Source organism: Rhodopseudomonas pseudopalustris (assembly GCF_900110435.1).
GTDB lineage: Bacteria > Pseudomonadota > Alphaproteobacteria > Rhizobiales > Xanthobacteraceae > Rhodopseudomonas > Rhodopseudomonas pseudopalustris.
Genome location: NZ_FODT01000001.1, coordinates 282,212 through 336,563 on the forward strand (window position 1 = coordinate 282,212; position 54,352 = coordinate 336,563).

Below are 54,352 nucleotides of genomic sequence, written 5' to 3' on the forward strand. Positions count from 1 at the left end.
TGGGCGCTGGCGGAAACGCTCACCTTCATCGGCAAGCCGCTCGATATCCAGGTCACCGCCGCCGAGAACGGTCTCGATGTCGACGTCCGCGGCTCCGGCCCGCTGCCGTCGAAAATGATCACGGCGCTGTCCAGAATCGCCGAGCAACACAACCTCGCGCGGCTGACGCGGCACGGCGAGCTGGTGCTGATGCGGACGCCGCCGACGGTGATGATCGGCCAGGCGCGGGTGACGCTGCCGCCGGGCGCGTTCCTGCAGGCGACCGCGCTCGGCGAACAGACGCTGGCGGAGCTGGCGCTGGCGCAGATCCAGCGCGCCAAGCTGATCGCCGATCTGTTCTGCGGCGTCGGTCCGTTCGCGCTGCGGCTCGCCGCGAAGGCGCGGGTGTTCGCCTGTGACAGCGACGCGCCCGCGGTGAACGCGCTGCAGAAGGCCGCGCAGGCGTCGTCGGGACTGAAGCCGATCAAGGCCGAGCCGCGCGATCTGTTCCGCCGGCCGTTGGCGCCGCCGGAGTTGCTCGACTTCGACGTCGTGCTGTTCGATCCGCCGCGGCAGGGCGCGCAGGCGCAGGCCGCGCAACTCGCCGCCAGCCGCGTGCCGCTGATCATCGCGGTGTCGTGCAACGCGCAGACCTTCGCCCGCGACGCGCGGCTCCTGATCGACGGCGGCTATCGGCTGGAGAAGGTGACGCCGGTCGATCAGTTCCGGCACACGCCGCATGTGGAATTGGTCGGGGTGTTGCGGAAGTAGTCGGCTCCAGACGACCTGCCCCCGTCATTCCGGGGCGCGAGCGGAGCTCGCGAACCCGGAATCTCGATGTGCCCTGAACCTCGGGATTCCGGGTTCACGCGCTGCGCGCGTGCCCCGGAATGACGTAGTTGAGTGTCGAGTCGAGAACGCGACTACCCGATCGCGATGCCGCCGCCGATGGTGCGGTTGAGCACTTGGGTGGTGCGTTCGATCCGCTCGGCGGCGGAGTTCAGCGCGGCGGCGACGGCGCGGTTGGTCGTCACCGTGCGGTCGATCGACTGGCTGCGATCGTCGCGCAGCGTGTCGACTTCCTGCTGAAGCGCCGCGAGGCGGCTGTGGGCGTCGAGCAGTTCGTCGGCCATCATCAGCGCGGCCATCACCGTCAGCCGCGCGTCGCCGATCTCGCCGAAGCGGCCGCGCAGGCTCTGGATCCGGCTTTCGAGATTATCCGCAAGCCCAAGTAACTGCGGCTCCTGGCCCGGCTCGCAGGCCATCCGGTATTGCCGGCCGTTGATGGTGACGCTGACATGGTTGGCGGAGGCGGCCGCATCTTTCGGATTCATGACGGCTCCTCGTCGGCCTGCTCGGTCTCGAGCACGGCGCGGATGGTCCCGATCGCGGCGTCGAGCCGTTGCGCGATCTCGCGATTGGCGCGCTCGAGCTTGCGGGTGCGTACCAGCGAACCGTCGAGCTCGTCGGCGAGCCGCGAGCGATCGGCGCCGAGCGCCTGGATCCGCGAGGCCAGCTCGTCCTCGTCGCGATCGGCCTCGGCGCGGCGCTCCACCGCGCTCTCCAGCGCCTCGAGCGCAGCGGCCAGCCGACGCGTCGCCGCGACGATCTCGGTCGGAGCCTGATCGGCGCTGATGGAACCGGAGACGGGACGATCGGTCATGGTGTGTTGCGCGACCCTCGCAGCTTCAGGCGTCCAAATAAAACCTACGATCACACAAGCCTTTAGAGCACGAAATTTACGTGGCAAGGCAGCGAAGCGCAACGCTGCTGCTCAACTATGCACCGCAAAGCGCAGGGCTCGGGTTTACCGCAGGTCGGCTGCCTTGGACTCGCCTGATCAGGGTGCTATGCCACCGTAGCACCCCGGTTTTTGGCCTTCTCACGTGTCTGGCTGTGCCGGAGCGACAGCGCGTTCCGACCCCCGGAGCGCCGGCAAACACGATTTCAGGTGGTTACATCATGGCGAAGGTCGATCATTCCCGTATGGCGAACGCAATCCGGGCGCTGGCGATGGACGCGGTCGAGAAGGCCAAATCCGGCCACCCCGGCCTGCCGATGGGCGCCGCCGACGTCGCCACCGTACTGTTCACCGACTTCCTGAAATTTGATGCCGCCGATCCGCACTGGCCGGATCGCGACCGCTTCATCCTGTCCGCCGGCCACGGCTCGATGCTGCTCTACGCACTGCTGTACCTCACCGGCAATTCGGAGCTGACGCTCGACCAGATCAAGGCATTCCGCCAGCTCGACTCCCGGACGCCGGGACATCCGGAAAACTGCATTACCGATTCGGTCGAAACTACCACCGGCCCGCTCGGCCAGGGCGTCGCGTCGTCGGTGGGCACCGCGCTGGCGGAGCGGCTGCTGGCTGCGGAGTTCGGCGAGATCGTCGATCACTACACCTATGTGCTGTGCTCGGACGGCGATCTGATGGAAGGCGTCAGCCACGAAGCGCTGGCGCTGGCCGGCCATCTCAGGCTGTCGAAGCTGATCTTCCTCTACGACGACAACGGCATCTCGATCGACGGCCCGCTGACGCTGACCGACAATGTCGACCAGGTCGCGCGCTTTCAGGCGCATGGCTGGAATGCGATGCGGATCGACGGCCACGATCACACCGCGATCGCCGCAGCGATCAAGGCGGCGCAGGCGTCCGACCGGCCGACCATGATCGCCTGCAAGACCACGATCGGCTTCGGCGCCCCGACCCGGGCGGGCACCTCCAAGGCGCATGGCGAGCCGCTCGGCGCAGAAGAACTGGCCGGCGCCAAGAAGGCGCTGGGCTGGGATTACGGCCCGTTCGAAATCCCGGACGACGTGCTGTCGGCGTGGCGCGCGGTCGGCAGCAAGGGCGCCAAGGCCCATGCCGCGTGGCAGACGAAACTCGACGCGATGGACAAGGATCTCCGCGCGGAATTCCAGCGCCGGGTGATCGACCGCAAGCGCCCGGCCGCGCTCGACGGCGCGATCCGCAAACTCAAGGACAGGCTGGTCGACGAGCCGCAGACCATCGCCACCCGCAAGGCCAGCGAACTGGCGCTGGAGGCGATCGTCGAGGTGGTGCCGGAAATGCTGCTCGGCTCGGCCGATCTCACGCCCTCCAACAATACCCGCACCAAACACGCCAAGGACGTCACGCCAGAGGATTTCTCGGGCCGTTACATCCATTACGGCATCCGCGAAATGGGCATGGCGGCGGCGATGAACGGCATCGCAATGCATGGCGGCTTCGCGCCGGCCGGCGGCACCTTCCTGTGCTTCGCCGACTACGCCCGCCCCTCGATGCGGATCGCGGCGCTGTCACACGTGCCGGTGGTCTACATCATGACCCACGACTCGATCGGCCTCGGCGAAGACGGCCCGACCCATCAGCCGGTCGAGCACCTCGCCTCGTTGCGCGCGATGCCGAACATGCGGGTATTCCGCCCGGCCGATCCGGTCGAGACCGCGGAGTGCTGGCAGCTCGCGCTCGAGAACACCGGCGGCCCGACGGTGCTGGCGCTGTCGCGGCAGAATCTCACGCCGGTGCGTACCAGCAAGTCGGACGACAACCGCTGCGCCAAGGGCGGCTATGAGCTGATCGCCGCCAAGGGCAACGCCAGCGTGTCGATCTTCGCCACCGGCTCCGAGGTCGAGATCGCGGTCGCCGCGCACAAATTGCTGGCCGACAAGGGCATTGCGGTGCGCGTGGTGTCGGTGCCGTCGCTCGATCTGCTGCTGCAGCAGGACGACGCGACCCGAAAGGGGATCATCGGCGATGCGCCGGTCAAGGTCGCGGTCGAGGCCGCGGTGCGGTTCGGCTGGGACGCGGTGATCGGCCCGGACGGCGGCTTCATCGGGATGTCGGGCTTCGGCGCCAGCGCTCCGGCGAAAGACCTCTACAAGCATTTCGGCATCACCGCCGAAGCTGTCGCGGAGGCTGCGTCAAGCCGCCTCGGGGGCAAGTAAGGCTTTGATCTGAATCATGAACGAGCGGATTGCAACCGCTCGGTATTCAGGGCATGAAACCGCGCAAGTACGGGGTCGCCCCGTCGCAACAATTGAAAATCACTAGCAGCGAGGAGAAATTGGATGGCAGTTCGGGTCGCGATCAATGGGTTTGGCCGTATCGGCCGCAACGTGCTGCGGGCGATCTACGAGTCGGGCCGTAAGGACATCGAGGTCGTCGCCATCAACGATCTGGGCCCGGTCGAGACCAACGCCCATCTGCTGCGCTTCGATTCCGTGCACGGCCGCTTCCCGTTCGAGGTCAAGGTCGACGGCGATACCATCGACATCGGCCGCGGCAAGATCAAGGTCACGGCGATCAAGGACCCGTCCGCGCTGCCCTACGCCGACGTCGGCGTCGACATCGCGATGGAATGCACCGGCATCTTCACCGCGCGCGACAAGGCCGCGGCGCTGCTGACCGCCGGCGCCAAGCGCGTGCTGGTCTCGGCCCCCTCGGACGGCGCCGATGCGACCATCGTCTATGGCGTCAACCACGAGACCCTGACCAAGGATCAGCTGGTGGTGTCGAACGGCTCGTGCACCACGAACTGCCTGGCCCCGGTCGCCAAGGTGCTGAACGACACCGTCGGCATCGAGACCGGCTTCATGACCACGATCCACGCCTATACCGGCGACCAGCCGACGCTCGACACCATGCACAAGGATCTGTATCGCGGCCGCGCTGCTGCGATGTCGATGATCCCGACCTCGACCGGCGCCGCCAAGGCGATCGGGCTGGTGCTGCCCGAGCTGAAGGGCAAGCTCGACGGCGTCGCGATCCGCGTGCCGACCCCGAACGTCTCGGTGGTCGACCTCAAGATCATCGCCAAGAAGGCGACGACCAAGGAAGAGATCAACGACGCCATCAAGCGCGCCGCCGATCAGGAGCTGAAGGGCATCCTCGGCTACACCTTCGCGCCGAACGTCTCGATCGACTTCAACCACGACCCGCATTCGTCCACCTTCCACATGGACCAGACCAAGGTTCAGAACGGCACCTTGGTGCGGGTGATGTCGTGGTACGACAACGAGTGGGGCTTCTCGAACCGCATGGCGGACACCGCCGTGGCGATGAGCAAGCTGATCTGATCGGACACCCATGAAGCAATGGATCGGTCTTGCTGGTCTGTTCGTCCTGATTGGCGGTGTGGCGTGGGCTTATTTGCGCCACGGCACCCGCATCAAATCCGACGACAGCCGCAAGACCGAAGATTGGCCACGTATCACTCAAGGCGGCAGTAGTTAGCGATGACCAAATCATTCCGTACCCTCGACGACGTCGATGTCAAAGGCAAACGCGTGCTGCTGCGCGTCGATCTCAACGTGCCGATGGACGCCGGCAAGGTGACCGACGCCACGCGGCTCGAGCGCGTCGTGCCGACCATCACCGAGATCGCCGGCAAGGGCGGCAAAGTGATCCTGCTGGCGCATTTCGGCCGGCCGAAGGGCCGTGACGAGAAGAATTCGCTGAAGCCGGTCGCGGCCGCGCTCGCCGAGGTCATCAAGAAGCCGGTCGCTTTCGCCGAGGACTGCATCGGCGAGCCCGCCGCCAAGGCGATCGCCGCGATGCAGGACGGCGACGTGCTCTGCCTCGAGAACACCCGCTTCCACCCGGAAGAGGAAAAGAACGATCCGGCCTTCGTGGCCAAGCTCGCCGAGCTCGGCGACATCTGGGTCAACGACGCCTTCTCGGCCGCGCATCGCGCCCACGCCTCGACCGAAGGCCTCGGCCACAAGCTGCCGGCCTATGCGGGCCGCACCATGCAGGCCGAGATTGTCGCGCTGAACAAGGCGCTGGAAGCGCCCACCAGACCGGTGATCGCCATCGTCGGCGGCGCCAAGGTCTCGAGCAAGATCGACCTTCTGGAAAACCTCGTCACCAAGGTGCAGGCGCTGGTGATCGGCGGCGGCATGGCCAACACCTTCCTGCACGCCCAGGGCGTCAAGGTCGGCAAGTCGCTGTGCGAGAAGGATCTGGCGGAGACCGCGCTGCGGATCCTGAACAAGGCCGAGGCCGCCAATTGCGCCATCATCCTGCCGGTCGACGCGACGGTGGCCTATCATTTCGAGGCCAACGCGCCGTCCTTCGCCTATGGGCTCGACGCGATCCCGCCGGACGCCATGATCCTCGACGTCGGCCCGCGCTCGATCGAGCGTATCCACGCCGCGATCGACGACGCCGCGACGCTGGTCTGGAACGGCCCGGTCGGCGCCTTCGAGCTGACGCCGTTCGACAAGGGGACGGTTGAAGCCGCCAAACACGCGGCCCGCCGCACCAAGGCCGGCAGCCTGGTCTCGGTCGCCGGCGGCGGCGACACTGTCGCGGCGTTGAACCACGCCGGCGTGGCCGACGACTTCACCTACATCTCGACCGCCGGCGGCGCCTTCCTCGAATGGATGGAAGGCAAGCCGCTGCCGGGCGTCGAGGTGCTGCGGGTGAAGTGACCCTGAGCCGGTGCGCCAGCACCGGCTTGCGACCTTGTCCTCCCCGGGCTTATGTTGCGTTACATGTAACGCTCCGGAGGCCGCGATGGACAAGAAGGTCGACAAGCCCGCCGAGGGCAAGCGCCCCGCCGCTGCGAACGCGCCCGCCAAGCCACGCAGCGCGAGCGCCGAGCGGGTGCGTCGCCATCGCGAGAAGATGAAGGCGATGGGGCTGAAGCCGGTGACGATCTGGGTTCCCGAAAACTACAAGTCGCCCGAATGGAAGGCCGAGATGAGGCGGCAGTGCCAGCTGATCGCGAACGATCCTCATGAACAGCAGATTCTGGCGGAAATTGAAGACTGGTTCGATCCAGAAGGCTGGAAGTGACACGAGGCGACGTCGTTCTGGTCGCGATGCTAGGCGACGATGGCAAGCCCAGGCCTGCCGTCGTCGTCCAGCACGAGGATTTCGATCAGATCCCCTCGGTCGTGGTTCTCCCGCTGACCACGGAATTACGCGATATTGACGTTGTCCGCATCGCAGTCGAGCCGACTTCGGATAACGGCTTGCGGCACCTGTCTCAGATCATGGTGGACAAGATCACGGCTGTCGCGCCTCGCCGGATCGGTTCGCGGATCGGCCGCCTCTCCCCCGACGAAATGACCGCGGTCAATCGCGCCCTCGCCATTTTTCTGGGCATTGTCTAAGACCTATCCCGAAGTCTAAGACCTGCCGAACCCATAAAACCAACCAAGAAAACACCCCATGGAGAAGCCGATGAATCTCGCCGACCTCAACAAGATCGCCCGCGCCATGGTCGCACCCGGCAAGGGCATTCTCGCCGCCGACGAATCCTCGGGAACCATCAAGAAGCGCTTCGACGTGATCGGCGTCGAATCCACCGAGACCAGCCGGCGCGACTATCGCGAGATGATGTTCAGCTCCAAGCAGGCGATGAGCGAGTACATCTCCGGCGTGATCCTGTACGACGAGACGATCTGGCAGAACGCCGCCGACGGCACGCCGCTGGTCAGGCTGATCGAGCAGGCCGGCGGCATTCCCGGCATCAAGGTCGACGAAGGCACCCAGCAACTGCCGAATTGCCCCGGCGAACTGATCACGATCGGCCTCGACAAGCTGGCCGAGCGGCTGGCGAAGTATTACAAGCAGGGCGCCCGCTTCGCGAAATGGCGCGCGGTGATCGATATCGGCGCCGGAATCCCGAGCTACACCGCGGTCCGCACCAACGCCCACGCGCTGGCGCGCTATGCGGCGTTGTGCCAGCAGGCGCAGATCGTGCCGATCGTCGAGCCGGAAGTGCTGATGGACGGCGACCACGACATCGACCGCTGCACCGAGGTGACCGAATTCGTGCTCAAGGAAACCTTCCAGGAGCTGTATTACCAGAAGGTCGCGCTGGAAGGCATGATCCTGAAGCCGAACATGGCGGTCGCCGGCAAGAAGTCGGCCAACAAGGCCGGCGTGCAGGAAGTCGCGGAGAAGACCGTCAAGCTGCTGAAGGCCTGCGTGCCCTCGGCGGTGCCGGGCATCGCGTTCCTGTCGGGCGGCCAATCCGACGAGGAGGCCACCGCGCATCTCGACGCCATGAACAAGATCGGCGGCCTGCCCTGGGGCCTGACCTTCTCGTACGGCCGCGCTTTGCAGGCCGCGCCGCAGAAGGCGTGGTCCGGCAAGGCCGAGAACATCGCGGCCGGCCAGGCCGCCTTCACCCACCGGGCGCGGATGAACTCGCTCGCCAGCAAGGGCGAGTGGACGGCCGCGCTCGAAAGCAAGAAAGCCGCATATAAGCAATGGCCAAGCCTGCCCCGCCGCGCCCGGCGCCGCGTCTCTACCTCGCGACGCCGGCCGTGGACGATCCCTCCACGCTGCTCGCGGCGCTGCCGCAACTGCTCGCCGGCGCCGACGTGGCGGCGGTGCTGCTGCGGCTGGCGCCGTCCGATCCGCGGACCCTGATCACGCGGATCAAGGCGCTGACGGGCGTGGTGCAGGCGGCCGGAGCGGCGCTGCTGCTGGACGGCCACGCCGAGCTGGTGGCCCGCGGCGGGGCCGACGGCGCGCATCTCTCCGGGCTCGCGGCCCTGCAGGAATGGCTGCCGCAATTGCAGCCGGCGCGCATCGCCGGGGTCGGGATGCTGGAGACGCGGCACGATTCGATGATCGCCGGCGAAGCCGGCGCCGACTATGTGCTGTTCGGCGAACCGGCCGGGGACGGAACCCGGCCCTCGGCGGAGGCGATCGCCGATCGGCTGAACTGGTGGGCGGAGCTGTTCGAGCCGCCCTGCGTCGGCTATGCGACGTCGCGCGACGAGGTCGAAGAGTTTGCCGCTGCCGGCGCGGATTTCGTACTGGTCGGCGAACATATCTGGGCCGATGCGAGCGGCCCGGCGGCCGCGCTCGCGGAGGCCGAAGCAGCGTTGAAGCTGGGCTTTGCCGGCACAGCGTCGACGCCGGCGCGGGGATAGTCCATGAAGGCGCTGCGCCCGACCTCGATCCTAGCGGCGGCGCTGATGCTGCTCGCCACCAGCGCATCCGCGCAATTGTCTCTGACGCCGCCGCCGCCCAATCCTTTTCCGAAGCCGATCGAGCCGGAAAAGCCGAAGCCCAAACCGAAATCCGACCCGAAGCCGCCCGCGGCCGAGAAGGACAAGGCCAAAAAGCCTGCGGCCGACAAGGCCGGCGCGGCGAAGCCCGGCGGCGCGCCGACCGCGGAGGACGCCGCCAATCTCGACGATCCCAATGTCGACCTGGTGTATGGCGCGTATCAGCGCGGCTTCTACAAGACCGCGTTCGAGATCGCGATCAAGCGCGCGCAGGAGCAGAACGATCCCAAGGCGATGACCATGCTGGGCGAGCTCTACGCCAATGCGCTGGGGGTCAAGCGCGATTACAACAAGGCCGTGGAATGGTACAGGCGGGCGGCCGATCTCGGCGACCGCGAGGCGATGTTCTCGCTGGCGATGGCGCGAATGGCCGGGCGCGGCGGCGCCGCCAGCCGCGAGGAAGCCGCCAAATGGCTGGCGTCCTCGGCCAAGCTCGGCGAACCGAAGGCGGCGTATAATCTGGCGCTGCTGTATCTCGACGGCCAGACCTTCCCGCAGGATATCAAGCGCGCCGCAGAGTTGCTGCGGGTGGCGGCCGACGCCGGAAATTCCGAGGCGCAATATGCGCTGGCGACCTTTTACAAGGAGGGCACCGGCGTCGAGAAGAACCTCGACCAGGCGGTGCGGCTGCTGCAGTCGGCGGCGCTCGCCGGCAATGTCCCGGCCCAGGTCGAATACGCGATCGCGCTCTACAACGGCACCGGCACCGTGAAGAACGAGCCCGCCGCGGTGGCGATGCTGCGCAAGGCGGCGCGCGCCAACAACCCGATCGCGCAGAACCGGCTGGCGCATGTGCTGCTCAACGGCCAGGGCGCGCCGCGCGATCCGGTCGAGGCGATCAAATGGCACCTGGTCGCCAAGACCGCCGGCAAGGGCGATCTGACGCTCGACGAGGCGCAGGCGCAGCTCAGTGCCGAGGACCGCGCCAAGGCCCAGGACGCCGCGCGCAAATGGGTCGGCACCAAGTGATCCAGATCCGGACCGGCATCCGGCTGATCGAGGCTTGACGCCGCCCCCTGCGCAGGGCACCCCTTCGGCCGCTTTCGGTTCCGATGGCGTCAGAACCGAAGCGTCCGATTCTGGCTTCGACGCGTTGCCTTTACACGCAGCGCGACGCCTTCGCTCGAAAACGCTATAGAATCGCCCGGAACTTCCTCATTCAGACCTGCCGCAGGTCGCTTCGAGACCTCACACCATGCTCCATTCCGCCCTCATCAACGTCATGGTCAAGGCCGCGCGTCGCGCCGGCCGCAGCCTCAAGCGCGACTTCGGCGAAGTCGAAAACCTGCAGGTGTCGATGAAGGGCCCGGCGAATTTCGTCACGCTCGCCGACAAGCGCGCCGAGGAGATGCTGTACGAGGATCTCACCAAGGCGCGGCCGGGTTATGGCTTCCTGGGCGAAGAAGGCGGCATCCGCGAAGGCGCCGACAAGAGCCATACCTGGATCGTCGATCCGCTCGACGGCACCACCAACTTCCTGCACGGCATTCCGCATTTCGCGATCTCGATCGGCCTGCAGCGCGACGACACGCTGATCGCCGGCCTGATCTACAATCCGGCGACCGAGGACCTCTACATCGCCGAACGCGGCAAGGGCGCCTTCGTCAACGACAAGCGGCTGCGCGTCGCCGGCCGCAACCAGTTGCATGACTGCGTGATCGCCTGCGGCCTGCCGCATCTCGGCCGCGGCGATTTCGCGCTGAATCAGCGCGAGATGGCGGCGCTGCAGCCGAAGGTCGCGGGGCTGCGCCGGTTCGGCACCGCCTCGCTCGACCTCGCCGCGGTCGCCGGCGGCCGGTTCGACGGCTTCTGGGAGCGCAATCTGTCGCCCTGGGACGTCGCCGCGGGCATCGTCATGGTCCGCGAAGCCGGCGGCACTGTCGGCGACATCCACGGCGGCGACGTGCTGAAAACCGGCAACATCGTCTGCGGCAACGAAACCATCCACGCCGAGCTGGCGAAGATCCTGAAGCCGCTGGGCTGAACGACTGCACGCGTCAACTCCGCAGCGAGAGCCGACGCTGCGGCCGCGTCCGGGCTTGGCCTCGTTCCGAGCCCGTGACGCGGAACGCTGGATGCACCCCGCTATTCCGACGGCCGTGCCGCGCTGCAAAAATTCGCAGCTTTTGATTTGGATCAACGCACGAAATTGGCGGCGCTGGATTATTTCAACGTCAAGTCGTTCTGGCACTGATTGAATCAGGCTCGGAAATTCGGAACTTGATACGCGATACTCTTTTTTGTGCGAAGTCGAATTACTTTTCTCGAAATTGCTGATCTCGAAGCTTCTTTCGTTTTAGCTATCTACACCCCCTGATCCTGACTGCCGTGCACTGCTCGTTTCAGCGTGAGGCCTCATGGAGACCCATCAAGCGCACGCCATTCATCTGAAACTGCGCTGCCGTGGCCCCGACGGCCAAGATCTGATCGATTACTTGCGGGAAGCCGCCCCGTTCTATCAAGAACTGCCCGGCGTGACTATTCGGCTCCTGCGGAACGTCGAACGACCCGGCGAATTCGTCGAAATCGTCGAATATGCTACCCGTGAGGCATTCGATGCCGACCAGATACGGATCGCAGAAGATCAGCAAATGCTGAAGCTATTGGGCCGCTGGCGCGCGCTTCTGACCGAACCCCCGGTGGTCGAGCATTACGAGGATATCAGCACGTCGATCGGCTGAGACGGGGAGACTATCTGCGGAGCGATACCCGCCCGCGTTTTTGACCAGAGACGACCATTTCGGAAAACCGCGATCCATTTTCCGGATCGCTCCAGGGGAGCAATTCCGTCGACAAGTCCTTCTCCGTCGACAAGCCTTTCATTCGCAACTCTCTTCGCACGATAGTTCTCTCTCGCTAGTTGCCTCTCGATAGTTGCCTCTCGATAGTTGCCTCTCGCTAGTTGTCTTGGCTCAATAACATTTTCATTCGAAGTCGTTTTCAGGAGAGCGCCATGTTTTCAGGAGAGCGCCATGGATGAGGCCGGCAAAGGCTTCGTTGAGTTCACCGCGCCGCTTTACGTCGCATGGGAACTCACACATCGCTGCAACGCGCATTGTGTGCATTGCTATTCCAATTCCGGACCGGACGCCGACCTCGGCGATCAGTTGTCGCTGCAGAGCGGCCTGTCCTTGATCGACCAGCTGGCCGACGCCGGCGTCCTCGTGCTGGCGTTCTCCGGCGGCGAACCGATGCTGCACCGGCACTGGCGCGAACTGGTCGCTCATGCGGTGCAGCGCGGGCTCAGCGTCAACATCGCCAGTAACGGCTCCTGCATTACGGACTCCAATGCAGACGACCTACGCGATCTCGGCGTGAAGAGCGTCACGATCAGCATCGACAGTCATCTGCCAGCCATTCACGACGAATTCCGCCAGCTCGACGGATTGTTCGAGAAGGCGGTGAAAGCGATACACCTGCTTGTCGAGCGCGGCGTCAGGGTCGTGGTGGGATTCACCCCGACAAAGCTGAACTGGCATGATGGCCGAGCGGTCATCGATCTGGCTCATTCGCTCGGCGCAGACGCCGTCAACCTGTCGGAATACGTCCCGGCCGGACGCGGCACGATCGATCTGGCACTGGCGCCCGAAGACCTGCACGCCACCCTCCAGGAATGGATCCAGGCGCGGGAAGACTACAAGGGCCGGATGCAGATCATCTGGCACGACTGCCGGGTCGCGCTGCTCGTGTCCGAAGAAGATCAGCGCAAATATGTCGGCTGCGGCGCTGGCCGGCTCGTCGCCCGGATCCTGCCGGATGGCGCGGTGACGCCATGCGTGTTTCTCCCGACCCGAATCGGCAGTCTCGCATCGACCCCGTTCAAGGAGATGTGGGCGGAATCGGCGCTGCTACGTCAATTCAGGGAGCGCGCCGGCCATGTCGGCGGCAATTGCGGCGCTTGCGAGCATCTTGCCACCTGCGGCGGGTGCCGTTCGGTCGCCTACGCATATAGCGGCGGCGATGCATTGGCCGGCGATCCGCATTGCTGGATCCTGCCCGCCGAACCGCATCTGCCCGCAAAACTCCTGGAAGGCGAAGGACTGCCGGTCTGACGGAGAGGTCGATGTCCAAAATCACAAGCGACACGCTGTTCGAGCACACGCCCTGGGTCGTCGTGCGTCCCCAGAAGGACAATTATCTCTTCTACAATTCACGCACCGACGAACTGCACCTCATTCCGGCGACCGGACACGCGGCCTACACGCTATGCGATGGCCTGCGAACGATCGACGACATCACGTCGGAGCTTTCCGACGTGATCATCGTCGAGCCGGATGTGCTGCAGCAGCGCGTCACGGAGTTTCTCGCGGCCCTGGAGACGCGCGGCCTGCTTGCGCGAGCTGATCGCCATGATTAGCAGCCGCCATCCCACCGCAGGGCTCGTGCCGGAGGCACCGTATCATGTCGTCTGGCTTGCGACCGACGCCTGCACCGCACGTTGCCAGCATTGCTCGTCAAACTCCGCCAAGCAGTCGCCCGACGAACTGACGACGTCCGAGGCCATGGCGATGATCGATGATCTCGCCGCCGCCGGCGTGGTCGACCTCGGCATCTCTGGCGGGGAGTCGCTGCTGCGCGGGGATATCCTGGACGTGCTCGCTCACGCCAAGAAGCGGGGACTGGCGGTCGGGATCGCGACCAATGGCGCCAAGCTGACACCGCACCGGGCCGCGGCGCTGGCGGGCCTCGGACTGGACCGGCTGCAGGTCAGCCTCGACGGCTTCGCAGAGCAGCACGACGAATTGCGTCGCTGGCCGGGATTGTTCGAGCGCGCCCTCGCCACCATCGCCACGGCGCAAGCCGCCGGGTTGCGCGTCAATGTGTGCTGCACAATCACCAGGCTCAACGCCAATACACTGGAGCCGTTCGTCGATTTCATCGCAGGGCTCGGCATTGGCCGCCTCAACCTGTCGCGTTTCATCCCGACCGGCCGCGGCGACGACGCCCTCGATCCGGGCGACGCCAGATGGCGAAGCATCATCGAGCTTTGCGGCGGACTTCAGCGCAAATATCACCGGCGGCTCGCGATCGTCACGCATCTGGCGCAGCATATTCTGGTCGACCCGGAAGCCGGCGATCTGCCGGCGTTCACCGGCTGCCAGGCCGGGCGCGGCCAGGGCTGCATCAGCGCCAACGGCACAATCTACCCCTGCGTGCTGTTGCCGGTCGCGATCGGCAATATTCGCAGTCACCCGTTTCGGCAAATCTGGACCGGGTCGCCGCTGATCCAGGCCTTTCAGGCGCGTGACAAGCTCGAGGGAGCTTGCGGCGCATGTGCGGTGCGTGACCGCTGCGGCGGCTGCCGCGCGGTCGCCTTCGCGGCCTCGGGAAATCCCTTTTCGTCCGATCCACGCTGCTGGGTTCACGAACCGCAACTTGGAAGCTGCCTGCACTGACAACCGAGGAGGAGAACGGCGATGACAGATGAAGCAACGCATCGGCAGACCGAACTGGTCGAACGCTATTTCGACTATGTCCGCGAATTACGCGCGGGAAAGGAAGAGGCGGTCGATAAGCTCGTCGAGCTTTGGGATGAGGATGGCACGTTCGAGTTCGCCGGCGCCCCTCCGGTGGTCGGCACGTTCAAGGGACGCAATGCGATCCACGCCCTGTACAAGAACCGCGTGAACGCCTGCGATATGCCGCTTCACCTCAGCGGCGCCGAGAAAGCGGAGGACAAGACCGCGCGGGGTGTCGCCCTGGGTCTGGTCGATACGCGCATCAACCGCGTCCGCAGCCTCGAGAAAGAGAAGGACGACAAGGTTGTCGTCGGTTGGACCACGGTGATCGGCACGAATGACAAGCAGGGCTTTCAGGTCTCCGGCAACCACACATTCAAGTTCAAGAGCGGACGGATCGCCTCGCTCGAAGTTGCGGTTTCGCCGAAAGCCGAACTGTCCGAGGGATTCCGCCTTGAAGGCCTCGCGGTCGACGACATCGGGCGGCTGTCGCTCGCGGCTTGGTGCGTGGTCTGACAGGCGGCTTCATCAGGCTGGCGTGCGGAGCTCTAACTTTCTGTTCTGACGCGTTTTCTTCACGCGAACCGGTTTCCACCTCGCTCGAAAACGCTCCAGCATGGATGGCCGGGCCGCACGCCCGCGCCATCCATGACCGCTGCATCTGGAGCGCAAGCCGGTCGGCGGGCTTGTGCTATGCCGCCGGCACGATCCGGCGGACGTCGCCGTTGTCGGTGACGAAGGCCGAGCCCGGTTTGGCGTAGAGGAAGCCGTTGGACTGCTTCAGCGGGTAAATCGCCGACAGTTTTTCCGTGCCCTCGTTGCCGGCGACCTTGCCGTCGACCACGTCGCGGAACAGCTTCGCCACCGCCACCATGTCGCATTGCTGCGGCGACAGCCGCATCGCGCCGACGCCGGCGTCACGCAGCTTGTCGACGTCGCCGAGCAGGCTGGCGGAGGTGTAGGACAGCGTCTGCACGCCGTTCATCGCCAGGAACGGCTCGTCGTCGAGCGTCGTCACCGCGAGGCCGTCGGGGTCCTGATCGCAGACGAACTTGCAATTGTCCTTCGACAGCTTGTTGAGCCGGGCGTGGTAGCAGCGCGCCGAGATCGCCAGCGGCACCCGGCCGAACGAGAACACCTCGAACGTCACGTCGGGCTGCGCCTGGGCGATGGCGCGGATCGCCGACAGCGGCAATTCCGGCGGCAGGCAAATCCGCGTCGCGCCGCGCGACGCGAAGTATGTCGCGGTGGCTTCGTTGTAGATGTTGACGAACGGACCGATCGCATGCGGCTTGCCGCCGAGCATCCCCAGACAGGTGAGATCGTTCACCTCCATGGTGAACGTGTCGTCGGCCGCGAGTTCGAGCATCGCCTTGCGCTCGCGCGGGAGCGACATCAGCGTCAGCGAGCCCATCAGGACGGTCTTGCCGGCGGCTGCGAGCCGCTCGACCACCGCCGGAATATGCGGATCGAGGAACGGCGAGCGCTTCGAGCACACCACCTCGCCGACCACCACGGTGTCGACCGGCGCCTCATCGGCGATGCGGAAATAGAAATCGCGCCACAACTCCGGCTTCCAGTTGTAGAGCACCGGTCCAAGCGTGAGTTGCATGGGGTTCGCCTCGCTGTGAGTTGGCGGCGGCGCAGTCGCGCGCTGCCTCGATCGTCATTGTCGCCGGCGCTGAACAGCGCCAGCTTTCGTGAGCGCCAGACCTGTTAGCGCCGGGTCTGTTAGCGCCAAGTCTGTTAGCGCCAGGTCTGTTAGCGCCAGGTCTTCTAGCGCCAAGTCTTCTTGTAAGCGCCCGTCGTGGTCGACTGGCCTTCGCTGAGGCCGCGCAACGCGTCGGGCGGCACCGGGCGGCCCTCGTCGAGCGCGGTCAGCACCTGGCGGAACGTCTTCACCACGCGCTCGATATAGGCGCGGCCGCGCTGGCGGCCTTCGATCTTCAGCGCAGCGACGCCGGCGGCGCGCAGCTCCGGCAGCATCGTGGTGGCGTCGAGCGAGGCCGGGTCCTCGAACAGATAGCCGCAGCCCTCGTCGGTCTGGTAGCGGCCCTTGCACAGCGTCGGATAGGCCGCCGCCTCGCCCTTGGCGAATTTGTTGATGGTGAAGTCGCCGAGCCGCGACACCAGCGCGCCGTTCTCCTCGCGATACTGGATCGAGCCCGCCGGCGAGCAGACGCCGTCCATGTTCGGCGACTTGCCGGTGGCGTAGGACGACAGCGAACAGCGGCCCTCCTCCATCACGCACAGCCCGCCGAAGATGAACACTTCGGTCTCGCACTTCACTTCGCGGGTGATCGCCGCGATCTCCTGCACGCTGAGCACGCGCGGCAGCACCACGCGCTTGGCGTTGAAGGAGTCGACGTAGAACTTGATCGAGTCCGGGTTCGCGGCCGCGGCCTGCACCGAGACGTGCAGGCGCTGCTGCGGATGGGTCCGCGCGCAGTAATCCATCACGCCGACATCGGCGAGGATCAGCGCATCGGCTTCGGCCTCGACCGCATCGTCGACCGCGCGCTGCCACAATTCGACATTGCCGGCGCGGGCGAAGGTGTTGATCGCCACCAGCACGGTGACGCCGTAGCGATGCGCGTGCGCGATCGACTCCCGCATTTCCTCGCGGCTGAAATTCAGCCCCGGGAAGTTGCGCGCATTGGTCTCGTCATTGAAGCCGCAATAGATCGCATCGGCGCCGGCGCCGACGGCATCGTGCAGCGCCGCGGGGGTCCCCGCCGGGCAAATCAGTTCCATGATCGTCCTCCGCCTTCGACGCCCATCTCATCGCGATATTGCGGCGGCGCGGCAACGATGCTGCGCAGGATTCGCTCGATCGGACCCGCCAGCGGGCCGAACCACGCGACCGACTCCTTGAGGAAATCGACGCGCGAATCGTCGATCGCATTGCGCAGCGCGACCACCGCTTCCATGTCGCCGTCGATCTCGATGTCGCGCGAGAAGAACAGCGCGTCGCCGTCATACGAACCGTCGGTCATGCCGATCAGCGCCGACAGCGGGCCCGCGATGCGCGCGTCGATATTCGCCGGCAGCTTGCGCACCACCGTGACCCGCGGATTCATCCGCCGCGGCTCGAGCACGAACGCGATCGGCAGATCGGTCGGCACGAGGCCGTAACGCTTGCCGGTGTGCGAGCCGAGGCGATCGAAGATTCGGGGATGACGACTGCGGATCTCCCGCAGGCAAATGCCGAGCAACACCTGCAGGGGCAACAGCGGCAAGACCCGCGTCGCAAGGGCAAGCGGCGCGGGCATCCTGGAGACGGACGAATTGGATACCGACATGAGCCACCTTCTGAGAAACCATTCGTTTAACTGGTCCCACCGGTACTTCTTTGCGCCTGATCAAAGACAGACACGATCGCAAATGCTGACCAGAACCGTCCGCACGGAGAGACCATGCTGAACCGCGTTAAACCGCCTTTTCCGGACCTTCGCGCGTTCGCCGCCTATCTGGAATCCCGCGGACAGTTGCACCGCATCCGCAAGCCGGTCTCGGTGGTGCACGACCTCACCGAGATTCATCGCCGCGTGCTGCACGCCGGCGGCCCGGCGCTGATGATCGAACAGCCGATCAAGGCCGATGGCACGCCGTCCGAGATGCCGATGCTGGTCAATCTGTTCGGCACCGTCGAGCGGGTGGCGTGGGGCCTCGGCATCCTGCCCGAGAATCTGCCGCAGCTCGGCGAGGCACTCGCCGAAATGCGCGAGCCGGCGCCGCCGCAGAGCCTGACCGACGCGCTGAGCAAGCTGCCGATGGCGAGGGCCGCATTGTCGATGCGCCCGAAGATGGCCCGGACGGCGCCCGCGCAGGACGTGGTGCTGACCGGCGACGCTGTCGATCTCGGCCGGCTGCCGGTGCAGATCCCGTGGCCGGGCGAGCCGGCGCCGCTGATCACCTGGCCGCTGGTGTTCACCAAGCCGCCGCCCGGCGTGGCAGGCACCGACAATGTCGGCGTCTACCGGATGCAGGTACTGGGCAAGGACCGCGTCATCATGCGCTGGCTGGCGCATCGCGGCGGCGCCAAGCATCACCATCAATGGGCGGCGCAGAAGCGCGAGATGCCGGTCGCGGTGGTGATCGGCGCCGATCCGTCGATGATCCTGTCGGCGGTGCTGCCGCTGCCGGAGACGGTGTCCGAAATCAAGTTCTCGGGCCTGCTGCGCGGCGACCGGCCGAGCCTGACGCCCTGCGTCAGCATTCCGCTCAACGTGCCGGCCGATGCCGAGATCGTGCTGGAGGGCCTGGTGTCGCCGACCGAGACCGCGCCGGAGGGGCCGTATGGCGACCACACCGGCTATTACAACGCGGTCGAGGAATTCCCGGTGATGCGGATCACCGCGATCACGATGCGGCGCAACCCGATCTATCTGTCGACCTACACCGGACGGCCGCCGGACGAGCCGTCGCGGCTCGGCGAAGCGCTCAACGACGTGTTTCTGCCGGTGGCGCGGCGGCAGTTTCCCGAGATCGTCGATCTGTGGTTGCCGCCGGAAGCGTGCTCCTACCGAATCGCGGTCGCCTCGATCAAGAAACGTTATCCCGGCCAGGCGCGGCGGCTGATGATGGGGCTGTGGTCGATGCTGCCGCAGTTCAGCTACACCAAGCTCCTGATCATCGTCGACGACGACGTCGACGTCCGCGAATGGGCCGATGTGATGTGGGCGGTGTCGACCCGCTGCGACACCTCGCGCGACATGGTGGCGATCAGCGACACCCCGATCGATTATCTCGACTTCGCCTCGCCGAAATCCGGACTCGGCGGCAAGCTCGGCATCGACGCCACCAACAAGATCGGCACCGAGACCGAGCGCGAATGGGGCAAGGTGCTGGAGATGGACGACGATGTGATCGCGCGCGTCGACGCGATGTGGCCGGGCCTCGGGCTCGCACCCGCGTTGACGCCGGCGGCGGCGCAACGCAAGCTGTTGCGATGAGTACATCGCATCGAATCGTCGTCGGCATCAGCGGCGCATCGGGCGCGGCGGTCGGCCTGCGCATCGTCGAACTGCTGGCCACCGCGGATTGCGAGCTTCATCTCGTCGTCTCGGCGGCGGCGGAGCGCACCATCGCCTATGAGGTCGGCGCCAAGGCGCTCGAGCACACGATCGAGATCGTCCACCGCCATCACAGTTTCAACGACGTCGGCGCCAGCATCGCGTCGGGCTCGTTCCGCACCAGCGGCATGATCGTTGCGCCGTGCTCGATCCGCACGCTGTCGGCGATCGCCACCGGCAATCTCGACAATCTGCTGGTACGCGCCGCCGACGTGCAGCTCAAGGAGCGCCGCCGGCTGGTGCTGATGCTGCGCGAGACGCCGCTGCATCTCGGGCATATCCGCAACATGGCGCAGGTCACCGAAATCGGCGGCATCGTCGCGCCGATCTCGCCAGCGTTCTACCAGCGGCCGCGCTCGTTGAGCGAAATGATCGACCACATCGCCTTGCGCGCGATCGGCCTGCTCGGCCTCGACGATCTGCAACTATCAGCGCCGGAATGGTCCGACGACACCCCGCCGACCTGCCCGAAAATCTGATTTGAGAATTCTGGTTCGGGTCAAACCGGACCCTCACGGACACGGCGGAATCCGCTCCGGCGTCACCGCGCCGGGCAACTCCTTGCGCAGATCGACGTCGCGCACCAGCGGATAGAAGTCGCCGCCGCGCTCCGTCTTCAGATAGGTGGTGAGAAGCGGACTGGCCGGCAGCGGCCCGATCCGGCAGGCCTCGGCGCCGACGCCGAGCGACAACGAGCCGCGCTTTCCGCGCGCCTTGTGCGCCGCCATCTGCTCGCGCAACGCGGCGATCTGCGGCAGGTCGACGGGATCGATCCGAAACGCATAGATCGCCGTATTGCGGGTGAGTTCGCCGGACAGCGAAAGCAATTCGGCCGGATCGTCGAGTTCGGTCAGCACCAGCGTCTGCTCCTGCTTGGTCTCGTCGACCGCAACCGCGATCTTCAGCGACACGCCGCGCGGGCGCGGGCGCAGGCCCTGCGGCAGCCGCACCGCGATCCGCAGCGCGGCCGGATCGGCGGCGGCGAAATCCGTGCGCGCCAGCTTGACCATCGACGATACAGGCATCGAACTGCAGGCCGGCAGACTTGCGAGCGCGGTCAGGGCGATGGCGAAGAGCGGGCGGCGGGAGTGGGGTTGGAGGCTCATGTCATTCCTCATTGACGATCATAATTTATTGTTTTACGATAATTTCATCTCGAAATACGCGATGGAGTTTTGAAATGCAAGCGGGACCGTTGTCGATGCCGTCGCCGGGCTCACCCACCGGCGCGAACCGTCTGGTGCGGATGTCGCGGGCGATGGAATGGGTCACCACGGCGGGCATCGTGCTGATCATTGCGCTGATGGGCGCGGCCCTGGTGATCCCGCCATGGACCCGCAATCTGTTGCTGGCCAAGCTCGGCGAAGCCGGCGCCCGACTGCCGCTCGAACCGATCCATCAGGCGATGGCGACGCTGATCCTCGCGGTGCCGGTGATCGTGATGATCTGGGGGCTGTGGCACGTCCGCCTGCTGTTTCGCGAATTCGCGCAGGGCCACGTCTTCACCGACTCCGCGGCGCGTCATCTGCAGCAGTTCGGGATTTCGGTGCTGGCGCAGGGGCCGCTCGGACCGCTGGTCGCAACCGCGATCGGCCTCGCGCTGTCGTTCGGCAATCCGCCCGGCCAGCGGATGCTGGTGCTGACCTTCTCGGTCAACGACTATCTCGCGGTGATCGTCGGCGGCGTGCTGGTCGCGGTCGCCGCGGCGATGCGCGAGGCCGCCCGGCTCGCCGACGAGAATGCGAGCTTCGTCTAACCGATGGCGATCGTGGTCAATCTCGACGTGATGCTGGCGCGCCGCAAGATGCGCTCGAAGGAACTCGCCGAACGCATCGGCATCACCGAGCAGAACGTTTCGCTGCTGAAATCGGGAAAGGTGAAGGGCATCCGGTTCGATACGCTGGAACGGATCTGCGTCGCGCTGGATTGTCAGCCCGGCGACATTCTCGAATTCGTGCCCGACAGCCTGCAAACGAAACCGGCATCCGCCTGAGAGGCGGATGCCGGGTGGTCGTTCAGATCATCTGTCCTGGATCGTTGGACTTGAAAAGCTGGACTTGAAAAGCTGGACTTGGATCGTTGGTGTCGAAACGTCGGTTTGGACGTGCTCGCGCCGCGCTTCAGCGCGCCTGCGCAAGCTGCTCGTGGGGGCGCCAGTCTTCCGCAGCGTCGTCCCAGTAATGCGCTTCGTCGAAACGCTTCCAGTGCGCTGTCTCGGACACCATCTCGCGCCCACCCAAAACCAACGCGACGACGCCGATCAGACCGACCAGCACGTAGATCGCAGCGATCAATGCAATAATGGTCAAGGCTTCATCCTCACTGTGGTTTCTGATGATTTGCACCCGGATCCATCGCGGCGGGTGCGCCGCTATCGATGCATGATCAGGAACTCGCCCAGGCAAACAGACCGAACCGCCGCGTGCTCACTGGCGCCGGTGTGGCCGCGACCGGCTCCGGTTTCCGCGGTTGCACCCGCCGGAACAGGCGCTGTCGAATGTCGTCCACGACAAGATACGCGATCAACGCCGGGCCGACAACACACGTCAGGAACAACACAAGTGAACCAAGCGAATCAAGGTACACGCCAATTCTCCAGCTTTGGTGACATAAAAAGTAGACGCCGGTACCGTTGACCGGCATTGCGCCGGATCAATTTTGCACTGCCACAAGCCGCCGCAGAAGACCGATTAGTCCGGTGTAGTTAGTTGATCGTTAATCGGTTTTCGCCGCGGGACGGCGGCACTTGTCGCGCAAACTCACCAACTCGTGAAGACGCCACGCGTGCAGGTGCGACGAATGCGCGCGGCACTCATCGCACCTGCGCGCCACACACGCGCGCGCGATGATCACACCGGCTTCAGCCGGTAGTGACTGACGCCCCATTCGTCACCGCCTTCGTAGCCGAACAGGCCGGAGGTGGCGAGGAAGAACCATCGCCATCGCCGCATCCACAGCGCGGTGTCGTCGCCATAGACCGGCCGCAAAATGGTTTCGATCTCGTCGCGATGCGCGTCGAAATTGACGAGCCAGTGCTCGGCGGTCCGCTGATAGTGCCGGCCGCTCCAGCGCCACTGCTCCTCGACCGTGAACAGATCGGCGTATTGCTTGATCAGCCTGTGGCTCGGCATCACGCCGCCGGTGAAGAAGTGCTGCGCAATCCAATCCTCGCGATCGGCGCGATCGAACAGATAGGCCCCGCATCGATGGGTGAAGATGTGCATGAAGAACAGACCGCCGGGCGCGAGCCAGCCGTGAATCCAGGTCAGCAGCTTGCGCCAGTTCATCATGTGCTCGAACATCTCCACCGAGACGATCCGGTCGAACCGCGCATGCGGCTCGAACACGTTCATGTCGCTGGTGACCACGCGCAGATTCGGCAGATCCCGCGCGATCGCCTGCGCTTCGATGTAATTGCGCTGCGACGCCGAATTCGACACCGCGACGATGCGGGAATACGGAAACTGCCGCGCCATCGCCAGCGACAGCGAGCCCCAGCCGCAACCGAGTTCGAGAACAGACTGGCCGTCGCGCAGATCGGCGTGCTCCATCGTCAGCCGCAGCGCATCCTCCTCAGCCTGCTGCAACGTCGCATTGTCGTCGCGGTAGAAGCACGACGAGTACTTCCGGTTCGGGCCGAGCACCTTGCCGAAGAACGCAGCCGGCACTTCGTAGTGCTGGGCGTTGGCGGCGTCGGTATGCTCGGCGACCGGGCGCGCGGCCATCTCGCGGGCGAAGGCGGCGTCGGCCGCCTCGTTGCCGTCCGCCATCTTGGCCGCGGTGCGCGCGCACAGCCGGCTGATCGCGGCGCGGATCACGGGATCGGGCAGCGGCACCCGCTCGGCGACGTCGATGATCGAGGAGACCAGACTCATGGCGTGGCGGCCCCCGCGGGCGGCAGAGGGAAGAACTTGCTGGTGCGCGCCTGATACGCCTTGTAGCGCTCGCCGCGCGACAGCAACATCTGCTCCTCCAGCGGCGGGATGCCGGTGAGGTGGACCAGAATCCAGTACATGAACATCGGGGCCAGCAGCGCGGCGAAGCCCCACGGATAGGACAGCGGATCGGCGAACGAAATCGCGATCACCGGATAGGCCAGCCAGCCGAACCACTCGAAGAAGTAGTTCGGATGCCGCGACCAGCCCCACAGCCCGGCGTCGCAGACCTTGCCCTTGTTGGCGGGGTCGCTGCGGAACGACTTCAGCTGCGCGTCGGCCAGCCCCTCGCCGGCAATGCCGATGGCGAGGATCAGGATGCCGAGATAGTCCTGCAGCCGCAGCCCATCGACCGGCGCGCGCGCCGCGACGAAAATCGCGAACACCAGCGGGATCGAGCCGTAGGCCTGGTTCTGCAGGAAGAAGAACATCTTCTTCGGCGCATCGGCGCCCCAATCCTTGGCGTAGGCGGCGTAGCGCGGATCATCGGTGACGTGGCGGGTGCGCGCGGCGATGTGCGAACCGAGCCGCACCGACCACGCAACGACCAGCGCAGCGACCAGCCATTGCCGCGCATTCGGCGCAGCGCCGTCGACCGGCCACAGCGCCGAAGCGGCGCCGGTGAGGCCGAGGGAGAACGTCCAGATGGTGTCGACCCAGCCGGAGTTGCCGGTCTTCTGCTGAACCGCCCATGCGCCCGCCATCAAGGCCGCCAGCGAAAGCCCGATCGCAACCAGAGCCTCGAGATATAAAAACGTCATCAATCCACCATCTGTCGCCGCACCACGTTCTCGAAATTACGTTCCCGTTCGAGTCCGGTTTCAGTGCCCGGTTCCTCGACGCGGGCCGTTGATGCAGGCAAATGCGGAAAACCGCTGCCCGGCCTTTCTTCCGCATCGCACTGTGCCATATTGATGGAAACAACCACACCCGGCAAACCGGAGAACGAACGCGCGATGGCATCTGGCCCCTCCCCCCGCTCGGCGATGGAGATCGAACTCAGCAAGCTGTCGTCGCCGCGGATCTTCCTGGTGCGGATGCTGGTGTTTCTGGTGCTGTGCGCGCTGATCACGGTGGTGCTGTACAAGCAGGTCATAACGGCGTTCCTCGCCAATCCCGGGCTCAACGCGCTGATCGGCATGGTGCTGCTGATCGGCATCGTGCTGGCGTTCCGGCAGGTGATTCGGCTTTATCCCGAAGTCGCCTGGGTCAATCATTTCCGCATCAGTGATCCCGGCCTCGCGCTCGACCGCCGGCCGACGCTGCTGGCGCCGATGGCGGCGATCCTCGGCGGCGAGCGCAGCGGACGAATCGCGATCTCGCCGCAGATCATGCGGCATCTGCTGGATTCGATCGCGACCCGGCTGGACGAAGCGCGCGACATCTCGCGTTACATGACCGGCCTGTTGGTGTTCCTCGGCCTGCTCGGCACCTTCTGGGGCCTTATCGAAACCGTCGGGTCGATCGGCCAGGTTGTCAGCGGGCTGAAGGTCGGCGGCGACGCCGGCTCGCTGTTCGATACGTTGAAGGAAGGTCTCGCCGCGCCGCTCGGCGGCATGGGCATCTCGTTCTCGTCGTCGCTGTTCGGCCTCGCCGGCTCGCTGGTGCTGGGATTTCTCGATCTGCAATCCAGCCAGGCGCAGAACCGCTTCTACACCGACCTCGAGGACTGGCTCGCCTCCACCGTGCGCGGCGCTACCGCTGAAAACGGCGGCGGCGCCGGCAGCGGCGAACTGCAGAACGCGCTCGAACGGCTGCGGCTGACGCTCGAAGACGGCGGCGCCAATCGCGCCACCACCGCGGCGATGGCCAACCTCGCCGAGGCGATCCAGAATCTGGTGGCGCATATGCGCAACGAGCAGCAGATGATCCGCGAATGGGCCGACGCCCAGGGCGAGCAGAACCGCGAGATCAAGGAGCTGCTGGCTCGGCTCGCGCGCCAGCCGGAGAAGCAGTGATGGCGGTGTCCCGACGCGCGGCGGTCGTTCGCGGCCTTCCTCCTTGTCTTGGCGGAGACCGCTGAATGGCGCTCGGGCGCGGACGCCGCCAGGACACCGGCTTCAACTACTGGCCGGGCTTCGTCGACGCGCTGTCGACGCTGATCCTCGCCATCGTGTTTCTGCTGTCGGTGTTCCTGGTGGTGCAGTTCTTCCTGTCGCAGGAGGTCACCGGCAAGGACAAGGCGCTGCAGGAGCTGAACGCCAGGCTTGCGCAGCTCAGCGATCTGTTGTCGCTGGAGAAGCTCGGCAAGCTCAACCTCGAGGAGCAGCTCTCGCAGGTCCGCGCCGGGCTGTCCGCCGCGCAGAGCGAGCGCGATCGCGTCAAGGGGCTGTATGACGGCCTCGCCGGCGCCGGCAACGACGCCGCCGGCCGCGCCGGCGAACTCAACAAGGCGCTGGATTCCGAGAAGCAGCTCTCCGCCCGGGCGCTGGCGCAGGTCGAGGTGCTGAACCAACAGATCTCGGCGCTGCGCCGCCAGCTCGCAGCCCTGGAGGAGGCGCTCGACGCCTCGGAGAAACGCGACAAGGAATCGCAGGGCCGGATCGCCGATCTCGGCCAGCGGCTGAATCTGGCGCTGGCGCAGCGGGTGCAGGAATTGTCGCGCTATCGCTCGGAGTTCTTCGGGCGGCTGCGCGCGATCCTCGGCGACCGCCCCGATATCCGCATCGTCGGCGACCGCTTCGTGTTCCAGTCCGAGGTGTTCTTCGACACCGGACAGGCGCTGCTGCTGCCCGAAGGCCGCGCCGAGCTCGACAAGCTCGCCCCCGCGCTGACCGAACTCGACAAGAAGATCCCGCCGGAAATCGCCTGGGTGCTGCGGGTCGACGGCCACACCGACCGCCGCCCGATCACCGGCGCGTTCAAATCGAACTGGGAGCTGTCGAGCGCACGCGCGATCTCGGTGGTGCAATATCTGGTGTCGCTCGGCGTCCCGGCGCAGCGGCTGGTCGCGGCCGGCTTCGCCGAATTCCAGCCGCTCGACATCGCCAACACCGACGACGCCTACAAGCGCAACCGCCGCATCGAACTGAAGCTGACGGAGCGGTGAGTTTGGCTTTGCGCACCAGGCTTTCGTTCGTCATTCCGGGGCGCTCGCGCAGCGAGCGAACCCGGAATCTCGATCGGTTCGCGTGTCAGATTCCGGGTTCGCGCGCAGCTTCGCTGCACGCGCCCCGGAATGACGGCGTTTGGTGACGGGCTGCCGGCGATGACCACCCCCTTCACCCTCCGCCCGTATCGCGACGCCGACGAAGACGCTGCCATCGATCTGTGGCATCGGACCTGGCAACTCGCTTATCCGGCGATCGACTTCACCAAACGGCTCGACTGGTGGCGCGAACGCTGGCGTACCGAACTGGCGCCGGTGGCCGCGATCATCGTCGCCGAGCAGGACGGCGCGATCACCGGCTTCGTCACCATCGACGCGTCGGGCTATCTCGATCAGCTCGTGGTCGGACCGGAGCAATGGGGCTCGGGCCTCGCGGCCGCGCTTGTCGGCGAGGCCAAGCGGCTGTCGCCGCGCGAAGTCACCCTCAAGGTCAATGCCGACAATTATCGCGCGATCAAATTCTATGAGCGCAATGGCTTCGTCACCACCGGCGAGGAGGTCAACGCGTCGGGCCGGCCGGTGCTGAACCTGCGGTGGGCGCCGTGAGCTTCCGCAGCTGGCCAGGACTTGCTACACTGCGACCATGACCAAGCTGCTCGATCAGGCACTTGAAGTGGCCCGGGGCCTCCCCGCCGAGGCGCAGGACGACATTGCTCGCGTGGTGTTGCAACTGGCCGGCCACGAGGGGGCGATCGTGGCGCTGTCGGGCGATGAACGCGCCGCGATTGCGCGATCGAAGGCGGCGGCAGCGCGCGGCGACTATGCAACCGAGGAGCAGGTCCGCGCAGTCTGGGCCAAGCACGGCTTGTGAGGCTGCGCTACACCGGCCCTGCACTCGCCGAACTGATCTCCATTCTCGATTACATTGCAGAGCAATCGCCGCACGGCGCGCAGCGCGTACAGGCCCGCATCAAGGCGGCAATCAACCTGCTGCAAAGTCATCCGCAGATCGGCGGGCGGACCGACGATCCTACGATCCGACGTCTGTTGACGACGCCATATCGATATCTTGTCTTCTACGAGATCCGCATGGACGAAATTATCATCCATGCCGTGCGGCATGCCTCACGCGATCCTGAGACGCCGACACGATCGGAGTGATCCGTGCCTTACGCCGCCTCGAATTGCAGCTTCGCCAGCCGCGCATAGAGGCCGCCGCGGGCGACGAGTTGGGCGTGGGTGCCCTGGTCGATGATGCGGCCGTTCTCCATGACGAGAATGCGATCGCAGGACAGCACGGTCGCCAGCCGATGCGCGATCACCAGCGTGGTGCGGTCGCGCATCAGGCCCTGCAGCGCGGTCTGCACCAGCGTTTCGCTTTCGGCGTCGAGCGACGAGGTGGCCTCGTCGAGCAGCAGCAGCGGCGCGTCGCGCAGGATGGCGCGGGCGATCGCGATGCGCTGGCGCTGGCCGCCGGACAGCGTGACGCCGCGCTCGCCGAGCGGCGCCTCGAAGCCGCCGGGCAGCCGGTCGATGAATTCGGTGGCATGGGCCTGCTGCGCGGCGCGCTCGACATCGGCGTCGCTCGCGTCGTCGCGGCCGAAACGGATATTGTCGCGGGCGGTGGCCGCGAACACCACGGAATCCTGCGGCACCAGCGCGATGCGCTCGCGCACCGCCTGCGGATCGGCCGAGGCGATCGGCACGCCATCCAGCAAGATGGTGCCGGCGGCGGGATCGTAGAACCGCAGCAGCAGATGGAACAGCGTGCTCTTGCCGGCGCCCGAGGGGCCGACGATCGCGACCTTCTCGCCGGCCTTGATCGACAACGACAGGCCGTTCACCGCCAGATAGTCCGGCCGCGTCGGATAGGCGAAGGAGACATTGTCGAAGGTGACGTCGCCGCGCACCGGCACCGGCAATGCGCGCGGCTTGGCGGGCGCCGCGATCGCCGGCTTGACGCGCAGGATCTCGAACAACCGCTCGGCGGCGCCGGAGGCGGCCGAGACCTCGCCCCAGACTTCGCTGAGCTGGCCGAGGCTGGAGGCCGCGAACGCCGCGTACAAAATAAACTGACCGAGCCGGCCCGGCGTGATCGTGCCGGAGGCGACGTCGTGCGAGCCGACCCACAGGATCGCCACCACGCTCGCGAACACGATGAAGATGATGATCGCGGTGAGAATCGCGCGCGCCTGGGTCGAACTCCGCGCCGCCTCGTAGGACTGTTCGACCTCGGCGCCGAACCGCGCATTGGCGAGCCGCTCGTTGGTGTAGGCCTGCACCGTGCGCATCGCGCCGACCAGCTCGGAAGCGAAGGCGGAGGCGTTCGCCAGCGTGTCCTGCGCGTTGCGCGACAGCCGCCGCACCCAACGACCGAACGCGACCAGCGGGATCACGATCAGCGGAATCGCCGCCAGCACGATGCCGCTCAATCGCGGGCTCGAGATCACCATCATGGTGATCGCGCCCGCGAACAGCAGCATGTTGCGCAGCGCGATCGAGACCGAGGCGCCGACCGCGGACTTGATCTGCGTGGTGTCGGCGGTCAGCCGCGAGATCAACTCGCCGCTGCGCGCGGAGTCGAAGAACGACGGCGACAGCGCGGTGAGATGCTTGAAGACATCGCGGCGCAGATCGGCGACGATCCGCTCGCCGATCGTCATCACCAAGTAGTAACGCGCGGCGCTCGCGACCGCGAGCACGCCGACCACCGCGAGCATCACGCTGAAATAGCTGTTGATCAGCTCGATGCCTTCGCCGCTGAAGCCGAAATCGATCAGCCGCCGCACTGCGAGCGGCACCATCAGCGTCGTCATCGCGGCGACGATCAGCGCGATCAGCGCCATCAGGGCGCGGCCGCGGTAATGGTCGACATAGGGCGCCAGCGCCAGCAGCGGCCGCAGCCGGCTGCGCTTGGCGACCGCCTCGACTTCCTCGACCTGGCTGACATCGGCGTCGGCGCGGAGCGTGCCGGTGCGCGGCCCGACATTCTCGGTGGCCGCGATCGCGTCCAGCGACAATCCGATCGCCGAGGCCTTTGGTTCCAAGGCCTTGGATCCGGAGGTCTGTCGTTTGCTTGCTGTCGTCATCGGAACTGCCAAGTCGGTGCTTCTACGTCGAAACTTCGAGGGCGGAACTGCCAAGTTTTTAGAGGCCTTCCAGCCGACCCCACATAGGCCTCAACCGCCGTGGCTGGCAAATCCGGGACATTGCGGTATCCGAAGCACCCCGGCCGCGCGACCTTGTCTTAATGGCGTCGCTGCGATATAGAGCGCGCAAATTCGCCCGACATCATCGCGATCGAGGCGCCTGCGCGCGCAAGGGATATCCCATGAAGACCGAAATTCATCCGAATTATCATAGCATTACGGTCGTCATGACCGACGGCACCGAATATCAGACGCGATCGACCTGGGGCAAGGAAGGCGACAAGCTGAACCTCGACATCGACCCCCGCTCGCATCCGGCGTGGACCGGCGGCACCCAGCAGGTGCTGGACCGCGGCGGCCGCGTCTCGCGTTTCCAGAAGAAGTTCTCGGGCTTCCTCAAGAAAGATTGATCGCCCGGCCGGTTTTTGGAGCGGGATGACGCATCCTCGGATCATCATCCCGCTCTTGATCCTGTCGGCATGATCTGTTCCGAACACCGGCCTTTCCGAACACCGGGCCGATGGCGCCGGAATCGAAACGCCCCGCGACTGCGCGGGGCGTTTTTCGTTGGCGAGCCGTTCGGACGGCCGTCCCGGATTAGCGTTCGAACGCTGCCTTCAGCATATTGAGCTGCGGCACCAGCGGGTTGCCGATCGGCGCGCGTTCCGAGGGCGGCGGCATGTGCATCGAGGCGTCGAGCCGCCGGATCCGCGCCTGCAGGCTCATCGAACGGGCGATCAGCGCCTGCAACTGGTCCGGCAGCTGCTCCAGCATGTCCGGCCCACTGGGATCGGCCGCCGACAGCTTGACCTTGGATTTCTCGCGATTGGCCTGGACCAGCGTCATCTCGCCTTCCTTCACCGCCCGATGCAGCAGAAGCCAGGAGGCGAGCTGCATCAGCCGCGTGGTCAGGCGCATGCTTTCGGTGGCGTAGGTCAGGCTGACCGAGCGGTCGAGCGTCTTCGCCTCGGCGCGGCCGTCGCCGTCGAGATACGCGGCGGTCTCCTCGACCAGATCCATCCCCTCGCGAAACAGCGCTGTGAAGGCTGCCGAATTCGTCAGCCGTTCGCTCAGCACGACGAGCGGGGCTTCACTCTGCGATAATTCCGACATGATTGACGCCTCACGCTAACGGTTACGCCGCCGGCTTTCGCTCCGACTTATGATGAATAAATCATTGCGCGTGCGACGCCGGGAGTCCAGCGCGCGCGTTGACAAAGGTTAACGCGGTTTCGGCGCGAAGGATCGCCGTCGGCGGGGACAAAGCCGGGACGGGGTAAACAAAGCACAAACAAAAAAAGAGCCGCCGTTTCCGGCGGCTTTAAAGTTGATAACAGGGAGGCGTCAAAACAGAGTGGACAGGAGCCACTCGGTCCAAAGATGGACAAACAAAGTAATACCCCGGAAAGCTTAATCGCTCGTAAATGAGCGATTTCGTTGACAAACAGTTTGCCATAGGCCAGCCCCCGCCGCTGTGCCACGATGGGACATCGCGCGATCAGACCGCGACGGCTGTTAGTTGTCGCCGAAGCGGCCCGCGCGATCCGGGGTACCGATCCGAACCGATGATCAGGCTTTGAAGAAACGGTCGGCGGCTTCGCGCGTGGCGCGTTTCATCGTCATCGCGGTCTGCATCCGGAGGATCTCCTCCTCGAGCAGCGCGACCCGCTCGGCGAGCTCCTCGACCGAGAGCAGCGACAGATCCTGCCCGATCTCGTGGCTGATTTTCTTCCTCGGCTTGTCGTCGTCCTCGATCGCCATCGCGTCCCTCGCACCGTTCGTGATCCGGTCCGGTTGCCAGCCGAGCCCCGGCTGTCTAATCACATCGCACCCGCCACCCCACCAGCCAAGGACAAATCATGGAACCGATCCCTTCGCAAATGACCGTGGTCGGGATCAGCAAGCCCGGCGGGCCGGAGGTGCTGCTGCCCGAGACGCGCGCGGTACCGAAGCCGGCGCCGGGCGAAATCCTGGTCAAGGTCGCGGCGGCCGGCGTCAACCGTCCCGATGTGGCACAACGCTCCGGCAGCTATCCGCCGCCGCCCGGCGCGAGCGACCTTCCCGGCCTGGAGATCGCCGGCGAAGTGGTGGCGCTCGGTGAGGGCGCGACCAAGCACAAGCTCGGCGACAAGGTGATGTCGCTGGTCGCCGGCGGCGGCTACGCGCAATATTGCATCGCGCAGGACGCCCAGGCGATGACCGTACCGCCCGGCTATTCGATGATCGAAGCCGGCGCGACGGCGGAAACGCTGATGACGGTGTGGCACAACGTGTTCGAGCGCGGCCGGCTCGCGCCCGGCGAAACCCTGCTGGTGCACGGCGGCTCGTCCGGCATCGGCACCATGGCGATCCAGCTCGCGGTGGCGCTCGGCTCCAAGGTGATTACCACCGTCGGATCGCAGGAAAAAGCGGACGCCTGCCTCAAGCTCGGCGCTACGCGCGCGATCAACTACAAGACCGATGATTTCGTCGCGGCGGTGAAGGAAGCCACCGGCGGCAAGGGCGTCGAGGTGATCCTCGACATGGTCGGCGGCGATTACATCGAGCGCAACTACGAGGCCGCCGCAATGGACGGCCGGATCGTCCAGATCGCATTCCTCGGCGGCGCCAAGGCCACGGTGAATTTCACCAAGCTGATGATCAAGCGACTGCATCACACCGGCTCGACGCTGCGGCCGCGCAGCAACGCCGACAAGGCCGCGATGGTCGCCGCGATCGAGGCGAAGGTGATGCCGCTACTCCACGAGGGCCGGATCAAGCCGCTGATCGACGGCACTTTCGCGTTGCATCAGGCCGCCGACGCGCACCGGCGGATGGAAACCAGTCAACATATTGGCAAAATTGTGTTGACGGTCTGATCTCGTCCCCGATTTGTTCGGCTCCGCCCACTGGTTGTTACGTCTATGTTTTGGCCGGCTTTCATGTCATTTATCCGTCGTCGGACGCGCGCGGTGGCCGCGCTTCGAGATGGTGTGAACGCGGAGAACTAAGTTGCGTCTGATCAGATGCCTTGCGCTTCTGGCGTTGGGCTTGATGCTGATTGCGGTTGCCCCGCAGGCGCACGCGCTCGACGCTGTCAGCGTCCGCAGCGACGCGCCCGCGATCGATCTCACCGGCGTACTCGAGCATCAGCGCAGCGATACCGACCGCATCCAGGTCTCGACCGCGCCCGGCAATGACGGCATCGTCCGCCGCATCGAGGTGCGCGCCCGCGAGGGCGGCCAGCATTGGGTAGTGTTCGCGCTCGCCAACAACACCGACGATCAGCTCGACCGCCTAATCGTCGTGCCGCATTATCGCATGGTGGCGTCCGGCCTGTTCTGGCCCGACCTCGGCCTGTCGCGCATCGCGACCATCACGCCGTCGACCGGCGACCGCCCGGAGCGGCAGGACTCGACGACCGCGGATATCTTCCGCGTCACGCTCGATCCCGGCTCGGTGATCACCTTCGTCGCCGAATTGCGCACTGACAAGCTGCCGCAGCTCTATCTGTGGGAGCCGGAAGCCTACAAGGACAAGGTCAATTCGTTCACGCTGTACCAGGGCATCGTGATCGGGATTTCCGGCCTACTGGCGCTGGTGCTGACGATCCTGTTCGTGGTCAAGGGCAGCATCATGTTCCCCGCCGCCGCGGCGCTGGCCTGGGCGGTGCTGGTCTATATCGGCATCGACTTCGGCTTCTGGAGCAAGGTGTTCGACATGTCGGCCGGCGCCGAGCGCATCTGGCGCGCGTCGGGCGAAGCCATTCTGGCGGCCACGCTGCTGGTGTTCCTGTTCGCCTATCTCAATCTCAGCCGCTGGCACGTGCGCTACTCGCACATCACGCTCGGCTGGCTCGCCTTCCTGGGTTCGCTGGTGGCGCTGGCGCTGTTCGATCCGGCGGTGGCGTCCGGCATCGCGCGGATGTCGCTGGTACTGATCGCCTTCGCCGGCTTCACGCTGATTGTGTACCTGTCGACCCACGGTTTCGACCGCGCCGTGCTGCTGATCCCGACCTGGTTCCTGCTGGTGATCTGGGTGATCGCCTCGGGCATGACCGTGGCAGGCTCGGTGACCAACGATATCGTCGGCCCGGCGCTACTCGGCGGCCTGGTGCTGATCGTGATGCTGATCGGCTTCACGGTGATGCAGCACGCCTTCGCCGGCAGCGGCGCGACCGGCGGCGTGGTCTCCGACGTCGAGCGACGGGCGCTGGCGCTGATTGGCTCCGGCGACCTGATCTGGGACTGGGACGTCTCCGCCGACAAGGTCTTCACCAGCCCGGAGACCGAAGCACTGCTCGGCCTGAAGCGCGGCGCGCTGGAAGGCTCGGCCGCGACCTGGCTCGAAGTGCTGCACCCGCTCGATCAGGACCGTTTCCGCGCCGCGCTCGACTCGGTGCTCGACCAGCGCCGCGGCCGGCTGACCCAGCATTTCCGGCTGCGCACCCCCGACGGGCATTTCATGTGGTTCGCCCTGAAGGCGCGGCCGGTGGTCGGCGCCGACGGCGAAGTGACCCGCGTGGTCGGCACGCTGACGGATGTCACCGAGGCCAAGAACGCCGAAGAGCGGATGCTGCACGACGCGGTGCATGACAATCTTACCGGCCTGCCGAACCGCAAGCTGTTCATGGACCGGCTCGGCGCCGTGGCGAATTTCGCCAAGACGATGCCGAACCTGCGGCCGACGCTGATGGTGATCGATCTCGATCGCTTCAAGCAGGTCAACGATTCCGTCGGCATCGCCGTCGGCGATTCGATCCTGCTGACGCTGGCGCGCCGCCTCACCCGCATCCTCAAGCCGCAGGACACGCTGGCGCGGATCGCCGGCGACCAGTTCGGCCTGATCCTGTTGTCGGAGCAGGACCCGGCCAAGATCACCGCCTTCGCCGAGACCATCCGCAAGACCATCAAGGCGCCGATCGCCTTCAACGACCGCGAGATTTTCCTCACTGCCTCGATCGGTCTCGCTTTGTCCGACCCGCAGACCCAGCTCTCCGACGAGATCATCAAGGACGCCGAGCTGGCAATGTATCACTCCAAGCGGATCGGCGGCGACCGCATCGACGTCTACAAGCCCGCGATGCGGGCGCGGAAGTCCGACCGCCTGACGCTGGAATCCGAACTGCGCCGCGCCATCGAGCGCCAGGAAATCACCATCCTGTATCAGCCGATCGTCCGGCTCGAGGACCGTTCGGTCGCGGGCTTCGAAGCGCTGGCGCGGTGGGACCATCCCAAACTCGGACGGATGGCGCCGGGCGAGTTCATCTCGATCGCCGAGGAGATCGGCCTGATCGTCGAACTCGGCATGTTCGTGATGGACCAGACCGCCAAGCAGCTCGCGATCTGGCAGCGCGCGATGCGCTCGCGCGAGCCGATCTTCGCCAGCGTCAACATCTCGTCGCGACAATTGCTGCGCCACGACCTGATCCACGACGTCCGCACCGTGCTGTCGCGCTCCTCGATCGCGCGCGGCACGTTGAAACTCGAACTCACCGAATCGCTGGTGATGGAGAATCCGGAGCACGCCGCGCAAATGCTGACGCGGATCCGCGAACTCGGCACCGGCCTGTCGCTCGACGATTTCGGCACCGGCCATTCGTCGCTGGCCTATCTGCAACGCTTCCCGTTCGACACCATCAAGATCGACCAGTCGTTCGTCCGCACCACCAGCCGCGGCACAAGGCCGGTGATCCTGAAGTCGATCATCGCGCTGGCGCACGATCTCGGCATGGACGTGGTCGCGGAGGGCGCCGAGACCGATTCGGACGCGGTGGAGCTGTATCAGCTCGGCTGCGAATACGCCCAGGGCTTCGCCTTCGGCGAGCCGATGGACGCCGACGCAGCGATGCGGCTGCTGACCGAAGAACGCCTCGAAGCCGCGAGCTGATTTCGGCGATCGGCTTAAGGCACCGCGCATTCATGCGTCACGGCTGTCATCCTCCGCGACAGCGGAGGATCCAGTACGGCGGAGAGGTCGCGATCAACACGAAGGCTCTGCAATACTGGATCGCCCGCTTTCGCGGGCGATGACGGGAATGTGTAAGCGCGAGCGGCGAAGCTGACTACGCGTGGCCGGCTTCGGTGGAAAGCATCCCCGGCTCGATACCGAGCTTGTGCAGCGCGCGATCGTATTTCTCTTCGACGTCGTCGCCGAACACCAGGTCCGCGTCGGCGTCGCAATGCAGCCAGCCATTGTCCTGAATTTCGGTCTCGAGCTGGCCCGGCGCCCAGCCGGCATAGCCGAGCGCCAGGATGGCGTGCTTCGGGCCGGCGCCGCTGGCAATCGCTTTGAGAATATCCACGGTCGCGGTCAGAGAAATGCCGTCATCGATCGGCAGGGTCGCATCCTTGATGAAGAAATCGCTGGAATGAAGCACGAAGCCCCGGCCGGTCTCGACCGGCCCCCCACGCAACACCTTCATGGATTCGGCGTGATCCGGCAGCATGATCTGCTCGGGCTTTTCGACGATGTCGAGCTGAACCAGCAGTTCCGGAAAATCGATGCTGCCCGCGGGACGATTGACGATGATGCCCATGGCGCCTTCCGATGAATGCGCGCAGATATAGATCACCGAGCGCGCAAACCGCTCGTCCTCCATCACCGGCATCGCAATCAGCAACTGGCCGTCGAGATAGCTCCCCTGCTCGCCCGACCAAGATTCGCCGGCCTTCCGCTTGGCGCCGGACCTCAGCTTGGCTTCGCCGGACTTGGGCTTGGCTTCGCCGGACTTGGGCCTTTTGGACTCAATCGCCATCAGGGGATCCTCGCGTTGCACCGTCATCCTGATATCGGGTGCCATTGCTGTCAATCAACCACCGCCGCAGGGTGGCCACGGAATCACGGCCAATTCAGTGGTTCTTCGTGGTCTTAGTGCGTAAATACGTCACATGATCGCAATCGTTCCGCTCCGTCCGGCCTTGCTCGCTGCTTTGGTGGTCGCCTCGACCGCTATCGGCGTTCGCGCCGACGACACCTCGCCATGGGTGAGTGAGAGTCATTCCGCAGTGCGGCTGCTCGCAGGATCACGCAGCGGCGCGATGCTGCTAGGTGGTATCGCCTTCCAATTGCAGCCAGGGTGGAAGACCTATTGGCGTACGCCGGGCGATTCCGGCGTGCCGCCGCGGTTCGACTTCTCGAAGTCCGACAATGTCGAGGCGGTGACGATCCTGTGGCCGGCGCCGACAGCGTTTCCGGATGGCGCGGGCGGCACGTCGCTCGGCTACCAGTCGCAGGTCATCTTGCCGTTGCGCATTGTGGCGAAGAATGCCGACAAGCCGGTGACATTGCGTGCGGCGATCAGCTACGCGGTCTGCGAGAAGCTGTGCGTGCCGGTCGAGGCCAATCCCGAGCTTGCCTTCAACAACGTCGCCAGCACGCAGGACAGCGCGCTCGCAGCGGCGCTCGACACCGTCCCGGTGCCGGCCAGTGTCGGCGATACAGCTGCTTTCACGATCCGCGATGTCATCTTGAGGGGCGATACCGAAGTGTGGGTCGACGTCGTCGCGCCGCCCGCGAGCAAGGTGAGCCTGTTCGTCGAAGGACCGACGCCGGACTGGGCGCTGCCGATTCCAAAACCGGTCGCGAACGGGCCGGCGGACGTGCAACGTTTCTCGTTCCGGCTCGAGGGACTGCCATCCGGCGCGCACGCCGAAGGCGCGGCGTTGAAGTTCACGCTGGTCGGCCCCGATAAATCCTACGAGTTCAACGTCACGCTGAACTAGGGGTTTGTCGGTTCTGATTGTTGTCTGACGCGCTGTCTTCACGCGTACCGGCACCCGCTTGGCGCGAAAACGCCTGTTCGTTCAGCGCTCGGCGCGGCGCTTCTGGGCCAGCCGTTCGGCGAGAAACGCCGCCAGCACCTCGACGCGCGCCGGCCGCGGCCCGCCGGGCGGCATCACCAGATGCACCGAGGTCTCGCGCTGGTGCCAGCCTTCAAGGATCACCTCGACATCGCCGGCCGCAATCGCCTCGCCGACGATGAACTCCGGCAGATCGGCGATGCCCAGCCCCGCCACCACCGCCGGCAGCACCGCCTCGCCGTTGTTGACGCGCAGCGGGCCTGATGGCCGCACCGCGGCCTGCTCGCCCCGCGCATTGGTGTAGGACCAGACATTCGGCGTCGTGCGATAGGCGTAGCCGAAGCAGCGATGCTCGGCGAGATGCATCGGATGGGTCGGGCGGCCGTAGCGCGCGAGATAGGCTTTCGCGGCGACGGTGTAGCGCGGCATCGCGCACAGCCGCCGCGCGACCAGCGACGAATCCGGCAGCGACGCGATCCGCACGCCGGCGTCGAAGCCCTCGCCGATCAGATCGACCATCGCATCCGACAGATGCAGGTCGATCGAGACCTCCGGATAGGCGGCGAGGAAGTCCGGCAGCAGCGGCGCGATCACTCTCACGCCGAAGGTCATCGGCACCGCCAGCCGCACCAGGCCGCGCGGCGCGGCCGACTGTGCCAACGCCTCGCTTTCCGCCGCTTCCCCGTCGGCGAGCAATTGCGTGGCGCGTTCGGCGAGCCGGTGGCCGGCGTCGGTCAGCGCCAGCCGCCGCGAGGTGCGGTTGAACAGCCGGGCGCCGAGCCGCGCCTCGAGCCGGGTCACCGCCTTCGACACCGTCGGTTTTGACAGCGTCAGCTCGGCCGCGGCGGCCGAAAACGAGCGCAGCTCCACCACTTTGGCAAAGATCGCCAGCGCTTCGAAATCCGGCAGCTTGGTCATCGGCGCCTCGGATGGGGTCATTATTGGAAACAATGATTTTCAATCATTTCTATTTCTGAAAATCAAGCGAGCCATTATCCAAATACCCAACACCCCACCGGGCGCCCGACGCGGCGCCAAACCAGGGAGAATTCCGATGATCGAACTTCGTCCCTTCAACAAGCTCGGCGGCGCCGACCACGGCTGGCTCAAGGCGCGGCACCATTTCTCGTTCGCGAGCTATTACGACCCCGCCAATATGGGCCATGGGTCCTTGCGGGTCTGGAACGACGACGAGATCGCGCCCAACACCGGCTTCCCGCCGCATCCGCATCGCGACATGGAAATCATCACCTATGTCCGCGACGGCGCCATCACCCACGAGGACTCGCTCGGCAACAAGGGCCGCACCGAGGCCGGCGACGTGCAGGTGATGAGCGCGGGCAGCGGCGTGCGGCATTCGGAGTACAATCTGGAGCCCGAGACCACCCGGATCTTCCAGATCTGGATCGAGCCGACACAAGCCGGGGGCCAGCCGACCTGGGGCTCCAAGCCGTTCCCGAAGGCCGACCGCTCCGGCAAGCTCGTGACCATCGCGTCGGGCTTCAAGGCCGACAATGACGCGCTGCCGATCCGCGCCGATGCGCGGGTGCTCGCCACCACGCTGAAGGCCGGCGAGAGCGCCGAATACGCCATCGACAAGGCGCGGCATCTCTATCTGGTGCCGGCGGCGGGCAGCGTCGAGGTCAACGGCGTGCGGGTCAACGCCCGCGACGGCGCCGCGATCCGCGACGAGGCCAAGCTGACGATCACCGCGCTCGAGGATACCGAGCTGGTGCTGGTCGACGCCGCGTAAACGTCGACCTCTCGACCCACAACCACGTCATGCGCGGGCTCGCCCCGCGCATCCATCTTCTTCTCAAGAGTCCTGCCGAAGAGGATGGATGGCCGGGTCAGCCCGGCCATGACGGCTGACTAACTACGTAATCACTCCCCACCCCTCCCCCACCAAACGGAGACTCCCATGGCGAAGGTCCTGGTCCTGTATTATTCCGCTTACGGCCACATCGAGGCGATGGCCAACGCCGTCGCGGAAGGCGCGCGCGAGGCCGGCGCGACGGTCGACATCAAGCGCGTGCCCGAACTGGTGCCGCCGGATGTCGCCAAGGCGTCGCACTACAAGCTCGACCAGGCCGCGCCGGTCGCGACCATCGGCGATCTCGCCAATTACGACGCGATCGTCGTCGGCACCGGCACGCGGTTCGGGCGGATGGCGTCGCAGATGGCGAATTTCCTCGATCAGGCCGGCGGGTTGTGGGCGAAGGGCGCGCTGCACGGCAAGGTCGGCGGCGCCTTTACCTCGACCGCGACCCAGCATGGCGGCCAGGAGACCACGCTGTTCTCGATCATCACCAACCTGCTGCATTTCGGCATGGTGGTGGTCGGCCTCAACTACGGCTTCGCCGGCCAGATGAAACTCGACGAGGTGACCGGCGGCGCCCCCTATGGCGCAACCACGATCACCGGCGGCGACGGCTCGCGGCAGCCCAGCGCCAACGAACTTGCCGGCGCGCGCTATCAGGGCAAGACCATCGCCGAAACCGCGATCAAGCTGCACGGCTGATCGCGCCTCGCAACACCCCGCCGCGACCCGCGCCGTCGCGGCGGCGGTGACATCGTCACCGACCCGGGCGCCTGTTCGGGCGATCAAGCTGGCGCAAGCGGCAATCCGTCCCCGAGGTGAGATAGATGCAGATGCATTGATCTTGCATGGCTGATCCGCTGTTGCCGGCGCTTTTCCTCATCGCCTGCAATGCCCAGATGCAAATTGCGCCCGGAGAACCGTTCATGCTCGAAATGTATGTGATGCTTCAACTCGTCCGCAGCCCGTTGCAAGCGATGGCGAGGCTGCTGATGTGCAAGAGCCTCAGCGTCGCCACCTCCGGCAGACTGCGGTGCTGCAGTTGCACCGGCGTCACGACACCTGAGCTGGACTGAACTTCCAGGTGAGCGCGAGCACGCCGAGCGTGAATGCAGCGGCGATCACCGCGAGCAGCGGGACGGTCAGGGCCAGCGCAGCGGTCGCCGCCCATCCGATCGAAGAGAACGCCTCTGCGAAAGTCGCGACCCGCGACGAGGTCTGACGGCGGCGGAATTGACTGCGCCGCGCCTGCACCCGGAACCAGAGCTGGATCGCGGTGGCCGACGCCGCCGCGATCGCACAGCCCGCCGCGGTGAGCAGCGCCTGCAGCGGCGACAGCCACGCCAGCGGCAACAACAGCGGCGTCACCACGATCGCGATCACCATCAGCACCACTTCGATCCGCGTCCGCATCACCGCCGATTCCGGCAGCGGCGCCGTCGCGACCAGGTCGGGCGCGTCCTCTCCGGAGATCGTAAGCCACGCCAGACCACCGGCCAGTTGTCCGGCCGCCATCACGATCACCGGTGTGATCAACACGATCGCGGTCGAGCGATCGGAGAAGTTGCGCCACAACAGCAGCGCCGGCGGAACCAGATAGAGAAGCTGCATCAGCGACTGCGACACCAGCCAGGGGTCGCGGCGGAGCAGGATGAACTCCTTGATCCGCAACGCCTGCTGCCGCGAGCCGCGACGGAATTGTCCGCCTCTGCGGTCACGCACGGCCTTCGCGCCGACGCTGGCGGCGTTGACGACGAGATTGCCGAGCCCCGGCGCGACCAGCAGCATCACCAACCCGAGCAAAGTGAGGCTTGCGCCGAGCAATGCCGCGAGCGCGACGCCATCGCCGAGGATCGCCCGCGCCGGCCACCACAGCACGCTCGTCATCGCAGGCGCCCAGGACGCAGCCGTTTCCGACGTCAGCACGGCGAACCGCGACAGCGTGCCGGTCGAGATGATCGCCGCGATCTGCAGGCCGATCACGAAGCCGGCGCCGATCACCACCGACAGGATCTGCGCCACCACCCGCGTGCGCCGCGGCCCGATCAGATGGAACAGCGCGACCGTCACCGCGATCGCGATCGCCGACGCCGAGATGCCGACCGCGGCGACGACGCCGAAGGCCGTCAGCCAATGGGCGCCACCGACCAGCGCCAGCACGTTGATCACCGGGGCCGCGAACAACAGCGCCATCGCGGTGACCGTGAGCGCGATCGCCGCCATCCGCACCGAGAACACCCGTTCGAGCGGCGCCGGCGACGACATGATCAGATCGAGATCGGCGCGCGCGTAGAACACCCGCGTCACCGACTCGATCGCCTGCGACAGCATCAGCAGCCAGCTCAGCGCGACCGTCGCGGCGATCACGATCAGGCTGGCCTGATCGGCGTCCTGCGTCAGGCCCGCATAGCTGCCGACCATGGCCCAGGCCGGCAGATGCAGCAGCGCCACGAACACGATCAACGCCAGCACGATGTTGCGGGCGCGGCCGGGGCGGCCGGCCGTCATCATCGCAACAAAGTCGCGCCAGGCGAGCCGGATGTCGTGACGCGCGAAATCTGCGAGCGTGCCGGTGCTCATGCGGCCGCTTCGCTATCGACCAGCGCGACGAACATGTCCTCGAGGCTGGACTGGCCCTGGCCGATCTGGCCGCGCAACTCGGTCAGCGTGCCTTCCGCGACGAGGCGACCGGCGATGATGACGCCGATCCGGTCCGCCATCCGCTCGGCGACTTCGAGGATATGCGTGGTCATGATCACGGTGGCGCCGGCCCGCACGCGGCTCTGCAGAATCTCTTTCACGCGGCGGGCCGAAACCGCGTCCAAGCCGGTCAGCGGCTCGTCGAGAATGATCAGTCGCGGCTCGTGCACCAGCGCGCCGGCCAGCGCCACCTTCTGCCGCATCCCCTTGGAGAAGCTCTCGCAGCGCTGATGCGCGTGCGGGCCGAGGCCGAGATCGTCGAGCAGTTCTTGCGCGGCGATTTCAGCCGCCGATGGATCGACGCCCCACAACCCGGCAACGAAAGCGAGATATTCGAGCGGCGTCAGCTTGTCGTAGATCATCGGCTCGTCCGGGACCCAGGCGACGATCTGCTTGGCCGCGATCGGATCGGCGCGCGCATCGATCCCCAGAATGTCGATCGAGCCGGCGTCGGGCTTCAGCAGCCCCGCGACCATCCGCAGCGTCGTGGTCTTGCCGGCGCCGTTGGGGCCGAGCAGCGCGTAAAACTCGCCGGCGCGCACGGCGAGGTCGAGCCGGTCGACCGCGGGGCGGTCGTAACTTTTCATTAACCCCCGCAGCGCGAGCGCGGCGACAGGACCAGTCATGCGGGCACCCCGGACACGGCGACGGCGGCAGCATGCGGCCGAGAGGTTTCGGCGCGGTGAATCGCGGTCGCTGCACCAGCAAGACGGGAATCTCCTCCGCAAAGGATAACGGCCTCCGCGAAGAAGGCCGTTTCGAAGCTATCCGGCCGAGATCGTTCCGGGCAGACCGCCGGGTCGTGTCGAGGGGTTTTGCGAGACGAATCGGTCGCCTGGCAGAACCAACGACAGAAGCGAAACCGCCCTAATCGTGGGCCGAATGGGTCGCTTGGGGGAAAAGCCGCAATGGCGGGAGCGATGGTGGGCGCGACAGGGATCGAACCTGTGACCCCCTCGATGTCAACGAGGTGCTCTCCCGCTGAGCTACGCGCCCTGAAGTCGTCGTTACGGGTTGCGTCCCTATATCGGCTCCGGGCCGGACAGGCAAGGACACCGAAGCAGGATTTAGGGGCAGTATTTTACGCCGCCAACATCTTATTCACTTCGCTGACCAGTTCACGCAGATGCACAGGCTTGGAGAGGACCTTGGCATTTTTCGGCGCTTCCGAATCGGAATTCAGCGCAACTGCAGCAAAACCGGTGATGAACATGATCTTGATGTCGGGGTCCAACTCGGAGGCGCGGCGCGCCAGCTCAATGCCGTCCATCTCCGGCATCACGATGTCGGTCAGCAGCATCTCGAACGGCTCCTCGCGGAGCCGCTGATAGGCCGACATGCCATTGTCGAACGAGGAAACCTGGAATCCGGCGTTTTCCAGCGCCTTCACCAGGAAACGGCGCATGTCGTTATCGTCTTCGGCGAGGAGGATCTTGTGCATGGCGGCTGGGCTTCAATCCGGACGGAGAACTGTGATTCACTTAGACCGGCTGCTGGTAAATTTCGGGTGAAAGTCCCGCCCCCGGGCATTCGCAGTCGACCTCGATCCAGCGCCGTAACATAGCCTGAATTAACAATTTGCGGCACTTTCCGTTGCCCCGACCGTTAGGCACCAACTTGGAATTATTTTGCTTGGCACGGCGTAACCGATTGCCGACAATGTTACCCGCCACATCATCCGGCGGTTGCGGGCGAACCCTGAGGTCAGCGGATTTGACGAACGGCGGACGACGATGACCGAGTTCGAGGGTGAGTTTTCGCCCCCGTTCGAGATTGCCGAGCCTGCCGTCTGGCGCGCGCCGATCATTTTCAATTCGCCGCACTCCGGTTCGGTGTATCCGCACGCCTTTCTCAACGCATCCCGGATCGACCTCGAGGCGCTGCAGCGCTCCGAGGATTCGTTCATGGACGAGTTGATCTTGCACCTTCTCCACCAGGGCTTTCCGGTCGCCAGGGTGCACTTCCCGAGGTCATATATCGACGTCAATCGGGAGCCCTATGAACTCGATCCGCGGATGTTCCACGGCCGGTTGCCGAGCTTCGCCAACACCCGCTCGATGCGGGTTGCCGGCGGATTGGGAACGATTCCCCGCGTGGTCGGCGACGGCCAGGAGATTTACCGCGAACGGATCCCGATCGACGAGGCGCTCGGCCGGATCGAGACGCTGTACAAGCCCTATCACCGCGCGCTGCGCCAGCTGGTCAACCGGGCGCACCAGACCTACGGCGCCGTGATCCTGGTCGATTGCCACTCGATGCCCTCTGTGGGCATCGCCCGTGACGAGCCGCGACGGCCCGATATCGTGATCGGCGATCGCTATGGGACGAGCTGCGCCGCGCTGATCTCGGGCGTGGTCGAGGAAACGATGGCGGCACGCGGCTATTCGGTCGGCCGCAACAAGCCCTATGCGGGCGGCTTCATCACCGAGCATTACGGCAATCCGGCGAGCGGCCTGCATACCGTGCAGGTCGAGCTCAACCGCGCGATCTATATGGACGAACGGCTGCGGCAGCGGAGCGATCGGTTCGGCGTTGTCGCGGAAGATTTCAGCGTTCTGGCCGAAGCCCTCGCGGCGATCCCGCTGGCCGATCTCGGCCCGTTCCAGGCTGCCGCCGAATAAACCGGATCACCCGCCGACCTGGAACAAAAAACAGACGTCGACGGCAACCAAGCCTGACAAGAAAACAAACCGGGCTGAAAAGAAAAAAGGGCCGCTTGCGATGGCAAGCGGCCCAAGTCTAGGGAGGAAACGCCCAAGGAGGGCAGCGATAGCGCAAGCGCTACCGCACCGCAGCAATATGCGGCCGCGACGCACAAAGCGCAAGTGTTTTTGAGCATTTTCCCATGCAAAAAACGCAGATCAGGCACCGGATCCGCACCGCGGGCGCATGATTTATTTGTGCCAAATCAATGAGATGAAAACCGCCCAGGGGTGCGACGTGCGACAAAACCGCCACGGTTCCCGACTCGCCAGAGTGTCGCAGGCAACCAAAAAGCGAACCACTCGCATCGAGTATGTGAAAAATGTGAATGGCGGCTCGGTTGATGATTCAGCCTCTGGACCCGGGCTGAAACCCCATAAATAAGTGAGGCGGACCGGCGGGGTTTCAGGCAAGCCTAGAACCTCGTGCAGTGTAACCCTGGACTGACAAGGATCGCCCGTGACGGTCATCGATTTCGCCGCCTTTATCGGACGCCTCGCAACGTCGTCCGGCGACACCATCCTGCCGTTCTTCCGCACCTCTCTCACGATCGACAACAAGAAGGCCGGCCGCGACTTCGATCCGGTGACCGAGGCCGATCGCGCCGGCGAGGCGGTGATGCGCCGGCTGATCAAAGGGAGTTTCCCCCAGCACGGCATCGTCGGCGAGGAGTTCGGCAACGAGCGCGAGGACGCCGACTATGTTTGGGTGCTGGACCCGATCGACGGCACCAAATCCTTCATCGCCGGGTTTCCGGTCTGGGGCACGCTGATCGCGCTGCTGCACAAGGGTTCGCCGGTCTACGGCATGATGCATCAGCCCTACATCGGCGAGCGCTTCTCCGGCGACAATGGCGCTGCGTCCTATAAGGGACCCTCCGGCGAGCGCAAGCTGACGGTGCGGCGCTGCGCCTCGCTGAGGGAGGCGACGCTGTTCACCACCTCGCCGCTGCTGATGAACGACACCGACCGCGCCACTTTCGAGCGGGTGCAGGCCGAGGCGCGGCTGACCCGGTTCGGCGGCGACTGCTACGCCTATTGTATGCTGGCGGCCGGCCAGCTCGACCTCGTGATCGAGACCGAGCTGAAGCCCTACGACGTCGCGGCGCTGATCCCGATCATCACCGGCGCCGGCGGCATCATCACCACCTGGGACGGCCAGCCTGCGCAGAACGGCGGCCGCATCGTCGCCGCGGGCGACAAGCGGGTCCACGAAGCCGCGATGAAGATCCTCAACGGCTGAGCGAGCGGGTCTCGTCCCTCAACGCCGCGCCGCGAGGCCTTCGATCAGGGCCCGCAGCCCGGCCAGCCAATCTCCCCGGTCGGCGCCTTGCTCGACCGCCAGCGCGGCGCGGTCGTAGGCTGCCCCAATCAGCTGCGCCGTCGCCTCAATCGGTACCGGCTTGATCAGGCCGGCCTCGATCGCGGCCTGCAATCCCTCGCGCAACGTTCGAACGCCGTGACGCACGTCGATGGCGTCGACATCCGCTCGGCCGAGCACCGCCGGCGCTTCGATCAGCAACAGCCGGGTGCGGCCCTGCACGGCCATCGCCGTCAGATAGGCTTCGCCTCCGGCGATCAACGCCGTGACAGGCGAGCCATCCATCGGCGCCGCCTCGATCTCGGCCGCCACCGCGGCGGATTCGGCCTCGACCACCGCCCGGAACAGCGCCTGCTTGTCGGCGAAGTGATGGTAGAGCGCGCCACGCGTGACGCCGGCGGCTTCGACCAGATCCGGCGTGCTCGTCCCCGCATATCCACGCGCGACGAAAGCCTGTCGAGCGGCGGCAATCAGACCCGAACGGGTGGTGCTGGAGCGTTCCGGATTGGTGCGTCGTCTGGTCGCTAGCATACATACAGCCTGCATGTTATTAAAACATACACAGCGTATCTTCGTTGGAGCAAGGAGGAAAGGCGATGCAGGCGACCAGCTACTACCCGGTCATCATGACCAACGACGTCAGCGGAACCGCGGAGTTCTACAGCGCGCATTTCGGCTTCCAGCCGCTGTTCGAATCCGACTGGTACGTGCACCTGCAGTCGACTGAGGACCCCGGCATCAATCTCGCGGTGCTGGACGGGGCGCATCACACCGTGCCCGAGGCCGGCCGCGGCCGGGTCTCGGGCCTGATCCTGAACTTCGAGGTCGAGGATCCGGACGCCGAATATGCCCGGCTGCAGGCGGCGGGATTGCCGATCCTGCTGGCGCTGCGCGACGAGGATTTCGGCCAGCGCCATTTCATCACCACCGACCCGAACGGCGTGCTGATCGATATCATCAAGCCGATTCCGCCGAGCGCGGACTACGCGGCGCAATATGCCGAAGGCGCTGCTGCAACGCAGGCATAACCGCGGCAGATGTTGTGCAGGATGGCGCGATCGGCCAGTTTGCGCCGGTGTCCGATCCGCTTCTCCTGCTCATCACCGCCGTTTTCGCATTCGCCGGCTTCATCAAGGGAGTCATCGGCCTCGGCCTGCCGACCGTATCGATCGGCCTGCTCGCATTGGTGATGCCGCCGGCCGAGGCCGTCGCGATCGTGATCGTGCCGGCGATCGTCACCAACATCTGGCAGACCTTCGCCGGCCCGTATCTGCGCGACATTATTCGCCGGCTGTGGCCGCTGATGCTCGGCACCGTGATCGGGATCCGCCTGGGCTCCGGCCTGATGACCGGCCCCTATGCGCGCGATGCCACGCTGGTGCTGGGCGTGCTGCTGGTGATCTACGGCATCCTCGGCCTGAGCCGCAGCCGCTTCCATGTTGCGCGCGCGCACGAGAAATGGGTCGGCGGACCGGTCGGCCTCGTCACCGGCGTGGTCTCGGCCGCGACCGGCGTGCAGGTGATCCCGTCGATGCCGTTCATGCAGGCGATCGGCATGGAGAAGGACGAGCTGGTGCAGGCGCTCGGCGTGTTCTTCACCATCGCCACGCTGGCGCTGGCGTTCAATCTCGCCGATGCAGGTTTGCTGTCGGTCGCGACCGCTTTGCCCGGCGGGATCGCGATGGTGGCGGCATTTGCCGGCATGTTCGCCGGCCAGATGGTGCGCACCCGGATGCACCCGGACGTGTTCCGGCGCTGGTTCCTGATCTCGATCGTCGGGCTCGGCTGCTATTTGTTCGCCGACACGCTGGTGAAGATGATCGGCTGATCGCGATCAGCGCGACTCCATCAGCGCGACGCGCAGGCCGAGCGCGATGAACAGTGCGCCGAGGCCACGATTGATCCATTGCAGCACCGTGCCGGAGCGGCGCAGCCGATCCGCGGCGCGCGCTGCGAACGCAGCCAGCGCCAGACAATACAGCGTGCCGTTGAGCACGAAGATCAAACCGAGCACGAGGAACGCCGGCGCCTTGTGCGGCGCCTCCGCATCGACGAATTGCGGCAGGAAGGCGAGGAAGAACAGCGCCACCTTGGGATTCAGCACATTGGTGAGCATGCCCTGTCGGAACACCTGCGACAGGCAGAGCGCCGGCGCGTCACCCGACGCGGCCGCGAAGCCGGCCGAGCGCGACAGCAACAGGCCGACGCCGAGCCAGATCAGATACGCCGCACCGATCAGCTTGACCGCGGTGAAGGCCAGCGTCGAGGCCATCAGCAGCGCCGACAGCCCGACCGCCGCCGCCGCAACATGCACCAGGCAGCCGGCGCCGATGCCGAGCGCCGCCGCCGCACCGCCGCGCCAGCCGAACTGAAGGCCGCGGCCGACAATGAATGCCGTGTCCGGGCCCGGCGTGACGTTGAGCAGCAAGCCGGAGACGACGAACAGCCAGAAGTCGTGAATGCCGAGCATCGCATTGCGCCTGTCGCGAAGGGAATGTCAGGGCATCTCGGCCCGGAATCGCCGCGCCGGTCAAGCGCTCCCGCCGCCAATAACTCTTTACGCCGCAGCGGCCCTGACGACAAAAAGACGTCTTGTTAAGCTGTTGGAAACCATCACCGGGCCTCCTGAGCCGGGGACTGGTCGCAACAGCGGGATCGATCAAGACATGACGGGACGCAACCGGATGACATCCGCCGTTCTGCTGGCATGGCTCGGCAGCGTGGCGCTGACGGGCGCGGCTGCGCAGGCGCAATCCTCCGGCGGCGGCAACCCGCTGAACTTTCTCGACAGCATCTTCGGCAACACCCCGCCGGCCGGAAACCGCGCCGCGCCCGCGACCGGACCTGCTTCTGGCCCGGCGCCCGCCGGCAGCGCCGCCGCGCCGCCCTGGAGCGGCGAGGACGGCGGGTCGGGCCATCCGCTGATGACCGCGCAGGCGATCCGCGAAGCCGCCGGCAATTTTGACGCCTGCGTCGCCGCGATGTGGCCGGACGCCCAGCGCCGCAACATCTCGCGCGACAGCTTCGAGCGCTACACCGCCGGGCTGTCGCCCGACCTGCGGCTGATGGATCTGATGGATTCGCAGCCGGAATTCACCAAGGCGATCTGGGACTATCTCGACATCCTGGTGAACGACAACCGGATGGCCCGCGGCCGCGAAATCCTCACGCAATACAAGCCGCAATTCGACGCGACGGAGCGCGCCACCGGCGTCGACCGCTATATCATCGCGTCGATCTGGGGCATCGAATCCAACTACTCGACCCAGATGGGCGATCGCTACGTCGTGAACTCGACGGCGACGCTCGCCTGCGTCGGCCGCCGGCAGGCTTACTTCAAGGACGAGTTCCTCACCGCGCTGGAAATTCTGCATCGCGGCGATCTGCGCCCCGAGCAGTTGCGCGGCTCATGGGCCGGCGCATTCGGGCCGACGCAATTCATGCCGACCGCGTTCAAGCGCTTCGCCGTCGACGCCGACGGCGACGGCCGCCGCAACGTCGTCGACAATCCCGCCGATCTGATCGCCTCCACCGCCAACAACCTCAAGAAAGACGGCTGGCAGCCGGGCGCGACCTGGGGCTACGAGGTGGTGATGCCGAAGGGCTTCAACTACATGATGGCCGACCGCAAGCAGATGCTGACGCTGGCGCAATGGCACGAGATGGGCGTCAGGCGCCCGAACGGACAGCCGTTTCCGCGCTCCGCCGAGAAGGCCTATCTGCTGGCGCCAGCGGGCTCGGAAGGCCCCGGCTTCCTGATGCTGACGAATTTCCGCGTGATCATGAAGTACAACCCGGCCGAAGCCTATGCGCTGGCGATCGGCCATTTCGCCGACCGGCTGCGCGGCGGCCCGCCCTTCGTGCAACCCTGGCCGCGCCACGAGCGGGTGTTGTCCCGGAGCGAACGGCTCGAGCTGCAACAACTTCTCGCCCAACGCGGCTTCTACCGCGGCACCCCCGACGGCCAATTCGGCAGCATGACGCGCGAAGCGCTGCGCAACTTCCAGGCCTCGATCGGCGCGCCGGCGGACGGGTTCGCGACAGGGGATATGCTGGAGAAACTGAGGGGACGATAAAGACCGCGGTCGCGCTCGCAGCGCGCCAAGGCCCGAGCCGCGATTGCCGATGACCGGCTTCCGCGACGGCCTTGCCGCCGCCATCGACGCCCGTCTTTCGGCTGCAAAGCCCGTGACTTACGCCGGAAACGGCGGCGCGCGGGTGCCCTGACGATGCTTGCCGGAATTCAGCCGCGGCACTTGACGGCGGCGGCCGGACATTCGCCTATGGGACGGGAAAGCTGCCCGTTTGCGGCCCGAATCCGCTAGTATAGGCAGACCTCCCTTTCCGTTGTGAGCACGCGAAGCGTATGTCCGACAAGCCGAAATCCCTGCTGGGCATTCTGACCAGGCGCGGACCGCTGCTGGCGATCGCCGCGCTGCTGCTGGTCGGCATCGCGGGACCGGCTTCGGCGCAGTTCTTCGGCTTCGGCGGCCCGCCGCAGCAAGCGCCACGCCCGCCGCGCGGCGTCGGAGGTTACAACGGCGGCGGCGGACTCTTCGGCAACGACGTGTTCGCGCCGTTCCAGCACCAGGCGCCGCGCCGCGCGCCGGTGCGCGAGGACTATTCCCGCGCGCCCGCGGCCGAGAAGCGCGACGCCGTCTCCGAGCGCAACGTCGTGGTGCTCGGAGACGCGATGGCCGACTGGCTCGCTTACGGCCTCGAGCAGGCCTATGCCGAGCAGCCCGACATGGGCGTGATCCGCAAGCACAAGACCGTCTCCGGCCTGCTGCGCTACCAGCCCAAGGGCGAGCCGTCCGACTGGGTCGCCGCCGCCAAGGAGATCCTCGCCGGCGAAAACCCGGATGCGATAGTGGTGATGCTCGGCCTTAACGACCGCACGCCGATCAGCGAGCCGGTGGCCGAAAAGGACAAGAAGAAGGACGGCAAGGCGAAGCCCGAGGACGCCGACAGCGCCGCCAAGCCCGACGCCAGCAAGCCCGACGCCAATAAGCCCGACGACAAGACCGCGGATAGCGACGCAGCCGACGATGACGACGACGACGATGACGGCACGCCGCAGATCATGACGCGGGAGAAATCGAAGCGCGCCGGCGCCAGCCAGTTCCGCGATGATCGTTGGGTCGAGCTCTACAACAAGAAGCTCGAGGACATGATCAACGTTCTGAAGTCGAAAGGCGTGCCGGTGCTGTGGGTCGGCCTGCCCGCGGTGCGCGGCACCAAGTCGACCTCGGACGCGCAGTTCCTCAACGCGCTGTATCGCGACGCCGCCGGCAAGGCCGGCATTAGTTACGTCGACGTCTGGGACGGCTTCGTCGACGAGGCCGGACGCTATCTGCTGCAGGGCCCGGACTTCGAGGGCCAGACCCGCCGGCTGCGCTCCTATGACGGCGTGTATTTCACCAAGGCCGGCGCGCGGAAGCTGGCGCATTATGTCGAGCGCGAGATCGCCCGCCTGCTCGCCGCCCGCGCTGCGCCGGTCGCTCTGCCGACCGAACCTGGCACGCCGGATGCGAGCGCCAAGCCGGGCGGCCCCGCACCGCGACCTATCGCCGGCCCGATCATGCCGCTGGTGGCGTCTTCGGTCTCGACCGATCGTCTGCTCGGCGGCCCCGGCATCGCGCCCGCGCCGGTCGATGCGCTGGTCGCGCGCACGCTGGTGAAGGGCGAGCCGCTCGCCGCGCCGGCCGGCCGCGCCGACGATTACGCTTGGCCGCGCCGCGAGATCGTAGTGGAGCGCGCGCAGGAACCGCCGCCGACGAAGGAGCCGCCGAAGAGCGCGGTGCCGATGGCGAGCACCAATCCGGGCGGCGCCGCGCCCAACGCGGCCGGACAGCAGCCGCAACAGCAGAAGCGCGTCGCCCGCGCCGCGCCGCCGCCTGCCGCCTCCGGCTTCTTCGGCTTCGCGCCCGCGCCGCAGCAACCGCAGATGCGCCGCCCGCCACCTCCGCCGCCGACCGCGTCGGGCTTCTTCTCGATCTTCCGCTGAGCCGCCCCTCCGGCTGGCTCGCCGCGCGCTGAGGCAACAGCGCGCGGCGCGTCGGCCGGCTACAGGATCAGGCCGCCATCGACCACCAGCGTCTGGCCGAGCACATAGGACGACAGCGGCGAGGCGAGGAACAGCGCCGCGCCGGCCATGTCCTGCGGCGTGCCGAGCCGCTTCATCGGAATGCCTTCGATCGCGCCCGCGAGCCGTTTCGGATCAGCGGTGGTGACCCTGGTCATCTTGGTGTCGACCAGCCCCGGCGCGATGCCATTGACGCGAATGCCGTCCTCGGCCCAGGCCTGCGCCAGCGTTCGCGTCAGTCCCATCGCGCCGGTCTTCGAGGCATTGTAGGCCGGGTTGCCTTTGGTCGCGTGGAAGGCCGCGGTCGACGACACGATGATCAGCGCGCCGCCGGACGCTTTCAACAGCGGATGGAATTTGCCGGCGCAGGCCATCAAGCTCATCAGATTGACTTCCACGACGTGGCGGAAGCCGTCCATTGCGAACTCGCCACGGCGATAGATCACCGCGCCCTGCGCCAGCACCAGGACGTCGAGCCGATCGATCGGCGGCGCGAACGCCTCGATCGCCTGCGGCTGGCTGACGTCGAGCTGCGCGTAACTGAGCCCGTCGAAATCGCTGCCGTCGTCGGCCGAGTAGTCGCCCGGTCCCGCGCGTGTGCCGGTGACGCATACTTTGGCGCCGCGGGTGCGAAACGCCTGCGCGATGCCGTTGCCGATGCCGCTGGAGCCGCCGACGATCAGCATCTGCTGGCCGCTGAAATCGAGTTCGTTCACGAAGGTTTCTCCCTTGTTGTTAGGCCGCGGCTCGTAACGGCGCGCGTTTGACCTGTGTCCCAATCGATGCAAGCCTTGTCAATCGGCTGCGGACCGCGACGCGGTCCGCGCAATTTCCGCAACAAGAAACAATTCGGAGGAAACCGATGTCGTCCTACAAACCCCTCAGCCGTTCCGTCAAAGGCCTGCGCGTCCTCGTCACCGGCGCCGCGAGCGGCATGGGTCGCGCCACCGCGCATGTGTTCGCCGACGAAGGCGCGCGCGTCGCGGTCACCGACGTGACGCTTGCAGGCGCGCAGCCGGTGGCCGATGCGATCGCCGCGCGCGGCCTCGAGGCGAAAGCGTTCGCGCTCGATGTCGGCGACGCCGCCGCGATCAAGACCGGCGTCGACGCGATCGCGCAGGATTTCGGCGGGCTCGACATCGTCATCAACAATGCCGGGATCTCGGTGAATCTCGCGATCGACGACCCCGGCTACGACGCCGCATGGGACCGCGCTCTCGCCGTGATGCTGAGCGCGCATCCGCGCGTGATCCGCGCCGCGCTGCCGTACTTACGCAAGTCGAACTCGCCGCGCATCGTCAACATCGCCTCGACCGAGGCGCTCGGCGCCACCGCCGGCCACAGCGCATATTCCGCGGCGAAAGCCGGCGTAACGGGGCTGACGCGCTCGCTCGCGGTCGAACTCGGCCCCGAGGGCATCACGGTCAATTGTATCTGCCCCGGCCCGATCACCACCGCGATGACCGACCGCATCAGCGACGACCACAAACAGAAATACGCCCGCCGCCGCACCGCGCTGCATCGCTACGGCGCCCCCGAAGAGGTCGCGCACATGACGCTGAGCCTGTGCCTTCCCGCCGCGTCGTTCCTCACCGGCGTGGTGATTCCGGTCGACGGCGGATTGATGGCGCGCAACGCATGAGGCTGTCTGAGCGGACGATCGAAATCATTGCGGACGTGCGTCGCGCGGCGCCGGGCTGACGTTCGCAATCGTCACACGCCCAGATGCCGCTCCAGCAGTTCCGGCTGCGCGGCGAGCTGCGACGGCGCGCCGTCGAACACCACGACGCCCTTGGCGAGCATCACCATGCGATCGGCGATCGCCGACAGGCTGCGGAAATCCTTGTCGACGACGATGGTGGCGACGCCTTCGCCGCGGATGATTCCGAGCGTGCGCCAGATTTCCTGCGCGACCAGCGGCGCCAGGCCTTCGGTGGCTTCGTCGATCAGCAGCAGATCCGGATTGGTCATCAGCGCGCGGCCGATCGTCAGCATCTGCTGTTCGCCGCCGGAAAGCTGATGCCCGCCATGGCCGCGGCGCTCGGCGAGCCGCGGAAACAGCTCATAAATACGCGGCAGCGTCCAGGTGGCGCGGCCATCGCGGCCGGGCCGCGCCGCCATGGTGAGATTCTCGACCACCGACAGCGCGCCGAACACGCCGCGACCTTCCGGCACCAGGGCCACACCGCGCCGCGCGATCGCGTCCGGCGTGATGCCTGCGATATCGGCGTCATGCAGCAGGCGCCGGCCGCGGCACGC

60 protein-coding genes, 1 tRNA gene and 1 pseudogene (2 of these 62 cut by a window edge) are annotated in these 54,352 nt (G+C 66.0%); 39 read left to right on the plus strand and 23 right to left on the minus strand.

Annotation, left to right across the window (positions count from 1 at the left end; all coding sequences use genetic code 11):
* A protein-coding gene (locus BMY71_RS01330) for a class I SAM-dependent RNA methyltransferase (RefSeq protein ID WP_092681204.1) crosses the window boundary here: on the plus strand, positions 1-750 show its 3' portion. 489 nt of this gene lie to the left of the window's left edge; the window shows 750 of its 1,239 coding nt (coding positions 490-1,239); its start codon lies off the left edge, out of view; the stop codon is at positions 748-750.
* Between the two features lie 152 nt (positions 751-902).
* On the opposite strand, the gene BMY71_RS01335 is transcribed toward BMY71_RS01330, so the two are convergent.
* Together BMY71_RS01335 and BMY71_RS01340 are read right to left on the minus strand one after the other, a co-directional pair.
* Positions 903-1,313: a cell division protein ZapA gene (locus BMY71_RS01335; protein WP_011504688.1), complete on the minus strand. Its 411-nt coding sequence runs from the start codon at positions 1,311-1,313 to the stop codon at positions 903-905.
* Entirely contained in the window at positions 1,310-1,642 is a 333-nt protein-coding gene (locus BMY71_RS01340; RefSeq protein ID WP_011504689.1) for a DUF4164 domain-containing protein, read from the minus strand. The genes BMY71_RS01335 and BMY71_RS01340 overlap by 4 nt, the downstream gene beginning before the upstream one ends.
* Before the next feature lie 299 nt (positions 1,643-1,941).
* Here BMY71_RS01340 and tkt point away from each other — a divergent pair, with 299 nt between their 5' ends.
* The 15 genes and pseudogenes from tkt (at position 1,942) to BMY71_RS01410 (ending at position 14,993) form a co-directional block, all read left to right on the plus strand.
* Positions 1,942-3,930, plus strand: coding sequence for a transketolase (gene tkt / locus BMY71_RS01345; RefSeq protein WP_092681206.1), 1,989 nt, complete (start codon positions 1,942-1,944; stop codon positions 3,928-3,930).
* Positions 3,931-4,053: 123 nt separating this feature from the next.
* Positions 4,054-5,061, plus strand: coding sequence for a type I glyceraldehyde-3-phosphate dehydrogenase (gene gap / locus BMY71_RS01350; protein WP_092681208.1), 1,008 nt, complete (start codon positions 4,054-4,056; stop codon positions 5,059-5,061).
* A 10-nt stretch (positions 5,062-5,071) separates the two neighbouring features.
* A complete protein-coding gene (locus tag BMY71_RS24745; protein WP_175557583.1) occupies positions 5,072-5,218 on the plus strand; it encodes a hypothetical protein in 147 nt (48 codons plus the stop codon).
* A gap of 2 nt (positions 5,219-5,220) precedes the next feature.
* Entirely contained in the window at positions 5,221-6,417 is a 1,197-nt protein-coding gene (locus BMY71_RS01355; protein ID WP_092681210.1) for a phosphoglycerate kinase, read from the plus strand.
* A gap of 85 nt (positions 6,418-6,502) precedes the next feature.
* Entirely contained in the window at positions 6,503-6,784 is a 282-nt protein-coding gene (locus BMY71_RS01360; protein ID WP_092681212.1) for an antitoxin MazE family protein, read from the plus strand.
* On the plus strand, positions 6,781-7,104 hold the full coding sequence (locus BMY71_RS01365; RefSeq protein ID WP_092681214.1) for a type II toxin-antitoxin system PemK/MazF family toxin: 324 nt from the start codon (positions 6,781-6,783) through the stop codon (positions 7,102-7,104). Before BMY71_RS01360 ends, BMY71_RS01365 begins: the two co-directional genes overlap by 4 nt.
* Positions 7,105-7,174: 70 nt before the next feature.
* Positions 7,175-8,200, plus strand: a pseudogene (locus BMY71_RS01370) (class I fructose-bisphosphate aldolase); the annotation flags it as partial.
* 8 nt (positions 8,201-8,208) lie between these two features.
* The gene (locus BMY71_RS01375; RefSeq protein ID WP_092681216.1) at positions 8,209-8,880 is read left to right on the plus strand and encodes a thiamine phosphate synthase; all 672 of its coding nucleotides are present in this window, start codon (positions 8,209-8,211) and stop codon (positions 8,878-8,880) included.
* Between the two features lie 3 nt (positions 8,881-8,883).
* A complete protein-coding gene (locus tag BMY71_RS01380; protein WP_092681218.1) occupies positions 8,884-9,987 on the plus strand; it encodes a tetratricopeptide repeat protein in 1,104 nt (367 codons plus the stop codon).
* A 226-nt stretch (positions 9,988-10,213) separates the two neighbouring features.
* Entirely contained in the window at positions 10,214-11,002 is a 789-nt protein-coding gene (locus tag BMY71_RS01385; protein WP_092681220.1) for an inositol monophosphatase family protein, read from the plus strand.
* A 373-nt stretch (positions 11,003-11,375) separates the two neighbouring features.
* Entirely contained in the window at positions 11,376-11,699 is a 324-nt protein-coding gene (locus BMY71_RS01390) for an antibiotic biosynthesis monooxygenase family protein (RefSeq protein ID WP_092681222.1), read from the plus strand.
* Between the two features lie 291 nt (positions 11,700-11,990).
* Entirely contained in the window at positions 11,991-13,070 is a 1,080-nt protein-coding gene (locus BMY71_RS01395) for a radical SAM/SPASM domain-containing protein (protein ID WP_011504700.1), read from the plus strand.
* An 11-nt stretch (positions 13,071-13,081) separates the two neighbouring features.
* Entirely contained in the window at positions 13,082-13,375 is a 294-nt protein-coding gene (locus BMY71_RS01400) for a PqqD family protein (protein ID WP_041805509.1), read from the plus strand.
* Positions 13,368-14,414, plus strand: a complete 1,047-nt coding sequence (locus tag BMY71_RS01405; protein WP_041805510.1) for a radical SAM/SPASM domain-containing protein — start codon at positions 13,368-13,370, stop codon at positions 14,412-14,414. The genes BMY71_RS01400 and BMY71_RS01405 overlap by 8 nt, the downstream gene beginning before the upstream one ends.
* A gap of 21 nt (positions 14,415-14,435) precedes the next feature.
* Entirely contained in the window at positions 14,436-14,993 is a 558-nt protein-coding gene (locus tag BMY71_RS01410; RefSeq protein WP_011504702.1) for a nuclear transport factor 2 family protein, read from the plus strand.
* A gap of 175 nt (positions 14,994-15,168) precedes the next feature.
* On the opposite strand, the gene ubiV is transcribed toward BMY71_RS01410, so the two are convergent.
* The 3 genes from ubiV to ubiT form a co-directional block, all read right to left on the minus strand.
* A complete protein-coding gene (gene ubiV / locus BMY71_RS01415) occupies positions 15,169-16,089 on the minus strand; it encodes a ubiquinone anaerobic biosynthesis protein UbiV (protein ID WP_092681224.1) in 921 nt (306 codons plus the stop codon).
* Positions 16,090-16,253: 164 nt separating this feature from the next.
* Positions 16,254-17,231 (minus strand): ubiquinone anaerobic biosynthesis protein UbiU, encoded by a 978-nt coding sequence (ubiU, locus tag BMY71_RS01420; RefSeq protein ID WP_092681227.1) that lies wholly within the window; start codon positions 17,229-17,231, stop codon positions 16,254-16,256.
* Positions 17,222-17,779, minus strand: a complete 558-nt coding sequence (gene ubiT / locus BMY71_RS01425) for a ubiquinone anaerobic biosynthesis accessory factor UbiT (RefSeq protein ID WP_092681229.1) — start codon at positions 17,777-17,779, stop codon at positions 17,222-17,224. The genes ubiU and ubiT overlap by 10 nt, the downstream gene beginning before the upstream one ends.
* A gap of 114 nt (positions 17,780-17,893) precedes the next feature.
* Between ubiT and BMY71_RS01430 the strand changes: the two genes are divergently transcribed.
* On the plus strand, positions 17,894-19,432 hold the full coding sequence (locus BMY71_RS01430; protein ID WP_092681231.1) for a UbiD family decarboxylase: 1,539 nt from the start codon (positions 17,894-17,896) through the stop codon (positions 19,430-19,432).
* Complete coding sequence (locus BMY71_RS01435) at positions 19,429-20,031, plus strand: UbiX family flavin prenyltransferase (protein WP_092681233.1); 603 nt, start codon at positions 19,429-19,431, stop codon at positions 20,029-20,031. Before BMY71_RS01430 ends, BMY71_RS01435 begins: the two co-directional genes overlap by 4 nt.
* Before the next feature lie 33 nt (positions 20,032-20,064).
* Here the strand turns inward: BMY71_RS01435 and BMY71_RS01440 are convergent, their stop codons facing one another.
* The gene (locus BMY71_RS01440) at positions 20,065-20,658 is read right to left on the minus strand and encodes a hypothetical protein (protein ID WP_092681235.1); all 594 of its coding nucleotides are present in this window, start codon (positions 20,656-20,658) and stop codon (positions 20,065-20,067) included.
* A 74-nt stretch (positions 20,659-20,732) separates the two neighbouring features.
* Here BMY71_RS01440 and BMY71_RS01445 point away from each other — a divergent pair, with 74 nt between their 5' ends.
* Together BMY71_RS01445 and BMY71_RS01450 are read left to right on the plus strand one after the other, a co-directional pair.
* Positions 20,733-21,308 (plus strand): DUF2975 domain-containing protein, encoded by a 576-nt coding sequence (locus BMY71_RS01445; RefSeq protein WP_092681237.1) that lies wholly within the window; start codon positions 20,733-20,735, stop codon positions 21,306-21,308.
* A 3-nt stretch (positions 21,309-21,311) separates the two neighbouring features.
* Positions 21,312-21,545, plus strand: coding sequence for a helix-turn-helix domain-containing protein (locus BMY71_RS01450; protein WP_011504710.1), 234 nt, complete (start codon positions 21,312-21,314; stop codon positions 21,543-21,545).
* A 127-nt stretch (positions 21,546-21,672) separates the two neighbouring features.
* On the opposite strand, the gene BMY71_RS01455 is transcribed toward BMY71_RS01450, so the two are convergent.
* The 4 genes from BMY71_RS01455 to BMY71_RS24750 all read right to left on the minus strand — a co-directional run bounded on the left by BMY71_RS01455 (position 21,673) and on the right by BMY71_RS24750 (position 24,493).
* On the minus strand, positions 21,673-21,861 hold the full coding sequence (locus BMY71_RS01455) for a hypothetical protein (RefSeq protein WP_011504711.1): 189 nt from the start codon (positions 21,859-21,861) through the stop codon (positions 21,673-21,675).
* A gap of 540 nt (positions 21,862-22,401) precedes the next feature.
* Complete coding sequence (locus BMY71_RS01465; protein ID WP_092681239.1) at positions 22,402-23,427, minus strand: SAM-dependent methyltransferase; 1,026 nt, start codon at positions 23,425-23,427, stop codon at positions 22,402-22,404.
* Complete coding sequence (locus BMY71_RS01470; protein WP_011504714.1) at positions 23,424-24,248, minus strand: DUF1295 domain-containing protein; 825 nt, start codon at positions 24,246-24,248, stop codon at positions 23,424-23,426. Before BMY71_RS01470 ends, BMY71_RS01465 begins: the two co-directional genes overlap by 4 nt.
* Complete coding sequence (locus BMY71_RS24750) at positions 24,248-24,493, minus strand: hypothetical protein (RefSeq protein WP_175557559.1); 246 nt, start codon at positions 24,491-24,493, stop codon at positions 24,248-24,250. The genes BMY71_RS01470 and BMY71_RS24750 overlap by 1 nt, the downstream gene beginning before the upstream one ends.
* Here BMY71_RS24750 and BMY71_RS01475 point away from each other — a divergent pair.
* From BMY71_RS01475 to BMY71_RS01495, 5 genes are all read left to right on the plus strand, one after another.
* The gene (locus BMY71_RS01475) at positions 24,444-25,445 is read left to right on the plus strand and encodes a flagellar motor protein MotA (RefSeq protein ID WP_092681692.1); all 1,002 of its coding nucleotides are present in this window, start codon (positions 24,444-24,446) and stop codon (positions 25,443-25,445) included. The genes BMY71_RS24750 and BMY71_RS01475 overlap by 50 nt on opposite strands.
* 65 nt (positions 25,446-25,510) lie before the next feature.
* Positions 25,511-26,536: a peptidoglycan -binding protein gene (locus BMY71_RS01480; protein WP_011504716.1), complete on the plus strand. Its 1,026-nt coding sequence runs from the start codon at positions 25,511-25,513 to the stop codon at positions 26,534-26,536.
* A gap of 159 nt (positions 26,537-26,695) precedes the next feature.
* The gene (locus BMY71_RS01485) at positions 26,696-27,142 is read left to right on the plus strand and encodes a GNAT family N-acetyltransferase (RefSeq protein ID WP_092681694.1); all 447 of its coding nucleotides are present in this window, start codon (positions 26,696-26,698) and stop codon (positions 27,140-27,142) included.
* A gap of 37 nt (positions 27,143-27,179) precedes the next feature.
* Positions 27,180-27,407, plus strand: a complete 228-nt coding sequence (locus BMY71_RS01490) for a hypothetical protein (protein ID WP_092681241.1) — start codon at positions 27,180-27,182, stop codon at positions 27,405-27,407.
* Entirely contained in the window at positions 27,404-27,697 is a 294-nt protein-coding gene (locus BMY71_RS01495) for a type II toxin-antitoxin system RelE/ParE family toxin (RefSeq protein ID WP_011504719.1), read from the plus strand. Before BMY71_RS01490 ends, BMY71_RS01495 begins: the two co-directional genes overlap by 4 nt.
* Positions 27,698-27,705: 8 nt before the next feature.
* Here the strand turns inward: BMY71_RS01495 and BMY71_RS01500 are convergent, their stop codons facing one another.
* On the minus strand, positions 27,706-29,625 hold the full coding sequence (locus BMY71_RS01500) for an ABC transporter transmembrane domain-containing protein (RefSeq protein ID WP_011504720.1): 1,920 nt from the start codon (positions 29,623-29,625) through the stop codon (positions 27,706-27,708).
* A gap of 242 nt (positions 29,626-29,867) precedes the next feature.
* Between BMY71_RS01500 and rpmE the strand changes: the two genes are divergently transcribed.
* Positions 29,868-30,095, plus strand: coding sequence for a 50S ribosomal protein L31 (rpmE, locus tag BMY71_RS01505; protein ID WP_011504721.1), 228 nt, complete (start codon positions 29,868-29,870; stop codon positions 30,093-30,095).
* A 187-nt stretch (positions 30,096-30,282) separates the two neighbouring features.
* Here rpmE and rcdA read toward each other — a convergent pair whose 3' ends face one another.
* Positions 30,283-30,798 (minus strand): protease adaptor protein RcdA, encoded by a 516-nt coding sequence (gene rcdA, locus BMY71_RS01510; RefSeq protein WP_011504722.1) that lies wholly within the window; start codon positions 30,796-30,798, stop codon positions 30,283-30,285.
* Positions 30,799-31,254: 456 nt separating this feature from the next.
* Positions 31,255-31,446, minus strand: a complete 192-nt coding sequence (locus BMY71_RS01515) for a DUF1192 domain-containing protein (protein ID WP_092681243.1) — start codon at positions 31,444-31,446, stop codon at positions 31,255-31,257.
* Between the two features lie 98 nt (positions 31,447-31,544).
* Here BMY71_RS01515 and BMY71_RS01520 point away from each other — a divergent pair, with 98 nt between their 5' ends.
* Together BMY71_RS01520 and BMY71_RS01525 are read left to right on the plus strand one after the other, a co-directional pair.
* Positions 31,545-32,543 (plus strand): NAD(P)H-quinone oxidoreductase, encoded by a 999-nt coding sequence (locus BMY71_RS01520; protein ID WP_092681245.1) that lies wholly within the window; start codon positions 31,545-31,547, stop codon positions 32,541-32,543.
* Between the two features lie 133 nt (positions 32,544-32,676).
* Entirely contained in the window at positions 32,677-35,553 is a 2,877-nt protein-coding gene (locus BMY71_RS01525; protein WP_011504725.1) for an EAL domain-containing protein, read from the plus strand.
* Positions 35,554-35,728: 175 nt separating this feature from the next.
* On the opposite strand, the gene BMY71_RS01530 is transcribed toward BMY71_RS01525, so the two are convergent.
* Positions 35,729-36,421: a YqgE/AlgH family protein gene (locus tag BMY71_RS01530; protein ID WP_092681696.1), complete on the minus strand. Its 693-nt coding sequence runs from the start codon at positions 36,419-36,421 to the stop codon at positions 35,729-35,731.
* 133 nt (positions 36,422-36,554) lie between these two features.
* Between BMY71_RS01530 and BMY71_RS01535 the strand changes: the two genes are divergently transcribed.
* The gene (locus BMY71_RS01535; RefSeq protein WP_092681247.1) at positions 36,555-37,388 is read left to right on the plus strand and encodes a protein-disulfide reductase DsbD domain-containing protein; all 834 of its coding nucleotides are present in this window, start codon (positions 36,555-36,557) and stop codon (positions 37,386-37,388) included.
* An 81-nt stretch (positions 37,389-37,469) separates the two neighbouring features.
* On the opposite strand, the gene BMY71_RS01540 is transcribed toward BMY71_RS01535, so the two are convergent.
* Positions 37,470-38,384 carry a LysR family transcriptional regulator gene (locus tag BMY71_RS01540; RefSeq protein ID WP_041806149.1) on the minus strand — a complete coding sequence of 305 codons (915 nt, stop codon included), beginning with the start codon at positions 38,382-38,384 and terminating at the stop codon, positions 37,470-37,472.
* A 136-nt stretch (positions 38,385-38,520) separates the two neighbouring features.
* Between BMY71_RS01540 and BMY71_RS01545 the strand changes: the two genes are divergently transcribed.
* The 3 genes from BMY71_RS01545 to BMY71_RS01555 all read left to right on the plus strand — a co-directional run bounded on the left by BMY71_RS01545 (position 38,521) and on the right by BMY71_RS01555 (position 40,361).
* A complete protein-coding gene (locus BMY71_RS01545; RefSeq protein ID WP_092681249.1) occupies positions 38,521-39,219 on the plus strand; it encodes a pirin family protein in 699 nt (232 codons plus the stop codon).
* 168 nt (positions 39,220-39,387) lie between these two features.
* Positions 39,388-39,987 carry an NAD(P)H:quinone oxidoreductase gene (wrbA, locus tag BMY71_RS01550; protein WP_092681251.1) on the plus strand — a complete coding sequence of 200 codons (600 nt, stop codon included), beginning with the start codon at positions 39,388-39,390 and terminating at the stop codon, positions 39,985-39,987.
* A 146-nt stretch (positions 39,988-40,133) separates the two neighbouring features.
* Entirely contained in the window at positions 40,134-40,361 is a 228-nt protein-coding gene (locus BMY71_RS01555; RefSeq protein ID WP_092681253.1) for a hypothetical protein, read from the plus strand.
* Here BMY71_RS01555 and BMY71_RS01560 read toward each other — a convergent pair.
* The 4 genes from BMY71_RS01560 to cpdR all read right to left on the minus strand — a co-directional run bounded on the left by BMY71_RS01560 (position 40,339) and on the right by cpdR (position 43,426).
* Positions 40,339-41,865 carry a permease gene (locus BMY71_RS01560; protein WP_092681255.1) on the minus strand — a complete coding sequence of 509 codons (1,527 nt, stop codon included), beginning with the start codon at positions 41,863-41,865 and terminating at the stop codon, positions 40,339-40,341. The two genes, BMY71_RS01555 and BMY71_RS01560, sit on opposite strands and share 23 nt — an antisense overlap.
* Positions 41,862-42,611 carry an ABC transporter ATP-binding protein gene (locus tag BMY71_RS01565; RefSeq protein WP_092681257.1) on the minus strand — a complete coding sequence of 250 codons (750 nt, stop codon included), beginning with the start codon at positions 42,609-42,611 and terminating at the stop codon, positions 41,862-41,864. The genes BMY71_RS01560 and BMY71_RS01565 overlap by 4 nt, the downstream gene beginning before the upstream one ends.
* A gap of 295 nt (positions 42,612-42,906) precedes the next feature.
* A tRNA-Val gene (locus tag BMY71_RS01570) sits at positions 42,907-42,981 on the minus strand.
* 85 nt (positions 42,982-43,066) lie between these two features.
* A complete protein-coding gene (cpdR, locus tag BMY71_RS01575) occupies positions 43,067-43,426 on the minus strand; it encodes a cell cycle two-component system response regulator CpdR (protein ID WP_011443381.1) in 360 nt (119 codons plus the stop codon).
* 292 nt (positions 43,427-43,718) lie between these two features.
* Here cpdR and BMY71_RS01580 point away from each other — a divergent pair, with 292 nt between their 5' ends.
* Together BMY71_RS01580 and hisN are read left to right on the plus strand one after the other, a co-directional pair.
* Positions 43,719-44,606 carry an N-formylglutamate amidohydrolase gene (locus BMY71_RS01580; RefSeq protein ID WP_092681698.1) on the plus strand — a complete coding sequence of 296 codons (888 nt, stop codon included), beginning with the start codon at positions 43,719-43,721 and terminating at the stop codon, positions 44,604-44,606.
* 541 nt (positions 44,607-45,147) lie between these two features.
* The gene (gene hisN, locus BMY71_RS01585; RefSeq protein WP_011504735.1) at positions 45,148-45,930 is read left to right on the plus strand and encodes a histidinol-phosphatase; all 783 of its coding nucleotides are present in this window, start codon (positions 45,148-45,150) and stop codon (positions 45,928-45,930) included.
* Between the two features lie 18 nt (positions 45,931-45,948).
* On the opposite strand, the gene BMY71_RS01590 is transcribed toward hisN, so the two are convergent.
* Positions 45,949-46,539 carry a TetR/AcrR family transcriptional regulator gene (locus tag BMY71_RS01590; protein WP_092681259.1) on the minus strand — a complete coding sequence of 197 codons (591 nt, stop codon included), beginning with the start codon at positions 46,537-46,539 and terminating at the stop codon, positions 45,949-45,951.
* A 65-nt stretch (positions 46,540-46,604) separates the two neighbouring features.
* Here BMY71_RS01590 and BMY71_RS01595 point away from each other — a divergent pair, with 65 nt between their 5' ends.
* Both BMY71_RS01595 and BMY71_RS01600 read left to right on the plus strand, forming a co-directional pair.
* On the plus strand, positions 46,605-47,036 hold the full coding sequence (locus BMY71_RS01595; RefSeq protein ID WP_092681261.1) for a VOC family protein: 432 nt from the start codon (positions 46,605-46,607) through the stop codon (positions 47,034-47,036).
* A gap of 47 nt (positions 47,037-47,083) precedes the next feature.
* A complete protein-coding gene (locus BMY71_RS01600; RefSeq protein ID WP_175557584.1) occupies positions 47,084-47,836 on the plus strand; it encodes a sulfite exporter TauE/SafE family protein in 753 nt (250 codons plus the stop codon).
* Between the two features lie 6 nt (positions 47,837-47,842).
* Here the strand turns inward: BMY71_RS01600 and BMY71_RS01605 are convergent, their stop codons facing one another.
* Positions 47,843-48,478 carry a LysE family translocator gene (locus BMY71_RS01605; RefSeq protein WP_092681265.1) on the minus strand — a complete coding sequence of 212 codons (636 nt, stop codon included), beginning with the start codon at positions 48,476-48,478 and terminating at the stop codon, positions 47,843-47,845.
* A 196-nt stretch (positions 48,479-48,674) separates the two neighbouring features.
* Here BMY71_RS01605 and BMY71_RS01610 point away from each other — a divergent pair, with 196 nt between their 5' ends.
* Positions 48,675-50,084 carry a lytic murein transglycosylase gene (locus BMY71_RS01610; RefSeq protein WP_092681267.1) on the plus strand — a complete coding sequence of 470 codons (1,410 nt, stop codon included), beginning with the start codon at positions 48,675-48,677 and terminating at the stop codon, positions 50,082-50,084.
* 290 nt (positions 50,085-50,374) lie between these two features.
* Positions 50,375-52,015 carry an SGNH/GDSL hydrolase family protein gene (locus tag BMY71_RS01615; RefSeq protein ID WP_092681269.1) on the plus strand — a complete coding sequence of 547 codons (1,641 nt, stop codon included), beginning with the start codon at positions 50,375-50,377 and terminating at the stop codon, positions 52,013-52,015.
* Positions 52,016-52,074: 59 nt separating this feature from the next.
* On the opposite strand, the gene BMY71_RS01620 is transcribed toward BMY71_RS01615, so the two are convergent.
* A complete protein-coding gene (locus BMY71_RS01620; protein ID WP_041805511.1) occupies positions 52,075-52,809 on the minus strand; it encodes an SDR family NAD(P)-dependent oxidoreductase in 735 nt (244 codons plus the stop codon).
* A gap of 146 nt (positions 52,810-52,955) precedes the next feature.
* Between BMY71_RS01620 and BMY71_RS01625 the strand changes: the two genes are divergently transcribed.
* The gene (locus BMY71_RS01625; protein ID WP_011504743.1) at positions 52,956-53,735 is read left to right on the plus strand and encodes an SDR family NAD(P)-dependent oxidoreductase; all 780 of its coding nucleotides are present in this window, start codon (positions 52,956-52,958) and stop codon (positions 53,733-53,735) included.
* A 71-nt stretch (positions 53,736-53,806) separates the two neighbouring features.
* Here the strand turns inward: BMY71_RS01625 and BMY71_RS01630 are convergent, their stop codons facing one another.
* On the minus strand, positions 53,807-54,352 hold the 3' portion of the coding sequence (locus BMY71_RS01630; RefSeq protein WP_092681271.1) for an ABC transporter ATP-binding protein. 165 nt of this gene lie beyond the right edge of the window; 546 of the gene's 711 nt are visible here — the last part of the coding sequence; its start codon lies beyond the right edge, outside the window — the gene reads right to left on this strand; it ends in the stop codon at positions 53,807-53,809.

Bases quoted from the DNA above. Each gene is read 5' to 3' on its own strand.
- BMY71_RS01335 (WP_011504688.1), bottom strand. From the start codon at position 1,313: ATGAATCCGAAAGATGCGGCCGCCTCCGCCAACCATGTCAGCGTCACC.
- BMY71_RS01340 (WP_011504689.1), bottom strand. From the start codon at position 1,642: ATGACCGATCGTCCCGTCTCCGGTTCCATCAGCGCCGATCAGGCTCCG.
- tkt (WP_092681206.1), top strand. From the start codon at position 1,942: ATGGCGAAGGTCGATCATTCCCGTATGGCGAACGCAATCCGGGCGCTG.
- gap (WP_092681208.1), top strand. From the start codon at position 4,054: ATGGCAGTTCGGGTCGCGATCAATGGGTTTGGCCGTATCGGCCGCAAC.
- BMY71_RS24745 (WP_175557583.1), top strand. From the start codon at position 5,072: ATGAAGCAATGGATCGGTCTTGCTGGTCTGTTCGTCCTGATTGGCGGT.
- BMY71_RS01355 (WP_092681210.1), top strand. From the start codon at position 5,221: ATGACCAAATCATTCCGTACCCTCGACGACGTCGATGTCAAAGGCAAA.
- BMY71_RS01360 (WP_092681212.1), top strand. From the start codon at position 6,503: ATGGACAAGAAGGTCGACAAGCCCGCCGAGGGCAAGCGCCCCGCCGCT.
- BMY71_RS01375 (WP_092681216.1), top strand. From the start codon at position 8,209: ATGGCCAAGCCTGCCCCGCCGCGCCCGGCGCCGCGTCTCTACCTCGCG.
- BMY71_RS01380 (WP_092681218.1), top strand. From the start codon at position 8,884: ATGAAGGCGCTGCGCCCGACCTCGATCCTAGCGGCGGCGCTGATGCTG.
- BMY71_RS01385 (WP_092681220.1), top strand. From the start codon at position 10,214: ATGCTCCATTCCGCCCTCATCAACGTCATGGTCAAGGCCGCGCGTCGC.
- BMY71_RS01390 (WP_092681222.1), top strand. From the start codon at position 11,376: ATGGAGACCCATCAAGCGCACGCCATTCATCTGAAACTGCGCTGCCGT.
- BMY71_RS01395 (WP_011504700.1), top strand. From the start codon at position 11,991: ATGGATGAGGCCGGCAAAGGCTTCGTTGAGTTCACCGCGCCGCTTTAC.
- BMY71_RS01400 (WP_041805509.1), top strand. From the start codon at position 13,082: ATGTCCAAAATCACAAGCGACACGCTGTTCGAGCACACGCCCTGGGTC.
- BMY71_RS01405 (WP_041805510.1), top strand. From the start codon at position 13,368: ATGATTAGCAGCCGCCATCCCACCGCAGGGCTCGTGCCGGAGGCACCG.
- BMY71_RS01410 (WP_011504702.1), top strand. From the start codon at position 14,436: ATGACAGATGAAGCAACGCATCGGCAGACCGAACTGGTCGAACGCTAT.
- ubiV (WP_092681224.1), bottom strand. From the start codon at position 16,089: ATGCAACTCACGCTTGGACCGGTGCTCTACAACTGGAAGCCGGAGTTG.
- ubiU (WP_092681227.1), bottom strand. From the start codon at position 17,231: ATGGAACTGATTTGCCCGGCGGGGACCCCCGCGGCGCTGCACGATGCC.
- ubiT (WP_092681229.1), bottom strand. From the start codon at position 17,779: ATGTCGGTATCCAATTCGTCCGTCTCCAGGATGCCCGCGCCGCTTGCC.
- BMY71_RS01430 (WP_092681231.1), top strand. From the start codon at position 17,894: ATGCTGAACCGCGTTAAACCGCCTTTTCCGGACCTTCGCGCGTTCGCC.
- BMY71_RS01435 (WP_092681233.1), top strand. From the start codon at position 19,429: ATGAGTACATCGCATCGAATCGTCGTCGGCATCAGCGGCGCATCGGGC.
- BMY71_RS01440 (WP_092681235.1), bottom strand. From the start codon at position 20,658: ATGAGCCTCCAACCCCACTCCCGCCGCCCGCTCTTCGCCATCGCCCTG.
- BMY71_RS01445 (WP_092681237.1), top strand. From the start codon at position 20,733: ATGCAAGCGGGACCGTTGTCGATGCCGTCGCCGGGCTCACCCACCGGC.
- BMY71_RS01450 (WP_011504710.1), top strand. From the start codon at position 21,312: ATGGCGATCGTGGTCAATCTCGACGTGATGCTGGCGCGCCGCAAGATG.
- BMY71_RS01465 (WP_092681239.1), bottom strand. From the start codon at position 23,427: ATGAGTCTGGTCTCCTCGATCATCGACGTCGCCGAGCGGGTGCCGCTG.
- BMY71_RS01470 (WP_011504714.1), bottom strand. From the start codon at position 24,248: ATGACGTTTTTATATCTCGAGGCTCTGGTTGCGATCGGGCTTTCGCTG.
- BMY71_RS01475 (WP_092681692.1), top strand. From the start codon at position 24,444: ATGGCATCTGGCCCCTCCCCCCGCTCGGCGATGGAGATCGAACTCAGC.
- BMY71_RS01480 (WP_011504716.1), top strand. From the start codon at position 25,511: ATGGCGCTCGGGCGCGGACGCCGCCAGGACACCGGCTTCAACTACTGG.
- BMY71_RS01485 (WP_092681694.1), top strand. From the start codon at position 26,696: ATGACCACCCCCTTCACCCTCCGCCCGTATCGCGACGCCGACGAAGAC.
- BMY71_RS01490 (WP_092681241.1), top strand. From the start codon at position 27,180: ATGACCAAGCTGCTCGATCAGGCACTTGAAGTGGCCCGGGGCCTCCCC.
- BMY71_RS01500 (WP_011504720.1), bottom strand. From the start codon at position 29,625: ATGACGACAGCAAGCAAACGACAGACCTCCGGATCCAAGGCCTTGGAA.
- rpmE (WP_011504721.1), top strand. From the start codon at position 29,868: ATGAAGACCGAAATTCATCCGAATTATCATAGCATTACGGTCGTCATG.
- rcdA (WP_011504722.1), bottom strand. From the start codon at position 30,798: ATGTCGGAATTATCGCAGAGTGAAGCCCCGCTCGTCGTGCTGAGCGAA.
- BMY71_RS01515 (WP_092681243.1), bottom strand. From the start codon at position 31,446: ATGGCGATCGAGGACGACGACAAGCCGAGGAAGAAAATCAGCCACGAG.
- BMY71_RS01520 (WP_092681245.1), top strand. From the start codon at position 31,545: ATGGAACCGATCCCTTCGCAAATGACCGTGGTCGGGATCAGCAAGCCC.
- BMY71_RS01530 (WP_092681696.1), bottom strand. From the start codon at position 36,421: ATGGCGATTGAGTCCAAAAGGCCCAAGTCCGGCGAAGCCAAGCCCAAG.
- BMY71_RS01535 (WP_092681247.1), top strand. From the start codon at position 36,555: ATGATCGCAATCGTTCCGCTCCGTCCGGCCTTGCTCGCTGCTTTGGTG.
- BMY71_RS01540 (WP_041806149.1), bottom strand. From the start codon at position 38,384: ATGACCAAGCTGCCGGATTTCGAAGCGCTGGCGATCTTTGCCAAAGTG.
- BMY71_RS01545 (WP_092681249.1), top strand. From the start codon at position 38,521: ATGATCGAACTTCGTCCCTTCAACAAGCTCGGCGGCGCCGACCACGGC.
- wrbA (WP_092681251.1), top strand. From the start codon at position 39,388: ATGGCGAAGGTCCTGGTCCTGTATTATTCCGCTTACGGCCACATCGAG.
- BMY71_RS01555 (WP_092681253.1), top strand. From the start codon at position 40,134: ATGGCTGATCCGCTGTTGCCGGCGCTTTTCCTCATCGCCTGCAATGCC.
- BMY71_RS01560 (WP_092681255.1), bottom strand. From the start codon at position 41,865: ATGAGCACCGGCACGCTCGCAGATTTCGCGCGTCACGACATCCGGCTC.
- BMY71_RS01565 (WP_092681257.1), bottom strand. From the start codon at position 42,611: ATGACTGGTCCTGTCGCCGCGCTCGCGCTGCGGGGGTTAATGAAAAGT.
- cpdR (WP_011443381.1), bottom strand. From the start codon at position 43,426: ATGCACAAGATCCTCCTCGCCGAAGACGATAACGACATGCGCCGTTTC.
- BMY71_RS01580 (WP_092681698.1), top strand. From the start codon at position 43,719: ATGACCGAGTTCGAGGGTGAGTTTTCGCCCCCGTTCGAGATTGCCGAG.
- BMY71_RS01590 (WP_092681259.1), bottom strand. From the start codon at position 46,539: ATGCTAGCGACCAGACGACGCACCAATCCGGAACGCTCCAGCACCACC.
- BMY71_RS01595 (WP_092681261.1), top strand. From the start codon at position 46,605: ATGCAGGCGACCAGCTACTACCCGGTCATCATGACCAACGACGTCAGC.
- BMY71_RS01605 (WP_092681265.1), bottom strand. From the start codon at position 48,478: ATGCTCGGCATTCACGACTTCTGGCTGTTCGTCGTCTCCGGCTTGCTG.
- BMY71_RS01610 (WP_092681267.1), top strand. From the start codon at position 48,675: ATGACGGGACGCAACCGGATGACATCCGCCGTTCTGCTGGCATGGCTC.
- BMY71_RS01615 (WP_092681269.1), top strand. From the start codon at position 50,375: ATGTCCGACAAGCCGAAATCCCTGCTGGGCATTCTGACCAGGCGCGGA.
- BMY71_RS01625 (WP_011504743.1), top strand. From the start codon at position 52,956: ATGTCGTCCTACAAACCCCTCAGCCGTTCCGTCAAAGGCCTGCGCGTC.